The sequence below is a fragment of the Herbaspirillum sp. FG34 genome, from assembly GCF_057809315.1.
On sequence record NZ_JBMDJS010000015.1, the window covers coordinates 1 to 57,671 of the forward strand.

Sequence of the window (57,671 nt, forward strand, 5' to 3'; positions counted from 1 at the left end):
GGGGCGAACTATAGCAATGCCCTCCACACCACGCAAGCACTTTTTGAAAAATAATTGAAAATAATTTAGCAGGCAGGTCCTGGAACACGGGGCTACCCCCTGCTCACAGTGCTTGGTGGTGATTGCCCGGCCTACGGTCCGCCTGTATTAGATGCGTGGCGCGGCGACATTAACGCCGCCTTCCCACGCCTGCGTGCCGTTCCACCTTACGACGCCGCCGGTATCGGTCGACGACGCGCTCAAGGCAACCGTCGAGGCCTATCGACGAACTTGAGCCTCATTCACGAGGGGGGCCAACAATGCCAGGCTACGCGCGGTCGCCCCCTGGTGACGTTGAGCAAAGGCGACAGCGGCGTCCGCCACTCGGGTCATGCGCTCCTCATCGGTCACCAGGGCGGTCCACTGACGCAACAAGGTGGCCGCATTCTCAATGCGCAAGGCCGCGCCGGCGTCGATGGCGTCCTCGGTGATGCGCTGGAAATTGAAGGTATGCACACCAATGAGGACCGGCCTGCCCAGTGACAGCGCCTCGATCAGGTTCTGTCCACCCAGCGGGAGGAGACTGCCGCCGATGAAGGCCACATCACACAAGGCGTAATAGGCGAACATTTCACCCATCGAGTCTCCCAGCACGACATCAACCTGACTCCAATCGTTGTGCTGCTCCAGCTCGGCGCGCCGACGCAGCCGCAAGCCATGCGCCAGAATCATTCCGGCCACCTCATCAAAGCGCTGAGGATGGCGCGGAACGATCACCGTCAGCCAGTCGGTCTGCCCCAGCTTGGCGAGCGCATCCAGAATCAAGGCTTCCTCGCCCTCACGGGTACTGGCGCACAGCAATATCTTGCGCCCGCCGAGCGCCCGCTTCCATGCCAACCCGCGCTCGACCATCTCGACCGGAGGCTGGACATCAAACTTGAGACTGCCGGTCACTTCCACATGGCCTGCACCAAAGGCACGCAAACGTTCGGCATCGGCGGCTGACTGGGCGGCGACCCTGTCGATGGCCTCGGCCGCCGGACGCAGCAACGCGGCAAAGCGCAATCCTCGCCGCAGCGAACGTTCCGACAGGCGGGCATTGGCCAGCATCACCGGCACGTGATGGCGGCGACACTGTTCGATCAGATTGGGCCAGACCTCGGTTTCCATCAGCACGCACACGACCGGACGGAAGTGGCGCAGGAAACGCGCGCACATCCACCCCGTGTCGTAGGGCAGGAAACTCTGCACCACGCGCGCCCCGTGCTTGCCATAGAGCTGAGCCCCCGTGGCGCGGCCGGTGGCCGTCATGCAGGTCAGCAGAATGGAGTGCTGCGGATAGCGCTGCAGCAGGGCATCGATGAGCGGTTCGGCGGCACGGGTCTCCCCGACCGAGACCGCGTGTACCCAGATGAACCGAGCCTGCGGATCAGACAGGCGCGCATCGTGCGAATAAAAACCCAGGCGTTGCGCCACATGCGCCCGGTAACCGGGCTCCTTGCGGCCGCGCCGCCACAGGCGCAGCAGCACCAGAGGCAGCACCAGCCACCAGACGAGGGAATACAGCAGCCGCATCTCAGACCAGAGGATGGCCGACCAGGCGCGTCAGGATGGCCAGCGGACTGGATTGCGGGTCGTATTGCTGTCCCGGTGCCAGGTGCAGGGTCTGCTCCATCATGTACTGGCCCGACATGACCGCGTGCGAGGCCTGGTCCGAGAAACAGATCCAGACTGAGCCCGCGGCAAAGGGCATGGTGACCTGCTGGGCGTCCTGCTGGTACTGCATGTCGCTCTTCATGCCATCATGCAGTTGCAGCATGAGGTGATCGTATTGGCTACGCAAGGACTTGGTCACGTGCAGCGCCTTGAGCACACTGGCCTGCCAGCGCACGTAAGGCTTGGCGCGTGGCAGAAAGCGCCGGGCCACCGTCTCGAAGGGCTCGCCCACGCGCCAGACGCGCGGCACGCCATCGGGGTTCACATTGGTGAAGACGCGCAGGATACGTTCACCGTAATTGGGACGCGAGGGAAAGGCGTCCACGTGCATGCGGCGGTCATCGGCACGCCAGGACTGGGCGCGTGTCTCCACCTGCATCGGACGATAGCTGGTCGGTGCAATGCGCAAGGCATCACGGTACTTGGGCAGCAGCGTGTGCACCAGCGACAGCGCCTGCTCGCGGAAGCGCCCGATCATCGCCGCCAGCGCCAGCTGCTGCTCGGCTCCACCGGCAGCCCCCTTGATGTGCCCCCGCGCGTCAAGGCTGATGTTGCGCGACTTGGGGGCGCGCACGGCCGGATCCAGCAGCTTGCGCTCGGACTCCATGAGCTGGAAAGCCAACTGCGGGAAATACAGCACCTTCCCGGCTTCCAGTGCAGTGATCCAGTCCTCATTGGGATGCTCGACCTGCCATTCGGTCAGGCCAATCTCGATAATTTGCGATTCCATGGCGCGTATTATGCCCGCAAGCGCCCTACCCGTGTGGCCGACAGCTTGGCCCTGGCACGCCTGGAAGGCAGGCCAGATGCGGCTTGTCACGCAAAATTGATGCTTTGCGCGGAGCGTTTGATCTGTTTCAACACATGCCCAAGTGACTCCCAAGGGACGATAAAACTCAGGACAACAGCTCCAGCGCGGTGCGCAACACGTCTTCTTCACGTGGAGACGCCCCCAGATCACCCAGGTTGACGATAGCCGGGGACCAGTTGCCCTCGGTCTTCCAGCGCGGCGAGTCACAGTAGAGCTCGACTGTGGGCTTGCCGTAGGCGGCAGCGATATGAGTCAGTCCGGTATCGAGGCCGATCACCAGGCGCGCCTGCTGCACCAGGGCCACGGCTTGCATCATCGGCAGTGCCGGCAACACGATCGCGCCGGGGATACCTGCGGCCAGCTGGCGGGCGGCCTCCTGCTCCCGGGCATTGCCCCAGGGCAGCAGAACCGGCAAGCCGCGCCCGGCCAGGGCCTGCCCCAGCGCGATCCAACGGTCCTGCGGCCATTGCTTGGCGGCACGGGCGGTACCATGCAGGAACACGACATATGGCTGCTCCGGCATCCAGGCCCATCGCGCCGGGTCCGGCGGCTGCAGGGCAAAGTCGGGCGGCCCCTCCAGCCGATAGCCCAGCGCGCCCGCCGCCACCAGCCTGGCACGCGTGACGGCATGGGTACGCAGGCCGACCGGGATGCTCTGGTCGTGGAAGATTCGGGAGAGAGCTTCATATCCAGAACCTTCGGTCGCATTGGCCAGGCCGATCCGACGGCCCTTGGGGGCCAGGCGGGCCATACGCATCACCACACTGGTTTTGAGCAGGCCTTGGGTATCGAAGACGACGTCATAGCGCTCGGCCTGCAGTTGCCGCCGGAAGGCCCCGATCTCGGCGCGAGTCGCTGTCGAGAAGAGGGTCTTGCGCCAGCGACGCAGGGCGATGGGGATGATCTGGTGCACATGGCGGTTGAGGCCGACCAGGCTGGTGTAGCCTTCTTCGACGACCCAATCGATCTGGGCACCGGGGAAATGACGATGGATGTCCGCCACCATCGGCATGTTGTGGACGACATCTCCCAGCGAGGAGACACGGACGATAAGAATTTTCAAGGCTGACCCACGTTGGCGTGACTTTAATGGTGGGCCAGCATCTTACCTCATCGGCTGGTCAGAACGGCAGCGTCACATCGGGACGGGCGGCCAGGATGACCTTGCGGAATTCTCCCTGGATGCGCTCCAGAGCCTCCGGCGTCTCGGCCTCGAAGCGCAGCACCACCACCGGCGTGGTGTTGGATGAACGGGCCAGACCAAAGCCGTCCGGGTATTCCACGCGCAGACCATCGATGGTGATGATGTCCTGGGCGCCATCGAACCTGGCATCGCTTTGCAGCTTGCCGATGAGGGCAAAGTTCTCGCCTTCCTGCAGCTTCAGTTGCAGTTCCGGGGTGCTGACCGATTGCGGCAGGGCATTGAGCACGGCCGAGGGGTCGCTCTGGCGGGCCATCAGTTCCAGCATGCGCACGCCCGCATAGAGGCCGTCGTCGAAGCCGAACCAGCGATCCTTGAAGAAGATATGGCCGCTCATCTCGCCGCCCAGCGGGGCCCCGGTTTCACGCAGCTTGGCCTTGACCAGGGAGTGGCCGGTCTTCCACATCAGCGGCTGGCCGCCGCGCGCGGTGATCCAGGGGGCGAGGTGGCGGGTGCACTTGACGTCGTAGAGGATTTCCTTGCCCGGGTTGCGGGTCAGCACGTCTTCAGCGAAGAGCATCAGCTGGCGGTCCGGATAGATGATCTGGCCGTCCTTGGTCACCAGGCCCAGGCGATCGCCGTCGCCATCGAAGGCCAGGCCGAGTTCGTTGTCGGTTTCCTGCAGGCAGCGGATCAGATCCTGCAGGTTTTCCGGATGGGCCGGATCGGGGTGGTGGTTGGGGAAGTTGCCATCGACTTCGCAGAACAGTTCGGTGACATCACACCCCAGGGCGCGGTAGATTTCGCCGGCGAAGGCACCGGCCACGCCGTTGCCGCAGTCGACGGCGATCTTCAGCGGACGGGCCAGCTTCACATCCGAAATCATGCGGGCAATGTAGGTCGCCTTGATGTCGTGCGTGCTGTAGCTGCCGGCGCCCTGCGGGAATTCGCCCTTGACGATGGCGTGGTACAGGGCCTGGATGGTCTCGCCGTGGATGGCCTCACCAGCCAGCACCATCTTGAAACCGTTGTAGTCCGGCGGATTGTGGCTGCCGGTAACCATGATGCCCGACTGCGTATCCAGCACGTGGGTACCGAAATAGACCATGGGGGTCGCGACCATGCCCAGATCGATCACGTCCACGCCGACTGCCTGCAGACCCTTGGCCAGCGCGGCCGAGAGCGAGGGGCCGGAGAGACGACCGTCACGACCGATCACGACTTTCTTCTGGCCCCGGGCCAGGGCGGCTGCACCGAAGGCCTGGCCGATCTGGAAGGCGACCTGGTCATCCAGGGTTTTGTCGATGATGCCGCGGATGTCGTAGGCTTTGAAGATGGTGTTGGAAAGGAGGGTCATTGATGAGATCAATACGTCAGGAGTACATGAAGGAAGATGAAAACAAGTCAGGCAGGAAGGCTGGCGCTGCTCTCGCTCGATTGCAACTCGGCGTTGTTGATCCAATCCACGATCTCCCCAGCCGGCTCATATCCCGTCACCAGTGTTGCCAACAGACTGCGGATCGCATCGACATCATTGGCTTCCAGCAACGTCATGAGTTGCGCGAGATGGACCTTCAACTCCGGCCATCGCAGGTGCTCCTCGTGCGCGCGCAAGATACGGGGATGCGCGGTGCGTTTGGCATTCTCTCCGATGAGAAGTTCTTCGTAAAGCTTTTCCCCCGGCCTCAGGCCGGTCACCTGAATTTCGATATCACCCTGCGGATAGTGCTCGTCACGGACCGTCAACCCGGACAGTTGCACCATCCGGTAGGCCAGATCGATGATCTTGATCGGCTCGCCCATTTCCAGCAAGAAGACGTCGCCGCCTTCGGCCATGGCAGCGGCCTGGATGACCAGTTGCGCCGCCTCGGGAATAGTCATGAAGTACCGCGTGACCTCACGGTCTGTCAGCGTGATCGGGCCGCCTGCGCTGATCTGCTGCCTGAACAGAGGTACCACCGACCCTGAGGAGTCCAGCACGTTGCCGAAACGCACCATGGAAAAGCGCGTCTGAACCTGGCAAGTTTCCTCCTGGCTGTCGTCCAGGCTGAGGCATACGGCAGGGTTGCTGGCCAACGCCTGCAGGATCATCTCGGCCACACGCTTGGTCGCACCCATGATATTGGTCGGACGCACCGCCTTGTCGGTGCTCACCAGCACGAAGTCCTGCACACCCCATACGATGGCTGCACGCGCCACATTGTAGGTACCCAGAACGTTGTTGCGAATACCCTCGGCGGGATTATGCTCCACCAGCGGCACGTGCTTGTAGGCGGCGGCATGATAGATGGTGCGTGGTCGCCAGGTACGGCAGATCTGTTCGATGCGATCGTAGTCCTTGATGCTGCCAAGCAAGGGAATCAACTGGATGTCAGCCCCGAGATTCACGACCTCCTTGTGCAGTTCCTGATGAATGCTGTACAGACTGAATTCGTTGTGATCCAGCAGCAGCAGATGACTGGGCTGAGCCGCGATGATCTGGCGGCAAAGTTCGCTTCCGATGCTCCCCCCGGCACCAGTGACAAGGACAACCTTCTCGCTGATGTTTCGGCTGATGAGGGCCAGATTGGGCGCGACCGGCTCACGGCCAAGCAGATCGATGATATCGAGTTCATGGATATCCGCTACCTTGATACGCCCCTTGGCAAGATCGGAAAGATCCGGCAATGAGCTCACATGCACGTGGAATTTGCGCAACTGCTCGATGATCTCGTTACGCCGCGCACGTGACGCCGACGGCACGGCAAGCAGCACATCCGTCACGGCGAACAAGCCAATGACGCGCTCGACCTCGGAGGCCGGGTAGACCTTGAGACTGTTGATCAGCTTTCCGGCCATTTCCGGCTGATCATCCAGGAAACCGATGACCTGGAACTGCCGACGTCGATGCAGCACGTCTGCAATCTGCGCGCCGGCAGAACCGGCGCCGTAGATGAGCATGCGCGAGGGCCGCTGCCCATTGAACTCACCGTCAGCCTGACTGAGCCACAAGCGGGCGAAGGCGCGGGTCCCGCCCACCATCGAAAACATCAGCAAAGGTTGCAGGATGCCTACCGACCGCGGCACCCCAGGCAAACCCATCCAAACCAGGAACGTGAAATAGGCTGCACCGTAGACGGCCACTGCCTTGGCAATGGAGACCATGGCCGCGATCCCGGTGTAGCGGAATACCGCGCGATACAACCCGAAGCGCAGGAAGATAGGCAACGAGAACAATGGCGCAACCTGATAGGCGTGCCATTGATAACCTTCAGGAAAATGCAAGGTATCCAGACGCAGTGAAAAAGCGATCCAGGTCGAAAGGATACAAATGAAAATATCTACCGCGATGGCGATACCTTGCTTGGTAGTACGAGGCAGATGAATGATTTTTTGTCGCATGAGCCGGCTTAGTGAGATACGCCACTGCGGCTGATTACCTTGCGCGCAGTCTCCCAAATGATATAAAGATCGAAGCGGAAGCTCTGTCTGGACAGATACTCCACGTCGTACTGGACCTTCACATCAATTGGCAACTCGTCCCGCCCATTGATCTGGGCCCAGCCCGTCAGCCCCGGAGTGAGCTCGGAAACGCCCGCGGCGGTGCGCATCCGGATCAGATCATCCTGATTGAACAAGGCAGGGCGCGGCCCGACAAAGCTCATTTCTCCCCGCAGAATGCACCATAGTTGCGGCAGCTCATCCAGGCTGGTCTTGCGCAGAAAGCCGCCAATCGGAGTGAGGTGAGATGCCGGATCCGCGAGCAGGTGGGTCGCCACCGCCGGTGTATTGACGCGCATCGTGCGGAATTTGGGCATGCGAAAAATCTTGTTGTTGCGACCCACGCGATCAGACCAATAAATGGCGGGACCGGGGGATGTCATGATGACCAACAGATAGACAACAATGCAAGGAACAAGGAGCAGAACAGCAGCAACAACAGCAGCAACAACATCAAAAGATCGCTTCATGATTCCGTTCTCGTTAAAAACTTATTGTCGTGTAGCCGTGGCGGATATGCAAAAAGGAACAGGAAGCAAGATGTCCAACATATATCCAATATTGCATCGAAGCAAGCGATCGCTCATTGGGAAGACCCGTATGATACAATATAATGTTTAGCCAGCCTTCCCGGCAAATGAGTATTTGTGTGATGACTCAACGCGACTCCGTCGCACTTGTGCGCCGCGGAAATTATAAGCCGAGAGGTCGTACGGCGCGAATCGTGGCGGCCGGCGCCGTCATCAGGACGCTGGCGCTCATGCGAGCCGGCATTTGCGAAAAATTACAGCAGACCGGGCGGCGCGATATGTATTTCCAGCGTATCGCAGCCGAGAATGTCGGGGGTAGATAATCTGCAAGAAAAGGCAAAGTGGCTGAAGGCATCAGATGAGCCCAACAGCCAGCATCGAACTCTAGTGCAACTGAATTGATCCGGGTCTGGACGCGAACGATTTGACTGCGTCCTCTTCCATCCAACGTTATGAGCACTTCTGCTATGACAGCCAGCAAAAAGATTTACGTAGCCGGGCACCGGGGCATGGTCGGCTCCGCCATCATTCGCCAGCTGCTTGCCGCCGGGCAAGCCAACATCGTCGTCCGCACCCATGCGGAACTGGACCTGACCAACCAGCAGGCCGTCAAGGATTTCTTCGATCAGCAACGTCCCGACGAGGTCTACCTCGCTGCGGCCAAGGTGGGCGGCATCTACGCCAACAATACATTTCCGGCTGAGTTCATTCACCAGAATCTCATGATCCAGGCCAATGTCATCGATTCGGCCTTCCGTGCCGGGGTCAAGAAGCTGCTGTTCCTCGGATCCAGCTGCATCTACCCCAAACTGGCGGCGCAGCCGATCAAGGAAGAAGCGTTGCTGACCGGCCAGCTGGAGCCAACCAACGAGCCCTATGCCATTGCCAAGATTGCCGGCATCAAGCTCTGCGAAAGCTACAACCGCCAGTACGGTGCCTCGCATCAGATCGACTACCGCAGCGTCATGCCGACCAACCTTTATGGCGAGGGGGACAATTATCATCCGGAGAATTCGCACGTGATCCCGGCCCTGATCCGTCGCTTCCATGAGGCCAAGCTGAACGACAGCCCGGAGGTGGTAGTGTGGGGCAGCGGGACACCGATGCGCGAATTCCTCTATGTTGATGACATGGCCGCGGCCTGCGTGCACGTCATGCAGCTTTCGGCGGAGCAATACCAGCGTCACACCAGCCCCATGCTCAGTCATATCAATGTGGGCTATGGAAGCGATGTCAGCATTCGTGAACTGGCAACACTGGTCGCGCAGACCGTGGGTTACACCGGCGAACTGAGGTTCGATGCCAGCAAGCCTGATGGCACGCCTCGCAAGCTGATGGACAGTTCCCGCCTCAGTTCACTGGGCTGGAACGCCAAGATCGATCTGCGGCAAGGACTCAACATTACCTATCGTGAATTTCTGAAAGTCTATTCGGCATGACAACCTCTTCCCAATCGATGCGCAAAGTTGCCCTGATCACGGGCGTCACAGGTCAGGATGGCTCGTACCTTGCAGAGTTCTTGCTTGAAAAGGGCTACATCGTCCATGGCATCAAGCGTCGCGCAAGTCTGTTCAACACGCAGCGCATCGATCACATTTATCAGGATCCGCATATTGAAAACAGCAATTTCAAATTGCACTATGGAGACCTGAGCGACACCAGCAATCTGATTCGCATCATCCAGGAAACGCAACCGGACGAGATCTACAATCTGGGAGCGCAAAGTCACGTGGCGGTCAGCTTCGAAAGCCCGGAATATACCGCCGATGTCGATGCCATTGGCACCTTGCGCATACTGGAGGCCATCCGCATCCTGGGTCTCGAGAAAAAAACCCGCTTTTATCAGGCCAGCACAAGTGAGCTCTATGGTCTGGTGCAGGAAACGCCACAACGCGAGACCACGCCATTCTATCCGCGCAGTCCCTATGCCGTGGCCAAGATGTACGCCTACTGGATCACGGTCAACTATCGCGAAGCCTATGGAATCTATGCCTGCAACGGCATTCTGTTCAACCACGAGAGCCCTCGTCGCGGCGAAACCTTCGTCACCCGCAAGATAACCCGTGGCTTGGCCAACATCAGCCAGGGTCTGGAAGAATGCCTGTACATGGGCAACATCGATGCTCTGCGCGACTGGGGCCATGCACGTGACTATGTGCGCATGCAGTGGCTCATGCTGCAGCAGGAGCAGCCGGAAGACTTCGTCATTGCGACCGGTGTGCAGATCAGTGTACGCGCGTTTATCGAGAAGACCGCCGCCGCGCTGGGCATGCAGCTGACCTGGAAAGGCCAGGGTGTCGATGAAGTCGGCTACTGGCATGATAGAGCGATTGTACGGATCGACCCGCGTTATTTCCGCCCGACGGAAGTCGAGACCCTGCTGGGAGACCCCACCAAGGCCAAGGAAAAGCTCGGATGGACGCCTGAAATCACCGTCGACCAGATGGTCGAGGAAATGGTGGCTTACGACCTCTCGCAAGCCAAACAACACGCGCTGCTCAAGCAGCACGGCTTCGAAATAACTGTCAGCACGGAATGAGATGAAAGCAGTCATCTTGGCCGGCGGGCTCGGCACGCGCATCTCGGAAGAGACCGATATCAAACCCAAGCCAATGGTAGAGGTAGGCGGCATGCCGATTCTTTGGCACATCATGAAGATCTATTCCCACTTCGGCGTGAATGACTTCATCATCTGCTGCGGCTACCGGGGTTACGTGATCAAGGAGTATTTCGCCAATTACTTCCTGCATATGTCGGATGTGACGCTGGATTTAAGCCAGAACAGCATGGAAGTGCTGCACCGCTATGCCGAGCCCTGGCGCATTACCTTGCTCAACACCGGCATCGACACGATGACCGGTGGACGCCTCAAACGCGCTGCGCCCTACCTGCAGGACGAGGAAGCCTTCTTCTTTACCTATGGCGATGGTGTGGGCAACGTCGACATAGCGCAGTTGCTGGCTTTCCATCGTGCACAGAATACGCTGGCGACACTGACAGCGACCTACCCCCCGGGACGCTTCGGCGCACTGGATCTTGCCGAAAACAAGGTCCGCAGTTTCAAGGAAAAGCCCAAGGGGGATGGCGGCATGATCAATGGCGGCTTCTTCGTGCTCTCGCCAAAGGTAATTGACCTGATCGAGGGAGACAGTACTGTCTGGGAAGCCGAACCGCTGGAAGCCCTGTCGACACAGGGCGAGCTGTCCGCATTCCGTCATGAGGGCTTCTGGCAGCCCATGGACACCCTGCGGGACAAGAATTTCCTTGAGAGCTTGTGGCGCAGTGGCAATGCCCCCTGGAAGGTATGGTCATGAACCGCCAATTCTGGGCCGGCCGCAGGGTGTTCCTGACCGGCCATACGGGCTTCAAGGGAAGCTGGCTAAGCCTGATGTTGCAGGAAGCAGAGGCCGAAGTGACCGGCTTTGCATTGCCGCCTCCGACCCAGCCCAGCTTGTTTGAAGAGGCGTCGGTCGCCACTGGCATGCGTTCGATCATCGGTGACATACGGGATCTGGCAAGCCTGCAGGACGCCATGCAGCAGTCGCGTCCGGAAATCGTGCTGCATTTGGCTGCGCAGCCCCTGGTCGGCTATTCGTACAGCAATCCCGTAGAAACCTACGCAACCAATGTCATGGGTACGGTGCATGTGCTGGAAGCAGTGCGGCAGTCAGGCGGCGTGCGTGCCGTGGTGAATGTCACTACTGACAAATGCTACGAGAACCGCGAGTGGTCCTGGCCATATCGGGAAAATGAACGTTTGGGCGGTCATGACCCGTACAGCAACAGCAAGGCGTGCTCGGAGCTTGTCAGCGCCTGCTTCCGCGATTCGTTCTTCAGCACGGAAACGTTCGACCGTCACGGCGTTGCCGTCGCCACGGCACGCGCGGGCAATGTCATCGGTGGCGGCGACTGGGCCGACAACCGGCTGATCCCGGATATCGTGGCTGCCTTCACGCGTGGCGAAGCTGCGGGCATCCGGTCACCGTCGTCGGTGCGCCCCTGGCAGCATGTCCTGGAGCCCATCACGGGCTATCTCCGCTTGGCCGAACTGCTGCATGAGCAAGGCCCTCGCTTCGCCCAGCCCTGGAACTTCGGCCCTCGCGCAGAAGATGCGCGTCCCGTATCGTGGATTGCGGAAAAAATGACGGCGCTCTGGGGCGAAGGTGCCAGCTGGGTCAATACAGCCTCCCAGCAACACCATGAGGCTGGGCAACTTCGTCTGGACAGTACCAACGCCATGCAGGCATTGAATTGGCAACCCCGACTGCGACTGGAAGACGCCTTGAAACTCACCGTAGAGTGGGCTAGACAACGTATGCAGGGCGCCGATGTCCGTGCGCTCACCTTGGACCAGATCCGCCATTACGGATCGCTTACCCACGCAGATTAAGTCATGCAACAAGCCAAAACTCTACTGATCCGCCAGCAGATCGCTGCTCTGGTCGACGAATACGCAGCCCTGGCGCTGGCACCCAAGTCATTTGAACCCGGGGTAACGGCGATTCCTCCATCCGGCAAGCTGATCGACGGCGCCGAGCTCAAGATGATGGTCGAGGCATCTCTGGATGGATGGCTGACGACCGGCCGCTTCAACGACCAGTTTGAAGCGGCGTTGGCGAAGTTCATCGGTGTCGACTACCTCATTACCGTCAATTCAGGCTCGTCGGCCAATCTGGTCGCTTTCTCGACGCTGACCTCTCCCAAACTTGGCGCCCGCGCCATCACACAGGGCGACGAGGTTATCGGCGTGGCTGCCGGCTTCCCCACCACGGTCAACCCGATCCTGCAATTTGGTGCGGTCCCGGTGTTCGTCGATGTGGAACTGGGAACATACAACATCGATGCCTCGAAGATCGAGGCCGCCATCACACCGCGTACCAAGGCCATCATGCTGGCGCATACGCTGGGTAATCCCTACAACCTGTCGGTGATCACTGCGTTGTGCAAGAAATACAAGCTGTGGCTGATCGAGGATTGCTGCGATGCGCTCGGGTCGACCTATGACGGCAAGATGGTGGGGACCTTTGGCGATATAGGTACGCTCAGTTTCTATCCCGCGCACCACATCACGATGGGTGAAGGCGGTGCCGTCTTTACCAACAATCCCGAGCTCAAGCAGATCGCCGAAAGTTTCCGTGACTGGGGACGGGATTGCTACTGCCCCCCGGGCAAGGACAATACCTGCGGCAAGCGCTTCTGCTGGAAAATGGGCCGTCTGCCCGAAGGCTACGACCACAAGTACACCTACAGTCATCTGGGGTACAACCTCAAGATCACCGATATGCAGGCTGCCTGCGGTCTAGCACAGTTGGCCAAGGCGCCTCTCTTCATCCAAAAGCGCAAGGCAAACTTCGCCCATCTGAAACAGCGCCTGCAAAGCTGCGCCGAGTTCCTGATTCTTCCGGAGGCGACCGAGAACAGTCAGCCCTCGTGGTTCGGATTTCCGATCACCTTGCGCGAAAATGCGCCGGTAAGCCGCGTGGACCTGCTGACCTACCTGGACCAGCAAAAAGTAGGAACCCGACTGCTGTTTGCCGGCAACCTGACACGCCAGCCCTACATGGAGGGCCGCCAGTATCGTGTCAGCGGCGAACTCACCAATACCGACATCGTGATGAACAATACCTTCTGGATCGGCGTTCAACCTGCGCTGGACCAGGCGATGCTGGACTATGCGGCGGACAGGATCGAGCAGTTCCTGGGCGTCAATTTCTGAAATATGGAAACAACCGTGAGCCCGAGTACCGCCACCTTCAACGCCTCTCAATTGAGGCGCACCGTGCTGGAGATGGCCTACGCGGGCTCTACCGTGCATATTGCCTGCGCGTTCTCGATCATTGAACTGCTGGCTGTGCTGTACCGTTCGCACCTGCGCTATCCCGATAACGATCCGGAGCACGCGGCACGTGACTTCCTGATTCTCAGCAAGGGACATGGTGTCATGGCGCAATACGCCTGCATGCTGGAAAGGCAGTGGCTGTCGCGTCATGATATCGAAAACTATTTCTCCGACGGATCGCTTCTCAAGGGATTGTCCGACTCACGCGTACCGGGCCTCGAAGTAACTTCCGGATCCTTGGGTCATGGCTTCTCCGTAGGCGTCGGACTTGCTCTGGCCGCCAAGCTGGACCAAACCGGTCAACGTACCTTTGTCTTGCTGGGTGACGGCGAACTCAACGAAGGCACGATCTGGGAAGCGGCCATGTTTGCGGCACATCACCAGCTCAAGGACTTGACCGTGCTCATCGACGCCAACGGTTTCCAGGCCATGGGCAAGACCGAGGAAGTCATTGACCTCGGATCGATCGAAAGCAAATTCATCAGCTTCGGGTTCGAAACCATGTCGGTCGACGGACACGACGAAGCACAGATCCACGCCCGCCTGGAAGCACTGAGGAACAGCACTTCCAGAGCGCCCAAGGCCCTGGTGGCCCGCACGGTCAAGGGGCGCGGCGTAAGCTTCATGGAACATGACAATCGCTGGCATTACACACGCCTGGATGCGGAAAGCTATGCCCGGGCGATCCAGCAGTTATCCGAAGGAAAAGCATGAGAGCTGCGTTCAGCGAAGCCCTGCTTGCATTGGCCAAGGCCGATCCCCGCGTACTTCTGCTGACGGGAGATCACGGGTATGCCCTGTTTGACAGCTTCCGTCGCGAATGTCCCGACCAGTACATCAACGCCGGGATCGCGGAGCAAAACATGGTGGGCATGGCAGCGGGGCTCGCCAAAGCAGGATTTCGTCCTTTTGTCTATGGCTTGAGCGCCTTCGTCCCGGTACGCGTACTGGAACAGATCAAGATCGATGTGGCGCACGACAAGCTCCCGGTCGTCTTCCTCGGGGATGGCGCTGGCTTCGTGTACAGCCATCTTGGCACGAGTCACCAGTCCACCGAGGACATCGCCTGCACCCGCGCCATTCCCAACCTGGCCATTTACTCCCCTGCCGACCGCTTCGAAATGAAGCTTTGCATGCAGATGGCCTATGCTGCGAGCGGACCTGTCTATCTGCGCATGGGCAAGAGCGACCGCGGCGACGTCCACGACGCTCCCTTGTCAGACACCCACGCGGGCCGATGGCTTCCGCTCAAACAGGGCCACGCCGCAGCACCCGTGCTTGTAGCCACTGGATCCATGGTGGTCACGGCCCTGCGGCTGACACAGGAGGTCTTTCCGCAGTTCTCTGTCTGGAGCGCCCCTTGCCTCAAGCCGGCTCCAGCAGAGCAGATTGCCGCCCTGTGCAGGAACAGTACCTGTGTCGTCACGCTGGAAGAGCATTCGGTCATCGGAGGACTGGGGTCACTGGTCAGTGAAATCGCCTGTGCCATGGCGCCGACCCGCGTAGTGCGCATAGGCGTGGAGGATCGTTTTTCCGAACACTGCGGCACGCACGCCTACCTGCTCAAGGAACACGGCATTGACGACGATTCCGTGCGCCATCGCCTTGAAGCATTGCTTCAAGGAGCCTGATCATGCGCATCGCTTTTCTAGGCGCATCCAGCCAGATTGCGCGCGATCTGGCGCCCTTGTTTGCAGCAACGTCCGGCGTGCAACTGGAGCGTTTCCTGCGCGACCTCGATACCGATGAAGCCTGGCGGCAGAAAACCGGACCGCATACGGTACCTGCTGCCCGCAGTCTCAGCGAATGGACGCAACGCCCCGCGTTCGATGTAGTCCTCAATTTCATCGGTGCCGGCAGTCCGGCACGCGCCGCAGCGTTGGGGGCAAACATCCTGGATCTGACGACACGATACGATGACATGGTGCTGGCCTACCTGCATCAGCATCCCGGTTGTCGCTACGTGTTTCTGAGCAGCGGCGCGGCCTATGGCTCCGACTTCGAACTTCCGGCTCGACACGCCACCGTCGCCAGCTTCCCGATCAACGCACTGGACCAGCGCCATTGGTACGGACTGGCCAAGTTCCAGACCGAATGCCGACACCGTGCCAGACCGGACCTGGGCATCTGCGACATCAGGGTGTTCAGTTACGTCAGTCCCAGCCTGGACATGAACAGCCGCTTCCTGCTGGCTGACATCGTCCGTGCGCTGGCTCAGGGGCATCTCCTGGAAACCTCAAGCCAGGATATCTATCGAGATTACATCAGCCCTGCAGATCTCTTTGCGCTGATTTGCAGTGTGCTCCAGCATCCCGCCTGCAATATCGCCGTCGATGCCTACAGCCTCGCCCCCGTGGGCAAGATGCAGTTACTGGATCATCTGAGCAAGCGTTTCCAACTGCGCTATCGCTTGGTCGACCAGCCTGCGGGCATCAATGCAACGGGCATCAAACCCCATTATTTTTCAGAAAACCGGAAAGCCGCCGAGTTCGGATATCTGCCCCGGCTCGATTCGCTCTCAGCAGTCACCAACACTGTTGATCAACTCCTTTCCCAGACCTGATGTACAGATGAATACTCCTCATACCGACAACCGCTGGACTACCGTCATCGATGCCAACGCGAATCGTTCCATATCGCGCATGCGCGAGCTTTGGAAGGCGCGTGATCTGATCTATCTCTTCGTACGCCGCGATTTCGTGACGTTCTACAAGCAGACCATACTGGGTCCGCTGTGGTTCTTCATCCAGCCGCTGATGACGACCCTGGTCTTCACGGTGATTTTCGGACGCATTGCCAATATTCCGACCGATGGGATCCCGCCATTCCTGTTCTACATGTCAGGCATCATCCTGTGGACCTATCTGTCCTCCTGCATCGAAAAGACCTCGACGATCTTCGTGGAGCAACAGGCCGTCTTCTCCAAGGTCTACTTTCCGCGGCTGTCCGTTCCGGTGTCCATTGTCATCAGCAAGGTGTTTTCCTTCGGCATCCAGTTCGTCACCTTTCTCGGATTCCTCGCCTATTACGCCGCCACAGGCGCTACCATCCATTTCCATTGGTGGGCGATTCTGGCCGTACCATTGCTGCTGGCCTACGTGGCGACACTGGCGATCTCGATCGGTCTGACGGTATCGGCCCTGACCACCAAATACCGTGACCTGGCCTTCATGGTCACTTTCGGTGTACAGCTTTGGATGTATGCGACTCCGATTGTGTATCCGATGTCGCAGGCCCCTGAGCGACTCAAATGGGCGCTGGCATTGAACCCCATGTCGGCGCCGATTGAAATCTTCCGCTTCGCATTCCTCGGCAACGGCCAGATCTTCATTCCGGCCATCGTGGCCGGTCTGGTCATTACCAGCCTGCTTGCCGTCACCGGTGCCAAGCTGTTCAGCAATGCAGAAAAGACGTTCGTCGACACGATCTAAACCAAGGCAATACGTATGACCGACAAATCACAGATCGCTATCGAGATTGATCGCATTTCCAAGGAATATCGCTTGGGCACTATTGGTCACGGCACGCTGTACCGCGACTTGCAAAGCTGGTGGGCAAAGCTTCGTGGCCGACCAGATCCGAATGCCCTGGTCTTTGAAGAAGCCGCTTCAGGAAAACGGAATCTGAATCAACGTTTCAAGGCACTCGACGAAATTTCGCTCACCATCAACAAAGGCGACATCATCGGTGTGATCGGTCGCAATGGCGCGGGAAAATCCACGCTGCTCAAGCTGCTCTCCCGCATCAGTGCGCCAAGCAGCGGCGAGATCCGCATCAATGGGCGAATTGCCAGTTTGCTGGAGGTCGGCACCGGTTTCCACGCCGAATTGACAGGCAGAGAAAATGTCTACCTGAATGGGACCATCCTCGGGATGACCAAGGAAGAAATCGACGGAAAATTTGACGAAATCGTCGCCTTTTCCGAGCTTGAGAAGTTCATTGATACACCAGTGAAGCGCTACTCTTCCGGCATGACGGTTCGGCTCGCCTTTTCGATCGCCGCCCATCTTGAACCGGAGATCCTGATCGTCGATGAAGTCCTGGCCGTAGGCGACACATCCTTCCGCAAGAAGTGCATCGGCAAGATGCAGGGCATCTCCCGCGACCATTCCCGGACCATTCTCTTCGTCAGCCATGATATGGGCGCCATCCGCAATCTCTGTACACGCGGCGTGGTCCTGGAGAAGGGACGCGTGATCTATGACGGGGACGTTGAGACAGCGGTCAAGACCTACAGCGATATCAACAAGGATGATGAACGCAAGGACGGCATCTTCGAATTTGACAATGGCAACAGCAAGTATCCGGTGCGCATTGCCAAAGCGACGCTCTACAACGGCAAAGGCGAGGTCACCTCGCGTATCGAATCCATGGATCGCGTCGTACTGAGCGTCGATCTGGAGGGAGAGCCGCCGCAGGGAGGATTCAATCTGGAGTGGCGCCTCTTTTCCTATCGTGGCGAAGCCCTTGCCTATGGCTCCAGCTATGCGTTGGATGCCAAGGTCTATGCAGTCGACGACCGTCAGATTCACTGCCGGATAGAAAGCTTGCCACTGGCCGCAGGCGAATATCACATGACCCTGATGTTGCGGGTGTGGGGACAGGAGGCATGGGATTACATCGAGCGTGCGGTGATCTTCGAAGTCCTCCCGCAACCTCATGCAGAAACGGGATTTGAATATGTACTGGAAAGCGCGGGCCCCTTCCGCATCTCGCAGCATTGGTATTGACGCAATCTGAAAGACGCCCTCTCGTGAAAAAATCATCCGATCAGCGCATCCATATCTCCATGATCATGTATGGTGGGCTCTCCTATGGTGGAGCTCATCGACAGACCATCCGCCTGGCATGCGCGCTGGATCCCGAACGCTTCGCGATCAATTATTTCTGGTGCAAGCCCAATCCAGATCTGCATTCCGACTTTGTCTGGCCGGAGCTTGATTACAGCAATATCGAACTCATGCGCAGCCACGGGATCAATGTGATCGAATTCCAGACGCAGACACGAGATATCTCTCACCGATATCAGCCATGGATCAATACGACCTTTTTTGATGAGTACAACAAAGTAAAAACGGATCTGGTTTTCGCCAGCCGAGGTGGGTATCCGGAATATCCTTTTATCCTCTTGCGCGAACCGGTCATCGAATGGAACATCTTCGGATGTGCCGACCGGTCACCCAATCTCATCTATTCTGCGGCAATCAGCCACTGGGCTCATGACACCTGGAAGAAGGCATCTCTTCCCGTCGAGGCCGACATCATCTATCCCGCCGTACCCGCTCCGGCAGAGGTCAGCGACCTGCGCAAGGAGCTCGGCATTGATCCCCGGACAGTGGTGCTCGGGTTTCATCAGAGACAGGACGACCATATTTACGGCGAGCATGCCTTGCGTGCCTTCGCGAAAGCATTGCCGCATCTCGACAAGCCGACTTGCTTCATGATCGTCGGTGGCTCCCCGAAGTACCGCAAACTCGCCGAAGAGCTCGGGGTCGAGGTGGTTTTTCTTCCTATCGCGAAGAATTATGAAGCTGTCTCCAGCTTCCTCCATACCCTCGATATTTTTGCTCACTCTGGCGGTGCCGGCGAGGCGCATGGCACGGTCATCCAGGAAGCAATGATGCACGCCTTGCCTTCAATCACCATGCTGATCGAAGGCAAGGCGGATGGTCAAGTAGGTACCATGGCCGGTTCCGGCATCGTCACTCGCACGGTTGATGAATATGCCGGCGCCATCACCGAACTGGTCAACAACGAGACGCGACGCAAAGATCTTGGCGACAAAGCGCGGCAAATCGCTCATGAAAGGTATGCCGTCGCCCCTGTCGCGGCTCACTTTGAAAAGGTATTTATAGAAAAGGCTGCGGCTTATCGGCAGCGTCGCTTTTCGCGATTCAACAAGGTTGCCATCGACTACTTCATTGAAAGCACGCCTCTGCTCAAGCGCATCGTTGCGCGCTTCCCAGTCCTGAGGCGCTTTCTCTGATCGTCCAGCGCCATGTCAGCAAGCCGTCGCCCCGCCAATATTACCGACACCATGCGCTTGATTGGAGCGTACTGTGTGGTGTGGTATCACAATCCGTTTTATTGGAATCTGCATGAGCACATCCAATGGGTAGACGGCCTCAAGCTAGTCTTCCTCGGATGGTCCATGCCATTTTTTTACGGCATATCCGCCAGGTTCGCCTTTACAGGTAAAGACTTCAGCCGCCGATGGGAGCGAATAGTCCGCCTCGGAATCCTCGTGATTTTCTACACCTTGTTGTATGAGTTTTTTCATCGTCGCAACCCCGGCTCGCTGGCAATCCGATGCCTTGAAAATTCCGGTACGGAATGCTCCGCCGGCTTGATCTTTGACACTCTACGCAATGTAGGCAATACGCCAGGATACTACCTGTCAGACCTGATCGTGATTTACCTGCTGGCCATAGTGGTAACTGTTCGCCCCTGGCTCATGATCGCCCTCGCATCCTTTGCATCGCTTTCGTTGTTCATGGGCTGGATCAGACTGGGCGGTCTCTTCCTTAACCCGCTGGGCCTGTTCGGGGTCTGCGCGGCACTAGGTTACCTGGTTCTGATACGCCCCTGTCTCGCCCAATACCGCAACATCAACCTCAAGACGCTGTCGAGCTGCTCGGTGATCATGGGATTCATTCTGGTGTGGGGCTGTGCCAACCTTTTACTCGCACAAAACCAGTTCTGGAATGGGACCGGCAACATACTCCTGTTCCTGTCACTGTTGATGCTCTTCATGGGGTTGAGTGATCTGATCCAGCCAGAAGGGCGTTACATTGCCATGGTTTCAGAATGGGGCCGCAAATATGCTTTCGGTATTTTCATTTTCCACCAGCTCTGTTTTGACCTCCTTGCTCCCGGAATCGCGCGGATCATGTCGGCACTGACGCATAGCCAGGACATGCTGCCTCTGTTCGTGGTGACGGGACTGGTCGTTTCCTTGGCTGCCACTGTCATCACTGTCATCATCCGAAAAGCAGCTCCTGCATTGTTGACGCCATGATGTTCCATTCCATTGACCGCAACCGGATGAGCAAACGTAGGGGTAAGCTCCGTCAAGGAATGATCGCTATGGACACGGCATGAAGGTAATATTCTCCCTATTGCGCGAATTACCTTGCCAAGTGGCAACAAGCAGTCTTCCTGACGGGCGAGCACCCTCAATATTTGCTTGCAAATGCCGCATAACATTACATTGAAAAGCACATGCGACACTTCTTACACTCGAACTTCAAGCGCCTCAAGAAGACCCTGACGGACCAGTATTATCGAGATGTTCTGGACATTCACGGGCAGTATGGCGAAGACATCATTCTCGACCGGCTGATGGGAAATCCGGGTCACGGTTTCTACATTGACATCGGCGCCAATGATCCAAACAAGTTCAGCAACACCTTGCGCTTCTATCGTCGCGGCTGGACGGGTATCAATGTGGAACCCAACCCGGTCAAGTTTCGCGACATTTCTGCCTGCCGCCCGCGTGATATCAATCTCAATGTCGGCGTCGGCCCTGAACCGGCCGTCTTGCCGTTTTACGTGATCGATCCGGATACGCTCTCGACATTTGACCGGAAGGTGGCTGACATCGCCGTCAAGGATGGCTTCAAGTTGGCCCAGACAATCGACGTTGAAGTCATCAGGATGGCTGACATGATTGAAGCCCACGCCAAAGATCGTCCCATCGACTTCATGTCGGTGGACGTCGAAGGCTTTGAAATGCAGGTACTTTCCAGCAATGACTGGCAACGGTACCGTCCGCGCTTCGTCATGCTGGAAGTCAATCGCGCAGAGGCTGAAATAGAAACGTTCATGTCGGGAATTGGATATCTCGACGTTTTCAGCAATGGCACCAACAAGATCTATGCCGCGCGCAAAAACGGCGCATGATGAAACTCGCAGTCTGCAACGACATTGCTGAATTCGGTGGCAATCGCCTGGCCGACAAGCGATGGGCCGCACGCTTTCCAGGGGCGGGATGGGTGAGCGCGCTGTGTGATCTGGCCGCAAAACGCGGCTGGGAAGTCGCCTCGGGCGATGTCGCGCTGTCACATGTGCAATGTGGCTACTGGCGTGCCGACGATGTCATGGTGATACAAGAACTGGACTCCGCCTGGGGCACCCGGCTGCGGGCAGCAGGCGCGCGCCCGCTCTTGCTGACCTGTATGGAGTCGCCGCTTTATGCAAGCCTGTTCTTCGACCATTGGCGTACTCTGGCCGCCCCATTTCCGCATCACATGGTGCCGGATCCTGAAGCTAGGGGAAGTCACTCAGCAGGCTCCAGCACAGGCTGGCCGTTGCGCTTCCCCTGCTACTGGCAGCACCAGCGCATCCACGCCGATGACTGGCAAGCCCGAAAAGACGAAGTGATCCTGGTCGCCGCCAATAAATACTGGAGTCATGAAGACAAGGCCGTCATTCCGCCGTGGACAAGGCCACGCAGCTTCCTGCAATGGTACCGGCAGACACGTGCCATCAAACGCTCGCCCTCCCGTGAGTATGCGCTGCGCCAGCAATTGCACGACATCCGTCTCGAAGCCATCGTAGCGCTCACGCGCGCCGACCGGCTGGCCCTGTATGGCTCGGGCTGGGATCGCCTGTCGGTTCTGCCCCAACAATGGCAGATCAGGCTGGCGGGATTGAAGCTGCCCTATTGGGGGAAGATCGATGACAAGCTCGGCGCGCAATCCGCCTACCGCTTCGCACTCTGTTTCGAGAACATTGCCTCGCCCGGTTATGTCACCGAAAAGATCATCGAGGCCATGGTGGCACGCACGATTCCGATCTATCTGGGGGCGCCTGATATCAGTCATGTCATTCCATCGGCTGCTTTCATCGATGCACGCAAGCTGCAATCGATGGCGCAACTCCCGGACATGCTCAAGAGCCTCTCCAGCAAGGATGTCCAGCCCATGATCGAGGCAGGCCAACGCTTCCTCGACAGCGAGGAGGGACGATTACACAGTTACGAAGGATTCGCCCAGTGGGTGGAAGGTCTGGCAGTGGAGCACGCTCATGGCATTTGAGGCCAGCGACATCGATATTTTCGTCCTGACCTACAACCGGTCTTCGATGCTGCCGGCGACCTTGCGCAGCCTTCTGGCGCAAACTGCCCGGGGGGCGAGCATCACGGTGCTGGATAATGCCAGTGTGGACGATACCCGGGAAACGGTCCAGGCATTCGCTGCGGAGGGCGTAGCCTATGTGTGCGCCAGCAGCAATCTTGGTTGGGCCGGCAATCTTGCGCGGGCCCAGCAGCACGCTCGCCGGTACTGGACCCTGGTGTTCCATGACGACGATCTCCTGCACCCCGACTATCTACGCCATGCACTGGATGCCATCAACACGCAGCCCGGAGCAGGCATGGTCCTGAGCGCTATGAGCTTCGAGACCGCACCCGACGAAACCGAGTGGCCCGCTGCTGCGCCGCGCGGCGTGCTTTGCCGCAACGCCAGCGAACTGGCCGCACTCTGCTACGCGGGCGCCCCCCTTCACTTTGGATCGGCCCTCTACCGCACCGACATCTTCAAGACGCTGCAGTGGGAGGGCAACCGCTTCGGCAAGATTGCCGACCGCCCCTTCCTGCTGTCTGCATGCGGCTCATCGTCGTGCCACGTGTTCCTCAGTCCGCTGGTCCGTTATCGAATACATGACCAGCAAGACAGCACAAGTTCCGATAGCGGTCCCTTTGCGCCTGAGCTGGCAGCCCTGCACAACTGCTACAGGTCTTATCTGGGCGAAAGCCCGTTGGAGGCTACCGGCCGCTGTTTCCTGAGGCACAACTATCGGGCGATCGCCGATGAATTCAAGCGCCTGGGACAGACTGATCGCGCCCGCTTTCCCACTTTGGCGGCGTACCAGGAATTCCTGCGGGAGCAGGGTGCCTGCTCACGTTTCTCGCTGATCTCCGGCAAGCTGATCAGTCGGTGGCAATGCCTGGGTCAAGGCCTGTCCAGCTTGTTCCATGATCTTGCCCGCTGGTCCCGCCGCTGGAGAAAGCGATGATGACCCGGTCACGACAATCCCGCTCGCCTCTGAGCATATTGACGGAGCCGACGCCGTTCTTCAACGCACGCGGCTATGCCAGCAACTTCAACCGGGCCCTTCCGCGGCGACTGCGCAAATGGATCGCCGGCATGCGAGGGCGTAGCATTGGCGGGCATGTGGCCGTTACTCGCAGCCTGCTGCATGGCCTGACCGAGCTGGGCTGGCAGCACAATTACAACCCGCTGATGCAGCACTGCATCGCCGAGCATTGTCTGGTCCTTGCCAATGAAGAGGCATTGCGGCAGGCTATCCTGCTCAAGCGGGACGGCAAGATCAAGCGCCTGGTGGCCGGCCCCAACATAGTCGTCTTGCCAAGCGAAATGGATGCTCTGATGGCCAGCCCGGAGATCGATCTTTGTCTGGTGCCATCGGAATGGGTCAAGCAGGTCTATCTCGCCGAGACACCCGCGCTGGAAGGACGCATCGCTGTCTGGGCGGCCGGCGTCGATGTCACACAGTGGTGCGCCCCCCCGCCTGGCCCTGCCATGCCAGCACCTGTCGTATTGCTTTACGTCAAGAGCGGCATGACCGAGGATGAACTGACTTGCTTGCACGATCTCCTGGTCAGCCATGGCGCCACCGTCATACGCGTAGATTATGGTCAGTACGATGCGAGCCAGTTCCGTCAACACCTGGCGCGAGCAAGCTTGTGCATCTTTGTCAGCGCTTCCGAATCACAGGGTATTGCACTCCAGGAGGCCTGGTCCTGCGATCGCCCGACCTGGGTGTTCGATCCCGGCTACTGGTCCGCGCCCAACGGGCGGCGCTACCCCGCGTCATCAGCTCCTTACCTGAGTGCTGATTGCGGCCATGCGTTCAGCGCGCTCGACGCACTGGCAATACTCCTCAAACGCTGGGAAAATGGCGAATTACACTACGCTCCTCGCCACTGGGTCTCACAACACATGACAGACAAGACCAGTGCCGAGCGGCTGACAAGTCTCCTATTTGACTGACAAGGTCGACCATGAAATTACATTTGGGCTGTGGCCAGAACTATCTCGATGGCTATGTCAATATCGACTTCCCGCCGTCGGAACATACCGTCCAGGAAAAATCCATCGCGGACCGGCTGGCCGACATCACCAGTCTGCGCTTCCCGGCCAATTCGATTGAGGAAGTACGACTGCATCATGTGTTCGAACATTTCCGGCGTCCACAAATCACCGGCATGGTGGCTTGCTGGAACAGCTGGCTGAAACTGGGCGGCATCGTCCATGTCGAGGTACCCGACCTTGGCCGCATGGCGCGCGTCTTTGCCAACCCGTTTGCCAGCCTCAGTGCACGGGCGGTGGCCGAGCGGCACCTGTTCGGATCACACGAGGCAGGATGGGCTGCCCACTATGAAGGCTATGACGAGTCACTGTTGCGCCACATGTACAGTGCTCTTGGCCTGGAGGTGATTCAGGTCAAACGCCAACACTGGCGCGGCACCGACAATCTGCATGTACTTGGCAGGAAAGTCCGCCACCTGAACCCGGGTGAAGACGTCACGAATGCTGGCCGCCGCTTCCTGTCGTCCTTCCTGGTCGACGACACGCCGGGGGAACTGCGCATGCTCGATATCTGGCTGGAAGGTTTTCATCAGCAGGTCCGCAACGGATGGGCGACGGATTGAAGAAGATCGAGTCCGGTCTGGTCAGTGTGATCATTCCGACCTGGAATCGCGCACAGGAGCTGCCAGAGGCGATTCGTTCCGCACTTGCGCAAAGCCACGGACAACTGGAAGTACTGGTCTGCGATGATGGCTCCTCGGACAGCTCGCAGGAAGTAGTGGCGGCGATGGGCGATACGCGTGTGCGCTGGATTGCCGGCCCCCGTGCCGGGCTCCCCGCCGCCCCGCGCAATCGCGGCCTCGACCATGCTCGAGGCGAATGGATCGCGTTCATGGATAGCGACGACTGCTGGCTGCCAGACAAACTCACCATGCAGCTGCAGCGTCTGCAGCGTTCCGGCGGGACCCTGCTTGCCTCGTGCGGCAATGCCCTGCGGCGATCCAGACAAGCCGACCAACTGCAAAACGGACTGCTGCTGGAAGGACGTACCGCCGATACCGTGCTGACGTTGGAACAATTGGTGCAGGATAATCAGGTGATTACCAGCACGGTCCTGCTGCATCATTCCCTGCTGGAGAGAATCGGTAAATTTCCTGTAAAGACCGGCTTGAAGGTCGGAGAGGACTATGCCTACTGGCTCAGAGTAGCCAGCCTGACGCCGCTGGCATTTCATGGCACGGCACTGGCCAGCTACACCGACGATCCCGCAACCAGTGTGCGAGCTCACTCGCGCAATGAGATCCTGGTCAAATTGCGCATCTACCGCGACTACTTCGGCTGGCTGGCCGGATACGCGCCCCGGCGCCTGATCCGGGTGCTCCCGCTGTGCGTATTGCTGGCCATCCGGAATGCCACCATGCGCCAGTGGTGGCGCATGCGCGCAAGACTGGGGACTCTCAAACGCACTCTGCTGCGCAACAACGGGCAGGACACATGAAGCAAACCAAAACAGATATCAGCGTGAGCCACCCGCCTATCGTCAGCGTCATCATGCCGGTCTATAACGGCGAGCGCTATCTGCAACCAGCTATCCGAAGCATACTGGAACAAACCATGGGCGACTTCGAACTCATCGTCATCGATGACGCCTCCAGCGACGGTACCGCGAGCCTCCTGGCGCAATGTGATGACCCGCGCTTGCGCGTCATCCGGCATGACAGCAATCGCGGTATCGTCGATGCGCTCAATCATGGTCTCAGCCATGCCCGTGGACAATACATCGCGCGCATGGATGCGGACGATATCAGTCGTCCTGAGCGACTGGAAAAGCAGCTGGCTTTCCTGCAGGAGCATCCCGACGTCGGTCTGGTCGGAAGCTGGATCCTCGGTTTTGGTGAAGTGCGGCGCAAGTACGTTCATCGTTACCCGGTCACGCACGATGCCATCCGCGCACTGATGCTGTTCGAAAATGCTTTCGCTCATTCGACCGTCATGTTCAGCCATGCCGTGCTGCAGGAACACGGCCTTCGCTATTCGGAGCATTTCAAATACGTGGAAGACTGGGCATTGTGGTGGCAGATCGCCGGCGTTTCGCGCGTGGCCAACCTGCCCGAGGTCCTTCTGGACTACCGTATCAACAAGGCCGGCACCAGCTACACAGGCACCAGCATCCAGACGCGCTCACGCATAGATTTCGTCGAGGCCCGCCTGCAAGAAGCCGGCCTTCCCTTTCGTCAGGAACTGGCGGAAATGGCACCCTCTTCGCTGCATGAGCTAAAGATGCTCTCGGAAGCATTCGCGGCATTGTTGGCTGCTCATGCACGGCACCCGTACATGAACGACCAAGCCCTGCGGGAATGTGTGGAACAGTTATGGTTCCGTAGCTGCTACCGTGCCCGCCGTCGCGGCGTGGCGGTGGGAAGGCTGTATATATCGAACCCGCATGCAGGTTTGTCATGGACTGTACGGGCATGGCGTTTTGCAGCTATTGTCGTCCGCTCCTATGGACGTCAGGCTTGGGACCTGATTAAAAAAATGAAAATGCCCAGAAGGGGAATCTGACAGTGAAAATCCTATTGTGCTGTGAGTTTTTCTATCCCAGTGTCGGGGGAGCGCAGGAAGTCGTACGGCAACTCGCTGGCCGACTGGCCCGGTGGGGACATGATGTGACCGTCGCCACCTCCTTTCTTGCCAACCGCACCTCCGACGTTCACGAGGGCGTCAAGATTCGCTCGTTCAATATCAGCGGGAACTGGGCCAACGGTCTGGCGGGCGACGTACAGTCCTACCGCCAGTTCATGCTGGAGGGAGAGTTCGATCTCATCTTCATCTACGCCGCACAGCAGTGGACGCTCGACGCCATCCTCGACGAACTGCCCCGGGTCAAGGCACGCAAGGTGCTGGTGCCTTGTGGCTACTCCGGCCTGCACGATCCTGGCTATGCCAGATACTTCGCACGCCTGCCCGCGTTGCTGCGCTGTTTCGACGCGTTGGTCTATCACGCCTATGACTACCGCGATCACCACTTTGCACAGCAGCACCAACTGGACAACTCCATTTTCATTCCCAACGCGGCCGACGATACCGAGTTTTCCGCTTCACCCGGCGCTGACGCCCGCCGGTCGCTGGGCCTGGCGCCCGACGAACTGGTCTTGCTGACGGTCGGTTCGCTCAATGGGGCCAAAGGCCATCTGGAAGTTGCCGAGGCTTTCTCCAGGGCAGTCCTGCCGCGCAAGGCAACGCTCATTCTCAACGGGAACGAGATGCCCCCCACTGGGGACAACATGATTTCAAACGTTCGCAAGCTGGTGAGTCAGCTGAAAAGCCGCGGGGTGCTGCACACCGCTCGCTTTGTCGCGGGACGCCTGCTGCATGCCATCGGCCTGCGGCCAGGCTACTTTGACCGGCTGGACCGGGTGATCAAGGAAGTCAATGGAAAACCTGCTGCGGGAAAGCGCATCATCAGAACCAACCTTCCGCGCAAGGAACTCATCGAGACCTTCCTCGCCTCGGACCTCTTTGTCTTCGCCTCGATCATCGAATACTCGCCCCTGGTGCTGTTCGAAGCCTGTGCGGCAGGTTTGCCGTTCCTGACCGTCCCGGTTGGCAACGCGCGTGAAATCGTCGAGTGGACCCAGGCGGGAGAACTCTGTCCGGCAACCGTCGATGCCCAGGGTTTTACCCGGGCTGACACCGCCGAACTGGCCCAGTGCATCGCACGACTGGCAGCTGACCCGGATCGGCTGGCCGTATTGGCTGCCAACGGCAAGAAGGCCTGGCTTGAACGCTACAACTGGGAAACCATTTCCAGGGAATACGAAGCATTGTTTGCCAGACTGACCGGTCTTCACTCCTCCACAGATTCAACCCATGAAAAATAACGTCTCCGTCGCCCTTCACGGCGGTCTGGGCAATCAGCTCTTCCAATTTGCCACCGGTCTGTCAGTGGCTCGCCAGCACCGCCTCCCGCTGACACTGGACCTTACCTGGTTCGACATGGCGCCGCATCTGCCCAACACGACCATACGGAAATACGCGCTGGAGCCGTTTGGTGTGGACTTCCCGACCTACCGCACCCCAACGCCGGAGGGCTCACCTGCACGCTTTCTGCTCTATCGCGTCATGCGCAAGCTCAAGCGCCATCTGGGCATCAGTGCACCAGGCGTGACCACCTTGAACGAAAAGAGCTTTCGCTTCGACCCCGGTGTTCTGAGTGCAACTCCGCCGCTCTACCTCTTTGGCTATTGGCAATCGCCCTTGTATTTCGATCGCATCCGACCGGAGCTCACGGCAATGCTGGGCAAGCCACGCCAGATGAATGAAGCGACTTCCCTGCTCCATGAACAGATCCGCAACGCCGATGCGATCTGCCTGCACGTACGTCGCGGCGACTACGTCACCAACCAGCAGGCCGCTTCCACGCATGGCCTTTGCGACATGAGCTACTATCAAACCGGCCTGGCGCATGTCAGGCAGGGGCTTGCAGCGCCACATGCCTTCCTGTTTTCGGACGATCCCCAATGGGTTCGCGCCAATCTGAAACTGGATATCCCCATGACGGTAGTAGACGTCAACGGCCCGGACGATGCGCATCAGGATCTCTGGCTGATGGCCGCCTGCAAGCGCTTCGTCATCGCCAACAGTTCGTTGAGCTGGTGGGGAGCATGGTTATCGGATACGCAGTCAAAAATCGTCGTGGCCCCTCGCAAATGGTTTGCCGATGACAAATTGGACACCACCGATCTGATCCCGCAAGACTGGCTGCGCGTGTAAATGGAATCGTCATGCACCGCAAGGATATGAACTCAAGCAAGCTGCCGCCCCCGCCTCGTCGGCTCTGCATCGTCTGTGCTACGCCGCTGATGATCCACTTCTTTCTCAAAGAACACGTCCGTCTCTTGAGCGAGTTTGCAGAAATCACCATCGTTACCAACCTGCAGAACGATCCGCAAACCCCACCGTTGGACCTGCCAGCCCGAGTGATCTCCATTGGACTGCAGCGCCGCATCGTGTTGCGCAAGGACTTGAGCAGTCTGATGGCACTCTTCACCCTGCTGCGCAGGGAGAAATTCGACCTCATCTGGGGCGCCGGTCCCAAGGCTGGTCTGTTGGCGATGTGTGCGGGATGGGCAGCTGGAATTCCCAAGCGACTGTTCATCTTTCAGGGTGAGGTATGGGCCAACAAAAGGGGATTGGGGCGATTCATCCTCAAATCAATGGACAGGATCATCGTACGGCTGGCCACTCACCTGCTGACCGTTGGCCATTCAGAGCGCGAGTTCCTCTGCCAACAAGGCGTTCTGCCGGAGGGGCAGGCTGCGCCTCTGGGGCGAGGTTCCATCGCCGGCGTGGACACCCGCAAATTCCATCCTGATCCTGCGTCTCGACATCAGATGCGCCACAACTGGGGCATACCTGAGGACGCCGTTGTCGTTCTTTTTCTCGGACGCCTGAATCCGGACAAGGGCATCGAAGATCTTGCACATGCGTTCCGGGCTGCAAGGAAGACCTGCCCGAGCTTGTGGCTGCTGATGGTCGGACCGGACGAAAACGGCATGACTGAACGCATCATCGACATTTTGGATGATGTGCACGAAAGACGGCATACGTTGATCGGGTTCACCGAACAACCCGCTGCCTGCTTCAATGCTGCGGATATCTTCTGTCTGCCCAGCTACCGCGAAGGTTTCCCGGTATCCCTGCTGGAAGCCGCTGCATCGGGCCTGCCAAGTATCGGCAGCGATATTTACGGAATCCGTGGTGCCCTGATCAATCAGGTCACCGGCCTGCTCTTTACGGCCGCTAACCGCGATCACCTTGCCGAAGCTCTCGTGTGCCTCGGCAAGGATGAATCAACCAGGGCCGAGATGGGCGCCAATGCCCGCCAGTACGTGTTGAAACATTTTGAGCAGAATGAGGTGCTGTGGCGCTACCGCAGCTTCTTCCATCAGTTGCTCATCGGTTCCTGAGCCGGTCGAGATCGGACGCGTTCAAGCAGTGCATGCCATGCCGCAAGCTGGTGTTCCCCGGCAGGGGCCAGACGATTGCGGGCGGCGCGCATCCCGCCGAACATGAACAGGAAGTCGGCCACCATCTTGGCCGGTTGGCGCAAGCTGACGATGAGGGCATCGCGATATCGCCTTTGGCGGCAAGCTTCCATCAGAAACACTTTCCAGAAACGCATGCGCCGCGACAGCAGCTTGCGGAAAGAGATTCGGTCGTCGCGATAGGCCAGGAGCACCTCAGCGATTCCGCGAAAGCAACTTTGAGCGTACGCGCGATAAAGCAGGTGCTGGTCCTCTGCACCGTCGGCCTGGCTGACATAGCGAAACTTCCTGAACCAGGAAGTCTTTCCCATCCATGAGGGATGCGGAAAATGAAAACCGTTCCAAGGCCGGGCACAGATGAGCTCATGTTGACTGGCCACTTCGATGACGCCCGTGATATCGAGCTCGGAAGTGAAGGTCATCACCGACGAGGCCACCAGGTCGACCTGTGCATCGGCCTGCAGCGCACTTACCTGGACTTGCAGACGTTGCGGAAAGCTCATATCGTCGGCGTCCATCCGGCAGAAGAACTCGCCACCTGCGAGATCAAGCGCCTGATTGAGCCGATGGGAAATGCCGCGGTTCTGGCCGTCACTGATCCAGCGGATGCGCGTATCAGTGAAGCTGGTCACGATACGCGCGCTGTCATCGGTCGAACCATCATCCATGACCAGCAATTCCCAGTTCTGATAGGTCTGCCCGAGAATGGAGGAGATTGCCTCGGCGATCGTTCGCTGCGCGTTGTAGACGGGTAAGCCAATCGTCACTAAAGGCAGTAAGGGGGATACGGTCATTCCGATTGCCTGAGCAGTCCTGGTGTAGTTATGGCGAAAGTATAATTCTAAATCACCCATGCAATATTGCCCGAGGATTTCGATGCCCCCCTCATCTCACACGATTGTCGTAGGCGATCTTCAAGGATGCCTGTTGCCCTATCTCCAGCTTCAATCGCAGACCGATTCCCCGGACACGCATACGATCTTCGCCGGCGACCTCATCAACCGCGGCCCCCAATCCCTGCAAACCCTGCGCACCGTGATGCAGATGGGCGAGCGCGCCCGGGCTGTTCTCGGCAATCACGACCTGCACCTGCTGGCCGTGGCCTGCGGCATCCGACCCGCGCATCGCGACGATACCCTGGATGACATCCTCAATGCCCCCGACCGCGAAGAGCTCATCGACTGGCTGCGCCACCGGCCCCTGGCCATCCACCAACAGGGCCACCTGATCGTCCATGCCGGCGTGCTGCCGCAATGGGATCTGCACCAGGCCCTGGCCCTGGCCAACGAAGTGGAAACCATGCTGCGCAGCGACCAGTGGATGGTCTTCCTGCATCACATGTACGGCAACCGGCCCGAACGCTGGTCCGATGAGCTCGTCGGCCACGACCGCCTGCGCTGCATCATCAATGCCTTCACCCGGCTGCGCTTCTGCCAGGCGGACGGGACCATGGATTTTTCGGTGAAGGAAGGTGCGGCAGCAGCGCCGGACGGCTTGATGCCCTGGTTCGAGGTGCCGGGACGACGTACCGAGGACGTGACCGTGGTCTTCGGGCACTGGTCCACGTTGGGACTACTGATGCGCCCCAACCTGATCGCTCTCGATACAGGCTGCGTCTGGGGCGGACAACTCAGTGCGGTGCGACTTGAGGATCGGGCGCTGTTCCAGGTGCCGTGCCCGCAGGCACGCCGACCGGGCTGAGCGACTCCAGAGAATAGCCCAGACCCGTGGCAATGACTTCACGTGCCGTGCGCGCAAGGTCGCGCCGATGCGCACCCTCGGTGCTGATGAGCGGCAATTGCTTCAGTTCGGCCCTCATGCCGCGCGCCTTGAGGATGGTGACGATGCTCTCGGCAATGGACATCTCGCCGATGAAGTCAGCCGCACCATGCAGCTTGCCCCCGGCATCCACATAACGCAGCGCGTACGGCTGCACCGGTGCTCTTGCATCGATGGCGGCCTCGAACAGGTTCGCGTGGAAGGGCAAGAGCGACCCTTGTGCCGCCGTCGTGCCTTCAGGAAAGAAAGCCACGTGTTCACCCTTTTCGATACTCTCGACCAGACCTTTGAAAATGCGCCGCACATCGCTGGCCTTGCCGCGCGAGATGAAGATGGTCCCGGTCTTGGCGCACAGCCAGCCGATGAGCGGCCAGCCGCGAATTTCCGACTTGGCCACGAAGCGACAAGGCTGCAGCGAATTGACCACGAAGATATCGAGCCAGCTCACGTGATTGGATACCAGCAGCGAACGGGGGATAGGCAACGGGCTGTCGATACGCACCTCGATACCGCAGATGCGCAACAGCTTGCGTGACCAGCGCCGGATATGCGCCTCCCGGCCCTTCTCGGAAGTGAACGGGAACAGGAAGGCGCACACCGCCATGCCCTTGAAGAGATGTGCGATCAGGCGCAGCAGACGAAAAACGAACATGGCGTAGTCGGATCGTGATCAGGTCGAGGTCGACGAAAAAACCGCTTAATCGAAAATCAAGAACGCACTTGCCCGAAGACAAGCATCGATCAAGTGAAAATCAAACGTCACAATATCAACGCTCGAAGGCAATGTGCCCCGACACGATGGTCGCCTTGACCACGCCAGGCAACTCGTAGCCCAGGAACGGGGTGTGCTTGCCCTGGCTGGCCAGGGCCGAACCCTGCACCTTCCACAGGATGTTCGGATCGAACAGGCAGAGGTCAGCCACGCTGCCCACGGCCAGATTGCCGGCCTTCAGGCCCGCCACCTTGGCGGCGCGGTGGGTGACCTTGGAGATGGCCTTGGACAGCACTTCCTTGCCCTCGCCTTCTGTCTCCAGCGCCCACTTCAGCGACAGCGACAGCAGCAGCTCCAGGCCGGTGGCGCCCGGCGAGGCTTCGCCGAAGGGCAGCAGCTTCTCGTCGTCATCGACCGGGGTGTGGTCGGAGCAGACGGCATCGATGGTGCCATCCAGCAAGGCGGTACGAATCGCTTCACGGTCGCGCTGCGAGCGCAGTGGCGGCGTCATGCGGGCGTTGGAATCGAAGAAGCCGATGTCCAGGTCGCACAGATGGATATGGTGTACGCCCACGTCGCAGGTCACCGGCAGTCCTTCGCTCTTGGCCTGGCGCACCAGCTCCAGCCCCGCCGCCGAGGACATGCGGCAGAGGTGGACACGGGCGCCGGTAGCGCGCATCAGTTCAAAGAGGGTGTAGAGCGCAATCGTTTCCGACATCACCGGCACGCCCGACAAGCCCAGGCGCGAGGCGGCCGGACCGCTGTGGGCGATACCCGAGCGCCCCAGGTGCGGGTCCTGTGGACGCAGCCAGACAGTGTAGTTGAAGGTCTTGGCATACTGCAGCGCCGAGAGCAGCACCGTGGTATCGGTGATGGGCTCTTCGGCTTGCGAGAAACCGATGCAGCCGGCGTCGGTCAGCTCGGCCATTTCGGTCAGCGCCTTTCCTTTCAGGCCGGCGGTGAGCGCGCCCAGCGGATAGACGTGGGCCTGGTTCAGCGAACGGGCGCGGTGCTTGAGCATTTCCACCAGGCCGGGTTCGTCCAGCACCGGATCGGTATCGGGCGGACAGACCAGGCTGGTCACGCCGCCCTGGATGGCGGCCTGCATCTCGGACTCCAGCGTGGCCTTGTACTCGTAGCCGGGCTCGCGCAGGCGCGCCGACAGGTCCACCAGGCCGGGGGCCACGATCAGGCCGGTGGCGTCGATGGTCTTGTTGGCCACAAAGTCGGCCGGGGCCTGGCCCACACCGACGATCTTGCCGGCGGCTACATACACATCCTGCTGGGCATCGATGCCGTTGGCCGGGTCGATCAGGCGGCCGTTCTTGATATGCAGTTTCATCAGTTCTTGTCTTCTTAACGGATCGTTCAAAACGTCGCGGGGATAGTCGTCGTCAGCCTGGGATTCAATTGCCGGCCACGATGCTCATGACCGCCATGCGCACGGCGATGCCGAAGGTCACCTGCGGCAGGATCACGGCCTGGGCACCATCGGCCACGGCTGAATCGATTTCCACACCACGGTTCATCGGGCCAGGGTGCATGACGATGGCATCCGGCTTGGCCAGGGCCAGACGTTCCGGGGTCAGGCCATAGCTCTTGAAGAACTCCTGCGCCGAGGGCAGCAAGGCCCCGCTCATGCGCTCGTTCTGCAGGCGCAGCATGATGATCACGTCCACATCCTTCAGGCCCTCTTCCATGTTGTGGAAGACGCGCACGCCCATCTGCTCCAGGCCGCTGGGCAGCAAGGTGCGCGGGCCGATGGCGCGCACTTCCGGCACACCCAGGGTGGTCAGCGCGTGGATATCCGAACGGGCCACACGGCTGTGCAGGATATCGCCCACGATGGCCACACGCAGGTTGGTGAAGTCCTTCTTGTAGTGACGGATGGTGTACATGTCCAGCAGACCCTGAGTCGGGTGCGCGTGGCGGCCATCACCGGCGTTGACCACGTGGACGTGCGACTGCTTCGTATCGATCAGGTGCTTGGCGATCAGGAAGGGCGCGCCCGATTGCGCATGACGCACCACGAACATGTCGGCGTGCATGGCCGCCAGGTTGTCGATGGTGTCCAGGAGCGACTCGCCCTTGCTGGTGCTGGAAGCCTGGATGTTGAGATTGATCACGTCCGCCGACAGACGCTTGGAGGCGATCTCGAAGGTGGTGCGGGTGCGCGTGGAGTTCTCGAAGAACAGGTTGAAGACGCTCTTGCCGCGCATCAACGGCACCTTCTTGACTTCGCGGTCACCGATGCTGACGAAGGATGATGCGGTATCGAGGATGTGCGTCAGGATCGAGCGCGGCAAACCCTCGATGGTCAGCAGGTGTTGCAGTTCGCCGTTTTTGTTGAGTTGGGGATTAAGCATGGACCACCGTGAGTGAGAAGCGGCCGTCGTCGGCGCGTTGCAGTTGCAGGTTTTCTTGTTTGGTGAGTTCAACCGAGGTCGCCAGGAAATCGGCGGCAATGGGCAGCTCGCGACCACCGCGGTCTACCAGCGCCGCCAGCAGCACGCGCGCCGGGCGACCATAGTCGAACAGTTCGTTGATGGCCGCACGCGTGGTGCGACCGGTATAGAGCACGTCGTCGACCAGCAGGATGGTAGCCCCCTCGACATCGAAGGGAATCTGGCTGGGCTTCACATCGGCGCGCAAGCCCTTCTCGGAAAAGTCGTCGCGATAGAAGGACACATCGACGAAGCCCAGGCGTTCGCCCAGGCCCAGTTCAGCCGCCAGGCGTTCAGCCAGCCAGGCGCCGCCCGAGTGGATGCCCACCAGCGCAACCTCGGTTGCGCCCTGCAGGCCGGCTTGGATCTGCTGCACCAGGGTCTGGTACAGCGCTTCTGCATCAAGCTGGGAAGGTGTTGTGCTCATGAATGTGCGTCGTCAAAGTATTGCTGCAAAATGATGGCGGCAGCCTGGTCATCGATCTGCTCGCCGCGCTGGTGCTGGATCACTGCCGAACTGTAGCGTTCATCCACCAGCGTGACTTCAAGTCCGTAGCGGCCGTGCAACTGGTTGGCAAAGCGGCGGCAGCGCACGCTCATCTCATGCTCGGCGCCGTCCGGATGCAGGGGCAGGCCAACCACGCAGCGCGCCGGTTGCCACTCCGCGATCAGGCGCGCAACGGCCGCGAACTTGCCGTCGTTGGTCGCTTCGCTGATCACCGCCAGCGGCTGCGCCTGCTTCAGGCCCGTATTGCCCACGGCCACGCCGATACGCTTCAAGCCGAAGTCGAAGGCCAGGATGGTGTCCAAGCGTTCCTGCTCCTCAGGCCCGTCCGGCATCGCCAGACAGCATCACCGGGTCGATGCCCAGCAGCGCCAGTGCCGCCGTGAAGCGTTCCTCCACAGGCAACTCGAAGATGATGGACGGGTCGGCCTTGACAGTGAGCCAGCCATTGCGACCGATCTCGCCTTCCAGCTGGCCGGGGCTCCATCCCGAGCAACCCAGCGTCACCAGCACGCGCTGCGGGCCGTCCCCATGGGCGACTGCTTCGAGCACGTCCTTGGAGGTGGTCAGCGCCACTTCATCGGTGACCTGCAAGGTCGAGGAATATTTCTCCGAGGTCGAATGCAGCACGAAACCGCGCTCCACCTGCACCGGACCGCCGAACATGACCGGGCGGCGATACAGCTCGGGCATGGCATCGGGGGTGTCGGGCCGGATTTCCAGCTTGAGGTTGATGCGGTCGAACAGCACGTCCATGGTCATGTCGGTGGGCTTGTTGATGACCACGCCCAGCGCGCCGTTATGGTTGTGTTCGCACAGATAGACCACGGTGCCGCCGAAGATCGGGTCCAGCATGGACGGCATGGCTATCAGGAAATGGTCGGTCAGGTCCAGCTCCAGCGGCGGACGAGCCTCCTCGGAGGCAGCGTCCTCCCCCTCCGCCTGCTTGCCGTCATCGGCGGAGGCGGCATCGCGGGAGCTGGAGTCGGAATGGAACGGGTCGAAGGCGCCAAAGGAATCCACGGATTCGTCGAAATCCTCGGCTGAGAAACTGAAGGGAGAATTGCGTCTCTTGATCATCCCGGCATTTTAGCAGTTTTGGCCGGGATCCCATGCGGCTCATGGGCAAGCGCCCGTAAAGGCGGCCGCAAGCAGCCGCTTTTACACGGCCCTTAGTTGCTGCAAAGCATCTTTCTGACGGCCTGCCGCGCTTGCGCTGCCAACTCGGTCAGATCCACGCCGGCAATGAGGTCATCGCTCGCCACGGCGCGACCACCGACCCACATTGCCTTCAGGAAAGGTCGCCCACCCGAGACCACCGGCCCGATGGCCGGATCATGCAGGCCGAAATAGCGTGGATCATCCAGCCGGTACAGGGCGATGTCAGCCTGCTGACCGACCTGCAGCCCCTGCAGTCCGTCCAGCCCCAACACGCGCGCACCGCCGGTGCTCCCCCAGCGCACCACGTCTTCCACCGTCGCCTCGTCGGCCCCTCCTTCGAAATGGCCGCCGCGCACGGCCGGTATCGCCTCCTGTCCACGCCGCGCGCGCTGCATCAGCCAGGCGGCATGGGTTTCCGAGATCATGTCCGCAGCCTCGTTGGAGGCAGCACCATCCACCCCGATCGATACCGGCACGCCCGCCGCCTCCAGCGCGCGAATCGGGGCAATGCCACTGCCCAGCCGACCGTTGCTTTGCGGGCAATGGGCGATGCCCGTTCCGGTACTTCCCAGCAAGGCAATTTCCTCGGGATCGAGCTTGACCAGGTGCGCAAACCATACGTCCGGCCCCAGCCAGCCAATGCGTTCGCAGAATTCCACGGGACGGCAGCCGTGCATGGCTTGTGCGCTGTCCTGGTAGCCGACCGTCTCCGAGAGATGGCTGTGCAGGCGCAAACCCATTGCGCGGGCCGCCTTGGCGATCTCGCCCATTTCCTCGGGCGCCGCCGAATAGAGCGGCGTGGTCGGCGCCATCACCACGCGCCGCATTGATGCGGGCGCGGGATCATGGAAGCGCCGCGCCAGGCGCTGCATATCGGTGAGGAAAGCATCGAGGCTCTCCGGTCGCAGGGCACTGGGCAACTCCGCTTCCAGCTGCCGCGTGCGGGTCGCCGTCCCCCGACACAGCACGAAACGCAGGCCCAGTCGCTCGGCCTCCTCGAAGAGGATCTCCGAGGTATCGAAGGGCATGCCGGGGTAGTACAGGTAATTGTGATCAGCAATCGTGCCGCAACCCGAGCGCATCAATTCCACCATGCCGATGCGCGCGGCCAGCCGGAACAGCTCGGCATCGAACCTGGCCCGATAGCGATAGGGCGTGGCCGCCAGCCAGGGCGTGAGCGTGGCATTGATGCCCAGCGGATCCCCCTTCAACAGCGACTGGAACAAATGATGGTGGGTATTGACCCAGGCCGGATAGGCCACGCAATCGCTGGCATCGATCACGCTGTCACCCGGCAGCGCATCGAGCCGGCCGATGGCGGCAATGACGCCGTCGCTCACGCGGATGTCCGGACCGGCGTGGCGCGCAGCCGCACCGGGCAGGCCGGTCATGATGGCCTGCAGGTTCCTGATCAGGAAAGTGTTCATGAGGATTCGGCTCCTTGAGTTGGGATCATCATGCCATCTCGCTCTCATGCCAGCCAGCCAGCATGGCGCGGGAAAGCGCGCTCATGAGCCAGAACAGCAGGATGCCGGTCAACGTGATCAGCAGCAAGGCGGCGAAGAGGCGCGGAATGTTGAGCTGGAAGCCCGCCTGCAGGATCTGATAGGCCAGCCCCGAACCAGTGCCGCCCGTGCCGGCCACGAACTCTGCCACCACGGCCCCGATCAGCGCCAGCCCGCTGGAAATGCGCAGGCCGCCGAAGAAGTAAGGCAGGGCGCTGGGAATGCGCAGACGCCGCAAGGTCTGCCAGCGCGTGGCCTTGTTCAGCCGGAACAGGTTGAGCAGGCCCGGATTGACGCTGCGCAGTCCCAGCGTGGTGTTGGAGATGATGGGAAAGAGCGCCATGATGGTAGCGCACACCGTCAGCGCCGCCGTGGTGTCCTTGACCCAGATGATGATCAGCGGCGCAATGGCGACGATGGGCGTGACCTGCAGGATGATCGCATAGGGGAACAGACTCACCTCGATGAAGCGGCTCTGCACGAACACGAAGGCAATCGCCACGCCCAGGATCACCGCCAGCACGAAGGCCAGGAAGGTAATCTTCAACGTCACCAGCAGCGAATCCATCAGCATGCTCCAATCGGCCACCAGTGTCTTGGCGATCAGCACCGGCGTGGGCACCAGGTAAGGCGGCACCTCCAGCAGCGTGCATACGATCTGCCAGGTCAGCAGCAGCGCAATACCGATGGACAGGGGCGCGGCCACGCGCCAGAAACCGGGACGATTGATCAGCGGATCAGTGTTGGGCTTCATGGCCGCCTCCCTGCTGGTTGGCAAGCGTCAGGTAATCCGAAAGAGTTTTGCAATACTGCATGAAGGGCGCCGAAATGCGAAAAGCTTCATCACGCGGACCAGGCGCATCGATGGCCACATCGGCAATCACCCGACCGGGGCGGGCCGCCATCACGATCACGCGCGAGGACAGGAACACTGCTTCATAGATGCTGTGGGTGACGAAGACCACGGTGAGATCCTGCCGGCTCCAGATATCACGCAGGTCGGCGTCGAGCTTGTTGCGGGTGAATTCATCGAGCGCACCGAAGGGCTCATCCATGAGCAGCAGGTTGGGCGATGTCGCCAGCGCACGGGCGATCGAGGCACGCATCTGCATGCCGCCCGAGAGTTCGCGCGGCAGCACCTTGTGGAATTTTTCCAGGCCGACCAGCTTGAGCGCCTCGGCCACGCGCGCATCGGCCTGCGCGCGCGGCACCTGGCGCAAGTCCAGCGGCAGACGTGCATTCTGCTCCACCGTGGCCCATGGCATCAGCGTGGCCTCCTGAAACACCATGGCCAGGGTACGCTCAGGAGTACCGACCGTGGCCAGGTTGCCGCCCCACCAGCGGAGATGGCCGTGGGAGGGCTCTTCCAGCCCGGCAAACATCTTCAGCAAGGTGCTCTTGCCGCAGCCCGACGGGCCCAGCAGCGAGACGAACTCACCGCGTCCGATATCGAGCCTGACCTCATCGAGCGCACGGGTGCCATTGCGATAGGTCTTCTCGACCCGCTGCGCCGACAGCACCGGCGGTGCACCAGCAACTGCGGCCGCACTCTCCTGCTCCCATGCCGCGGCCTGCGACATGGCGTGTTCATCTCTGTCCATGGGATCTCCTGACGGGTTCATGCAGCGGGGTGGATGCGGAACACTTCGGATTCGCCGTGTTCTTCCAGCAATTGCAGCAACATGCGGCGCATGATGAGACCCGGACGGTCCGAGGCCATATGGAATTCCTGACGGCGACGCACGTCGATGCAGGCGTCGGGATCGGTGGCCTCCAGGATCTCCCGGTCCTCCACCAGGATGGGCGCATCCCAGGCGATCAGCTCGGCTTCGGAACACTGCTCTTCGGTATCGTTGCGATACAGCCATTGCGACAGCATGATGGCGCCGTCATCGATGGGCGTGGCGCAGTTGTAGATGATGTGGTGCCGGCCGCTCTCCGGATAAGTGCAGCCGAAGCGGCGCACGAAGGGCAGATACCAGCGGTTGAACATGTGGCGTACCGTGGTGTCGGCGGTGCTGCCGGTCACGCGATGGCTGGCCGGGACGTTCTTGATGGGCACACGGGTTTCGGCTTCGAAGCCGTAATCGGTTTCGTTGATCTCGTACTTCTCGGGCTTGGGCTGGTCGTACAGGCCGAAGGTGGCGCGGTGCACGTAGCTGAAGTGAGAATTGTCGAAGGAGTTTTCCATCATGCGCAACGGGCTGGTTTCCCAGCGCTCGTAGAACTGGAAGATGCGGCGGTAGCCCGGAGCGCCATCTTCGGGGAAATCGGGAATGTCGCGCAGCGGTTCTTCCAGTGCCACCCACACGTAGCCGTAACGTTCCTTGCAGAAATACGATTTCACGCACGCGCCCGAGGGCACGCTGCCATCCACGCTCTGCGGCACGCGCACGCAGGCGCCTTCCCCATTGAAGGTCCAACCGTGATAACCGCAGACGATGTTGCCGTTCTCCACGAAGCCTTTCGACAGCTTCGCCGTACGATGGCAACAGCGATCCTGCAGGGCGGCGGGCGTACCGTCCTCCTTGAGCCACACCACCAGCTTCTCGCCCAGCAGGGTGAAGGGCTGTGGACCGTCCTTCAATTGCGAGACGGGCATGAGCGCGTACCAGAACTTGCGCAAGACTTTTTGTTGGGTCACCAGCATGATGCTGCTCCTTCTGCTTGGACTGCGGACATCATGGTCCACAGTGGTCCGGCCGGCGTGCCAACACGGTCGCCTTCGCCGGAAAATCTGTTCAGGCCGCCGCCGCTCCGAAGGTCTGCCGCACCTTCATTTCCAGGTACTCGCCGATGGTGCAGGGCGCATGGCGCGCCGGTCGTTCGGTGCTGCAACAGCTCGGCAGGCAGGCCACCACGGCGGCCTGGTCGCCATCCTGGAAGAACGGCAGGGAATAACGCGGCGCACTGCCGGCATTGAGAACGCGATGCGGATTGCTGTGATACAGGTCATTGCTCCACCGCTGCAGCAGGTCACCGATATTGACCACGAAGCTGCCATCGATGGGTGGCGCGCTCACCCACTGACCATCGGCATTGCAGATCTCCAGTCCGCCGATGGCATCCTGCGCGAGGATGGTGACCAGGCCCCAGTCGGTATGCGCGCCGGCGCCGATCTGGTTGTGCTGCGCCCCGGCCGGTTGCGGCGGATAGTGCAGCATGCGCTGGGTGGCAATGGGTGTCTGCAAGACCGGCTCGAAGAAATCCTCCGGCATCTCCAGCGACAGTGCGATCACGCCCAGCAGGCGATGGGACAGCGCGCGTACCGCTTCGTAATATCGCCGCGCATGCGCTTGGAAACCCGGCAAGTCGTGCGGCCACAGGTTATGGCCGTAGCGCAGCAAGCCGCGTTGCACGTAAGGATGATCGGGCGCGATGTCGATGCCGAACTGGAAGCCTTCCTTCAGATCGACAGGAGAACCTTCATCCAGCGCCTGCGCCCCCATGCGCTCATAGCCATAGCCGGAGGGAGAGTGACGCATGTCGATGGCCGACTTGCTGGCCAGGGGCAGCGCAAAGAAACGCCGTGCCCAGTCGAACTGTCCCTCAATGAGCGCCTGCGGCACGCCGTGGTTGACGAGGTAGAAGAAACCGACATCACGCGAGATCTTGTGGATCTCCCAGGCCAGCGCCTCGCGGCGGGCCAGCTCGAGAGAAAACGCGTCAGCAAAATCGATCACCGGAATGTGGCGCGCGGTCATCGGTGGTGTATAGGGAATCATGGCGTCCTCACGCGAAGAAGGATGGCTGCCCCGGCCTGCGCAACATGGCAGCCATCCGGACCATCAGCAAGCTCAGGGCATGACCTTCATGTCCTTGACGAACTGGGTGGTGTAGGCCTTGTGATAATCGGTCCCGGCCTTGAGCAGGCCCGTGGCCACCATGACGTCATAGGTCTGCTTCCAGCGCTCGTCGGTCATCACGCCGATACCCATCTTGGCCGCATCGCCACCGGTGACCACCTTCAGTTCCTTCAGTTTGCCGACGGCATAGGCCAGTTGTTCGTCGCTCATGTTCTTGTTGTCCGCCTTGATGAGCGCATTGGCCGGTGCCGGGTCTTCCAGGTAGCTCTTCCAGCCCTCGGCAGTGGCCTTGACGAAGCGCTGCACCAGGTCGGGCTTGGTCGCCACCGTCTTCTGCAAGGTCACGATGGTGGTGCCATACGGTGGATAACCTGCGCTGGCAAAGAGGAAGAACTTGCTCTTCACGCCCGCCTTGTCGGCCTGGAACAGTTCGGATGACGGATAGGCCTGCTGCGCGATGTTGGGGTCGGCAAAGAACGGCTGCAGGTTGAAGGTATAGGCCCTGGACTGGGCATCGGTATAGCCGTACTTGGCCTTGAGCCATGGCCACCAGCTCGACTGGCCGGAGCCGGCGACCAGAATGGTCTTGTTCTTCAGGTCCCCCAGGCTGGTGACATCCTCATGCGTCATCATGCCCTGCAGGTCGGACTGGAAGGAGGTGCCCACGGTCACCAGCGGCAGGCCCTGCTCGATCCCCTTCATCACGGTGAAGTCGTAGCCCATGCTGAAGTCCGCCTGCCCGGCCACCAGGATCTGCATGTTGTTGACCTGCGGGCCACCCATCTTGATGGTCACATCCATGCCATATTTTTTATAGATACCCTTGGCCACCGCCTGGTAGAAGCCGCCGTGCTCGGCCTGCGCGTACCAGTTCGACAGTAGCGTGACCTTGTCCTCGGCATGCGCCAGGCCCGGCATCGACAGGGCTGCTGCGCCCAGTCCCAGCCACACAGCGGCCACGTGCCGCAGGAATGTTCGCTTTTGCATCGCTTGCTTCTTCATCGCCTTCCTCTCCAGGTGGGTTGAACTTGCCTTGATCACTCGCCAATCACAGATCCAGTACCAGCCGCCGGCCGACGCAACGCGACACGCACGGCAGGATGCGACGGCCACCGGCGCGCTCGGCGGCCGAGAGCACACTGTCGCGGTGCAGGGGCTGGCCTTCCAGTACGGTGCTCTCGCAGCTGCCGCAGAAGCCCTCGCCACAGGACGTACCGATCACCACGCCCAGTCGCGCTGCCGCTGCCACGATGCTCTGACCGGGCGCGACCTCGCAGCGCAGGCCGGAGCGGTGCAGTACCAGCTCGAAAGCACGGTCGGCGACCTCGCTGAGCGGAGCTGCCTCTGCCTCTGCATCTGCATTTGCGGACGGCTTCACGGGTGCGGCGAACAGTTCGAAGTGAATGTCCTGCTCGTGCCAGCCTGCCAGTCGGGCGTGGCGGCGTGCAGCCTCGATGAAGGGTGAAGGTCCGCACACGTAGAGCGGGGACGAAGGCGGCACGGCTGCCAGGGATGCGGCCAAGGCGCGCTCGGTCTCGGCCCCGTCCAGGCCCAGGTGCAGCGACATGCCTTGCGAACAGGCCGCCAGTTCATGAAAGAAAGCGGCGTGTGCGAGGCTGCGTGCAAAGTAATGCAGACGATGCCGCCTGCCTTGCACGGCCAGCTCGGCGGCCATCGCATGCAGTGGCGTGATGCCGATGCCGGCGGCCAGCAGCAGCGGCGCGCGCGTATCGGCGATGAGGGGGAAGGCATTCACGGGAGGCGATGCACTGATCGTCGCGCCCTCCTGCACCTGCGCATGCAGGAAGGCGGAACCCCCGCGCGAAGCAGCCTCGCGCTTGACGGCAATCACGTAGCAGTCGCGCTGTTGCGCAGCATTGCAGAGCGAATAGGCGCGCACCAGTCCATCCCGCAGATGCAGGCGCACATGCGCGCCCGGCGTCCAGGGTGGCAGCGCCGCGCCCTCCAGCGACACCAGTTCAAACAGACGGATATCCTCGGCAGCCTGACGCACTGCCCTCACCCGCAACATCAAAGTGGTGGTGGCGCTGCCATCGAAACGATCGCGCACGGCATTCATCGCGCACCTCGACTGCGGGCACCACGAGAAAGGCGAATCGAAAAGCGAAGCAGCTGGAATGCCGCGCGAAGCGGCGAGGAAAAAAGAAAGGGCGCGGGGGCAATGTGCATGGTCTCGTGTCCTGTCGAAACAGAGGGACCATCGGAGCGTTCCGATGGCGTCACGAGCAATGCCCCGCAAGAAGGTAAGTGGATTCGTTACCGACTGCTAGCCGCTTCTACTCACTGCCTTGTTTAGCAAACGGCGTGCCAAGGCCGGAGATGCCGCAAACCCATGTGATTTTTCCGTGCATCAATGAAAAAGGGACGGAAAATACCGTCCCCTCACCTGCAAGCTGCACATCTTGGTGCGCCCTGCCTTGATCTGCATCACAGGCGCACCAAGAAGAAGCCCCTCCGGTTTATGGCATCGGCATCAGGCCACGCCATGCTGCTTGAAGAAGGCCACCACCTTGCTCCACGCATCCTTGGCATCGGCTTCCACATAGCTGGGGCGGTAATCGGCGTTGAAGGCATGGCCGGAATTCATGTAGACGTGGAATTCCGACTTGTTGCCGGCCTTCTGCAGGGCTTCCTTCATCTGCTCCACGGTGGAGACCGGGATACCCTGGTCCTTGCCACCGTACAGGCCGATGACCGGCGTCTTGAGGGTGGCCGCGATATCGATGGGCTGCTGCGGGAACAGAGCGGTCCTGTCGCCCACCAGGCGGCCGTACCAGGCGGCCCCGGCCTTGACCTTGGGATTGTGGGCGCTGTAAAGCCAGACGATGCGGCCCCCCCAGCAGAAGCCGTTGATGCCCAGGCGCTTGAGGTCGCCGCCGTTTTCGCCGGCCCATTTGACGTAGGCATCGATATCCCCCATGACCTGGGCATCGGGCACCTTGGAAATGATTTCCTTCTGCAGTTCGGCAATGGAGGTATAGGCCATGGGATTACCCTGGCGCACGAAGAAATCCGGTGCGATGGCCAGATAACCCAGCTTGGCGAAACGGCGCGCGATATCGGCGATGTGCTCATGCACGCCGAAGATCTCGGAGACTACGATGATGACCGGCAGACCGGTCTTGCCCTCGGGCTGGGCACGATAGGCCGGCACGCGCTGGCCGTTGACCTCGATGGAGACCTCGCCGGCGGTGAGGCCCTGGGTATCGGTCTTGATCATGGTCTGCGCGCACACCGGCAGCACGGCGGCGGCAAAGCCGGTGCCCAGGGCGGTCTTGAGGAAAGTGCGGCGGTCAGCGTTGCCGCTCAGGGTACTCTGGCCCAGCAGGCTGTCGACATCATTGCGAAAGTCGTTCATCGGGTTCTCCATCTTGGTGGCACATGGCCTCGTTGTGGTGGAAGTGATGCGGGACGAGAAGGCGCGCATGAAAAAGCGGCCCTTGCAGACCGCTTCCCTGGAACAGGACACCTGACGGGCCGGCACGCCGTGCGCGCCCGCTCATCCCTAGCCCGAGTCTAACCGCAATCGGCGCTACGCGTTGATGATGCCTCAGCCTTGCACGGCCAGCGCCGGGTTGCCGGGCGGCAGCTCGGGGGCAGCGGGAGTCACGTCGATGACGTGCTCGGTTGCGGCAGCCCGGGCGCGCGCGGAGGAAGCCACCTGCGCCTGCGCCGCATCGATGCGGAACACGCTCACCAACTGCTGCAATCCAGCCGCCTGTTCCTGCAGCGAGCGGGCCGCCGCTGCAGCCTGCTCGACCAGGGCGGCATTCTGCTGCGTCATGTCGTCGATCTGGATGATGGCTTCGTTGACCTGCTCGATACCGCTGCTCTGCTCGCGGTTGGCGTGGGTGATCTCGGTCATCACGTCGGTCACGCGGCGAATGCTGGTGACGATCTCGGTCATGGTGCTGCCGGCCTGTTCGACCAGCTTGCTGCCATTTTCCACCTTGCCCACCGAATCGCCGATGAGCACCTTGATTTCCTTGGCCGCCGAGGCTGAGCGCTGCGCCAGCGAACGCACTTCGGACGCCACCACCGCAAAACCTCGTCCCTGCTCGCCTGCGCGCGCCGCTTCCACCGCGGCGTTGAGTGCGAGGATGTTGGTCTGGAAGGCGATGCCGTCGATCACGCTGACGATGTCGGCCACCTTCTGCGAAGACGCATTGATCGACTGCATGGTCTCCACCACCTGCGAGACGATACTGCCGCCCTGCACCGCGACATCGGAAGCGGCCAGTGCCAGATCGTTGGCCTGGTGCGCGTTCTCGGCATTCTGCTTGACGGTGGAATTGAGCTGCTCCATCGAAGAGGCAGTCTCTTCCAGCGCCCCGGCCTGCTGCTCGGTACGACCCGACAAGTCGAGGTTGCCGCGCGCGATTTCGGTGGAGGCGGTGGTGATGGTTTCCGAACCGCGCCGCACCTCGGCCACGATGGCTGCGAGCTTGTCGCGCATGACCCGCATGGCCGCCAGCAGGCTGTCGTTGTCGCCGGCGCGGGTATCGATCACCACGGCCAGGTCGCCTTCGGCAATCTGTCCGGCGATCTGCACGGCGTAGTCCGGTTCGCCGCCCAGCTTGCGCAGGATCTGGCGCGTGATCCACAGCGCTGCCAGGATCGCACTCACCACACCAACGGCGCTGATGATCAGCATCAGCAAGCGCGCACGGGCATAGGCGGCGGCACTGCTGTCGGCGGCTTCGCGGTTGAGCTTGTCTTCCAGCGCGGCCAGGGCCTTGAGTTCAACCTGCCAGGATTTCTGCACCGGCAGGTATTGCTCCTTCAGGAATTGCGCCAGCTCATAGGCTTCGCGGCGCTTGCCGAACTCAACCGCCTCGTTGATCAGCTTCTCGGCCTTGGTGGCCTGCGCCTGGATCTTGGGCAGGGCCGCCTTTTCTTCTTCGCTGGTATCGGCCGAGTCGGCAAAGAACTGTTGCAGCTTCTGCGCGGCCATCCTGTACTTGAGCGTCTGGGCTTCGATGTATTGCGCCTCGATGTCCACGTCCTCAGGCGCGGCCGGCAGCATGAGGTTGCGCAGCGAGATGGAGCGCTCACCGACGGTCTCCAGCATGTCCTTGACCAGCGCGCTCTCGGGATTCTTGACCTCGACCACGTGGTTGAAGCGTCCCTGCACCTGGTGCATGTTGAAGATGCCAAAGCCGGTCACCAGCACCAGCAGCATGACTACCAACGCAAACCCGAGCCCCAGGCGCGTACCCACTTTCATTGCAGACTTCATGACGTCTCCTCCCATGTGTTCATCGGAGGCCGGACGGAAAGACGGAGATGACGAAAGCCACGAGCCGCATGCGGTCATGCTCAGGTGTGAATGTGTTTGTCCCCTGCCTGCCTGCCTCAGCCTCGGTTGCCCGGACCCGGTCCGGTTCCACCCAGCGCGTCATCCCGTCTTCGTCGGTCTGCGGTTGTGACGCGATCCTGCTTGTCTTGTGATTCAGGTGTCGACTTGGCCGGCGTTGCTGACGCCTGCTGACGTGTACGACCGGTCTCGGCCCGGTCGCGACGTCAGCTTGCCGTTCTGTCAATCTTGCTTTTTTGCCTAATCGTTCAGGTCCCCGCACTGTCGCGCGGGGGAAAACCGCTTGATCATGACACGGATGTGAAGATTAATGCGCTTCGTCCCAATTCTTACCGATTCCGACCTCGGCAAGCAAGGGAACTTTCAACTCCGCAACATTTTTCATCAATTCCGGCAGCTTTTCACGCACCCTGTCCAGCTCCTGTTGCGGCACTTCCAGCACCAGTTCATCGTGCACCTGCATGATCATGCGGCTGTGCATGCCGGTCGATTCCAGCCAGTCCTGCACGGCGATCATGGCCAGTTTGATGAGGTCGGCGGCAGTGCCCTGCATGGGTGCGTTGATCGCCGCGCGCTCGGCGCCCTGGCGGCGCGGACCGTTGGGGGAGTTGATCTCGGGCAGCCACAGACGACGCCCGAAGACGGTTTCCACATAGCCGCGCGCCTTGGCCTGCAGGCGTGTTTCATCCATATAGCGCTTCACGCCCGAGAAGCGCATGAAGTACTTGTCGATGTACATCTGCGCCGCCGAACGTTCGATGCCCAGGTTGCCGGCCAGGCCAAAGGCGCTCATGCCGTAGATCAGGCCGAAGTTGATGACCTTGGCATAGCGGCGCTGCTCGGACTCGACCTGCTCGGGCGCGATGCCGAAGATTTCGGCGGCGGTCGCCTTGTGGATGTCTTCGTTGTTGGCGAAGGCCTTCAACATGTTCTCGTCTTCCGAGATATGCGCCATGATGCGCAGCTCGATCTGCGAATAGTCGGCCGAGACGATCACGCTGCCTTCGGGCGCAATGAAGGCTTCGCGGATGCGACGACCTTCCGCGGTACGGATCGGGATGTTCTGCAGGTTGGGCTCGTTGGAGGACAGACGGCCGGTCACCGCCACGGCCTGCGCGTAATTGGTATGCACGCGACCGGTGGCCGGATTGATCATCTTGGGCAGCTTGTCGGTATAGGTGGACTTGAGCTTGGCCAGGCCGCGATAGTCCAGCAGCACCTTGGGCAGCGGATAATCCTCGGCCAGTTTCTGCAATACTTCTTCATCGGTGGATGGCGCGCCGGAGGCGGTCTTCTTGACCACCGGCAGTTCCAGCTTGCCGAACAGGATCTCGCCCAGTTGCTTGGGCGAATTCAGATTGAAGGGCTGACCGGCCAGATCGTAGGCCTGCTGTTCGATTTCCAGCATCCGCTTGCCAAGATCGTGCGATTGCTGGCCCAGACGGTCGCTGTCGATCAGCACGCCATTGCGCTCGATCTTCTGCAGTACCACCGAGGTCGGGACTTCGATCTTCTCGTAGATGAAGCGCAGCTTCTCATCATGCTCGATCTGCGGCCACATGGCCTGATGCAGCGCCAGCGTGACCTCGGCATCTTCGGCGGCATATTCGGTGGCGCGCTCGATGGCCACTTCATTGAAGCCTATCTGGGAAGCGCCCTTGCCGCATACCTCGGCATAGGTGATGGTCTTGCGCTCCAGGTGACGCGCGGCCAGGCTGTCCATGTCGTGCGGACGATGCGATTCGAAGACGTAGGATTCCAGCAGCGTATCGTGCTTGATGCCTGCAAGACGGATGCCGTAGTTGGCGAAGATGTGACTGTCGTATTTCAGATGCTGGCCGAGCTTGGGCTTGGTGGCGTCTTCCAGCCAGGGCTTGAGTTTTTGCAGCACGTGCTCGCGCGCCAATTGCGCTGGCGCATCCTGGTAGTTGTGCGCTACCGGAATATAGGCGGCACGGCCCGCCTCGCAGCACAGCGAAATGCCGACCAGCTCGGCCTGCATCGCTTCCAGCGACGTGGTTTCGGTATCGACGGCGGTGAGTTCGGCGGCATTGATGCGTGCGATCCACTGGTCGAGCTGGGCATCGGTGAGCACGGTTTCATACTCGACCTTGGACGCGGCGGCGAACAGGCCACCTTGCGCGGGAGCCTCCAGCCCAGCAGCGGCCGATGCTCCCGCCATGGGAGCCGTCGATGCACCCGCCTCACCGCCATCGCCGAGCTCGCGCAGCCAGGTGCGGAAGTTGTAGCGCGTGAAAATGTCCTTGAGTACGTCCTTGTCCTGCGGCTGCATGGTCAGCGATTCGAGGATGGACTGCATGTGTTGCGACAGATCGCAATCGGTCTTGACCGTCACCAGCACGCGGCCTTGCGGCAGCCAGTCCAAGGCCTTGCGCAGATTTTCTCCCACCACGCCGGTGATCTTGTCGGCATTGGCCATGACGCCATCGAGCGAGCCATAGGCGGTGAGCCACTTCACGGCGGTCTTGGGGCCGCACTTCTCGACGCCGGGCACGTTGTCGACGGTGTCACCGATGAGGCTCAGATAATCGACGATGCGCTCGGGCGGCACGCCGAATTTGGCGGTCACGCCGGCAATGTCGAGAACTTCATTGCTCATCGTGTTGACCAAGGTCACGTGTTCGTTGACCAGTTGGGCCATGTCCTTGTCGCCGGTGGAGACGATGGTGTCGAGGCCGGCGGCGGTGGCTTGTACGGAGAGCGTACCGATGACGTCATCGGCCTCGATGCCCTCGACCATCAGGATCGGCCAGCCCAGGGCGCGCACGGCGGCGTGGATCGGTTCGATCTGCAATGCCAGGTCTTCCGGCATGGATTTGCGGGTGGCCTTGTAGTCGGGATAGAGATCATCACGGAAAGTCTTGCCCTTGGCATCGAACACACAGGCCACGTAACTTGCGGGATAATCGTTGCGCAGTCGGCGCAGCATATTGATGATGCCGTAGAGCGCACCGGTGGGCGCGCCTTCCGCGTTACGCATATCGGGCAGGGCGTGGAATGCACGATAGAGGTAACTGGAACCATCAACTAACAACAAGGTTTTTTGCATATGGAACAGAGAGGAAAAAATGTCCCGCGTCTGCGGGAGGTGGGGGACATCGAACGCGCGACGGCCAAGAAGGCGCGCGAGTCGTGGCATGTACTCACGATTATGGCAGAATTCATCGAATCGACCGAACGTCTCTCCGAGCTGCGTCCTGCCGTTTCCATCTTCGGTTCTGCCCGGATCAAGCCCGACAATCCCCATTATCAACTGTGTGTGGAGATCGCCCGTCTGATCTCCGACGCTGGCTATGCCGTCATCTCAGGTGGCGGCCCCGGCATCATGGAGGCGGCCAACAAGGGCGCCTACGAAGGTGCCTCGCCCTCGGTGGGCCTGAACATCGAACTGCCGCACGAACAGCACGGCAATGCGTGGCAGGATATCTCACTGTCCTTCCGTCACTTCTTCGCGCGCAAGGTGGCGTTCGTCAAGTATGCCGATGCCTATGTGGTCTTGCCGGGCGGCTTCGGCACGCTCGATGAGCTGACCGAAGCGCTGACCCTCATGCAGACCGGCAAGTCGCGCATGATGCCGGTGATCCTGGTGGGTAGCGAATTCTGGGCCGGTCTGGTGGACTGGATCAAGACTCGTCTGGTGGACGATGGCATGATCTCGCCCAAGGATGTCAACCTGCTGCAGGTGATCGACGAGCCTGCGGAAGTGCTGGCAGCGATCCAGAAATTCCACGCCGAGAAGGACAAGGCGGCGGAAACCCAGCAGGAAGCAGAGCGGCAGAGCGGGATGTATCTGTAAGCGGCTGCGGTTGTAGTCTTCCTCCATGCGGGCGGGACGTGAGAGCGTTTCGCCCGCTTGTTTTTTGAGCGTTTGCAGGAAGAAAGCAACAACCAGGGCCTGTTCTCGTCACTCTTTAAATGATCGCATCCGATATTTCGACGTCGACGACCCTGACTATGAGAAGACGCTCTTCATGCCTCCACCTTGGGGTGATCGCCTCAGCACGTCAATACCTCTGTTTACCTTTGTTGCGGCAAGCATTACAGCTGGCATGCAATACGACTTCTTTCAACTTCTTTCCAATCTGGGCGGGTGCAATCGTCAACATAAAAATGTCACTTCACCGCTCGTCTGTAGCTGCGCCGCCTCGCTGTCGGCACTCATCCTGAGATTGCCGGCGTCTTTGCACCACACTTCGCTCAATGCGCCCTGATTACTCGGAAACTCAATGGCAGCGGGCGGAAAAATGCCTGACATTTCACATCCCCCCTCATACGCCAATACCACCCCCGCCTAAACGTCACCTCCCACAAGCCGCTCACCCCCCATGAGTGCAAAAATCTTCACTTCCCTCACCAACGTACGATTTGAAACGACCGCGTGAGAATTCATGATGCAAGGCAACTACGTGAAGATTCATTTCATTTTCCCCTTGTACCATCATGCCGGTCGCCCGCGTCTACCTTACCCAGCTGCTCTTGAGTACGCTCTACGCCGGGCTGTTCCTGAGCCTGGTGCCGATCGCCGCGGGTGTAGCCATGCTGTTGCTGCCGCCGGCGATCCTGCACGAATGGGGACTCCACCCCGGACGGGCCGCCCTGCTGCAGCATCGGGAGGCGCTCTACTGGCTGACGGCCGGGCTCATGAGCATCACCCTGGCGGCCTTCTACTACGGTATGGGCCGCGTCATCGTGCTGGCCAAGCCGCGCTGGCGTCCGGCCTACCAGACCACCACCCTGCTCTACATGCTGTTGATGAGCTATGGCGTGGCCATCGCGCTGGTCACCACTACCCGCCCGCACTACCGGCAATGCGAGATGTACACCCAGAAGCTCAATGGCGGCCTGCGCGAGTACCGGGGCGAACAGTTTCGCATTGAATTGTGCGGCAGCGGCAGCGATGCCGACCGGCGCGACCACATCCGCCTGCGCATCTTCGATGAAAAGGGCGAATGGCGCGCAGTACGTTACTTCACCGTGCGATGGGGCGGCCCCTACCCCGTGCTGCTGGACTATGCACGCGACCACTTCGCCTACTTCGATGCCAGCGAAGGCGAAGATGAAGATTTCGTCAAGGTCGTTCCCATGCCGCCCACCCTGGCAGACTGGCTCAGTACCCGCATCCCGCTGCTGGACTAGCATCGGCGGCAGGGTACTGTGCAAACCAGCGTACGTGCTCGCATCAGAACGTTGTCCAATTAACCATTCCTGTGAAGAAACGCGAGGGCCAGACCTTGATGGTTTGCTACAATGAAGAAAACGACACCCCCTTTTTCTTCACACGATCATGAAACCATCCCAACTCCGGTTCAAAGAGTCCCTGGCAGCGCTGCTGCTGTGCGCATCGGCTGGCCTGGCCGCGCCGCTGGCCCTGGCGCAAACCCCGTCCGCCGGCCTGGCTGCCCAGCCCGCTCCGCCGCCGCCCGAACTGGAGAAGCTGGAAGAAGGCGAACCGCCAGCCGTGACCATCCGCAAGCCCGGCGAAGACAGCCGCAATCAGGGCAACAGCATCAAGGAACGCCGTGACCACGGCCAGACCAAGGAAATCGAGGTCAAGTCCGGCCCCAGCACCTATTACATCCGCCCCAATCCGCAACTGGGCGGCTCCACCCCCGGCGATGCACAAAGCCCGCCACCCAGCTCGGCCCAGTGGAAGGTCGGCGAGTTCGACTGGGGCGTGAAAAAGCCCCAGCAAGGCGAAACCGACGACACCACCAAGAAGTGATCCCGTGATCGCGCCCTTGCCTCTGCGGTGAAGGGCGCATGCACTACCACGTTAGCCGGCCGCACTGCGCGGCCGGTCCAGGAACAGGAAGGTCGGCGTATCTGCCGCCTGCCTCGCGCAGCTGCCGGACCTGTCGGCAATGCGCCTCAGCCAGTACCCTCTTTTCATTTTCGTCATGGCAGTCTTTACACCGGTCAGTCTGGAACAACTCTCGGACTGGATTGAACAATTCCCGCTCGGCCGCGCCACCTCGATCAAGGGCATCTCCTCGGGCATCGAAAACAGCAATTTCTTCATCGGCACGGAGCGCGGTGAATACGTACTCACCCTGTTCGAGAAGCTGCACATCGAACAGCTGCCCTTCTACCTGGAACTGATGCGCCACCTGGCACAACGCGGCATTCCAGTACCCGCGCCGGTGCCCAACGACAAGGGCGCCATCGTCAGTCTGCTCAACGACAAGCCGGCGGCCATCGTCAGCAAGCTCGAAGGCCAGTCCCAGCTGGAGCCGCAACCGGTGCACTGCGCCGCTCTGGGCGACATGCTGGCGCGCATGCACCTGGCAGCCAAGGATTTCAAGATCCTGCAGCCCAACCTGCGCGGCCTGGCCTGGTGGCTGGAGACCACCCCGGCCGTACTGCCCTTCCTGCCGACCGAACTGGGCCAGTTGCTCGCCAGTGAAGTGCAGTACCAGAAGGACTTCGCCGCCACCGCCGACTACCGCGCCCTGCCGCGCGGTCCGGTGCATGCCGACCTGTTCCGCAACAATGCGATGTTCGTGGGCGAGCAGCTCTCGGGCATCTTCGATTTCTATTTCGCCGGCTGCGATACCTGGCTCTTCGACCTGGCCGTGACCGTCAACGACTGGTGCGTCGACCTGGACACGGGCGTACTTGACACCACCCGCAGCGATGCCATGCTGGCCGCCTATCGCGCCGTGCGTCCGTTCTCGGAGGCCGAGCGCATTGCCTGGCAGCCCATGCTGCGTGCCGCCGCCCTGCGCTTCTGGCTGTCGCGCCTGTACGATTTCTACCTGCCGCGCGAAGCCGAAATGCTCACGCCGCATGATCCCACGCACTTCGAACGCATCCTGCGCCTGCGCATCCAGGATGCGCCACCATCGCTGTAAGCACTGGAACCATGGAAAAGATCCCCGCACACACCGGCTGGTCCTGGGTCAAACAGGGCTTCGCCTTGTTCAGAAAACAACCGGCCGAGATCTCGACGCTGTTCTTCGCCTACATGTTCCTGATGCTGGCCCTGGGCATCATCCCGGTGCTCGGCCAGATGCTGCCGCTGATCCTCATCCCGCTGTTCTCGATGTCCTTCATGCAGGCCTGCGCCCAGATCGAGCGCGGTGAACGGGTCTTCCCCAACCTGCTGCTGGTGGGCTTTCGCAGCCCGGCGCGCAATACGCTGTTGAAACTCGGCCTGCTCTACCTGTTGGTGGCCACGCTGGTGGTGGCAGCCTCGGCACTGGCCGATGGCGGCACCTTCTGGAAAGCCATGATGGGTGGCGGGCTGTCGACCAAGGAACTGGAAAGCGCCGCCGGCAGCATGCGCATGGCCATGCTGGTGGCCGCCGCCCTCTATGTACCGGCCGCCATGGCCTTCTGGTACGCGGCGCCCCTGATCATGTGGCAGCAGATGCCGCTGGGCAAAGCCCTGTTCTACAGCTTCTTCACGGTACGCCGTGCCGGTGGCGCTTTCCTGCTCTACGGCCTGGCCTGGATCGTGATCGCCATCGTGGTCCCCACCGTCATCAGCATGGTCATCACGCTGCTGACCGGCAGCATCACGGTGGTGTTCTTCATTTTGCTGCCGATCTCGATAATATTGACGGTCATCATGTACTGCTCGTTCTATCCGACCTACACTAGCGTCTTCGGAAAGCCCCGCAGAGGGTCCGACAGCCCGCAATCCGGAGACAATCCTACCGCCTGACGCCTCATTCCCGTCAGACGGGACCTGCGCCAGGCTGTCGCTGCCTGGCGCGCCCGGCTCGAAGCGTTCGCAAGGGAAAGGCGAACGCTGCCTGCTCGACCGCCCCCCCGCCAGTTGGACTTTCCATCACCACACAGCTTCTTACACGGGGGTACCAGATGCGCATGAACATGCCGGTCACAGGACAGGAGCGCCTGCTCATCGATGGCCGGGCCATCGTTTCCAAGACCGATCTCCAGGGCAACATCACCTACGTCAATCCCTACTTCATCGAAATCAGCGGTTTCGAGGAAGAGGAATTGCTGGGCGCGCCGCAAAACCTGATCCGTCATCCCGACATGCCGTCCGAAGCCTTCGCCGACATGTGGGCCACGATCAAAGGTGGTACGCCCTGGACCGGGCTGGTCAAGAACCGCAGCAAGAACGGTGACCATTACTGGGTCCGTGCCAACGTCACGCCCATCCGCGAGAACGGCCAGGTGGTCGGCTACATGTCGGTGCGGACCAAGCCTGAACGCGCAGCCGTGGAGGGAGCGGAGCAACTCTACGCCCGCATCCGGCGCGGTCAGGCCAAGGGGATCGCCCTGCATCGCGGCGAGGTGGTGCGCACGGGACTGGCAGGATGGCTGGGAAAGCTCGGCCGCATGCAGTTGAATACGCGCCTCAATCTTTCCATGGGCGTGATGCTGGCCATCCAGATCGCGGTCGTGGTGGCCGGCATGATGACGCTGCACCAGTGGTGGATCAGCGCGCTGGCGGCGGCCGCGGCACTGCTGTCGGTGGTGCAGTGGATCGCCCTGCGCGCCGCGCTCATCAAGCCTTTGCAGCAGGCGCTGGACATTACGCATGCCATCACCGGTGGCGATCTCTCGGTGCGCATCGAGAGTGCCCGCCATGATGAGCTGGGGCGCCTGCTGGCCTCGCTGCGCCAGATGAATGTAAATCTGACCGCCATCATCGGCGACGTGCGCTCCAACGTCGAGACCATCAACCTGGCCACGCGCGAAATCGCTACCGGCAACATGGACCTGTCGCGCCGGACCGAACAGCAGGCGGCCAACCTCGAAGAAACCGCGTCGAGCATGCACCAGCTGGCCGGGACAGTGCGCCAGAATGCCGATCACGCGGGCCAGGCCAACGAGCTGGCCGGCACCGCATCGGCCATTGCCATGCGCGGTGGCGATGCCGTGGCCAGCACCGGCACGACGATGAACGAGATCAGCGAATCCTCCAACAAGATCGTCGACATCATTGGCCTCATCGACAGCATCGCCTTCCAGACCAACATTCTGGCGCTCAACGCCGCCGTGGAAGCAGCGCGTGCCGGCGAGCAGGGCCGCGGCTTTGCCGTGGTGGCCTCGGAAGTGCGCATGCTGGCGCAGCGCTCGGCGGCAGCGGCCAAGGAGATCAAGCAGTTGATCGACGACTCGGTAGCCAAGGTGGAAGTAGGCAACCGCCAGGTCGAGCAGGCCAGCAGCACCATGCGCGACATCGTGGCGTCGGTGCAGCGGGTCTCGGGCATCATGAGCGAGATCAACGAAGCGACCCAGCAGCAGAGCGCGGGCATCAACCAGGTGCACGAAGCCATCACGCAGATGGATGCCAGCACCCAGCAGAATGCCTCGCTGGTGGAAGAAGCGGCGGCCGCCGCCACCAGCCTGGAAGAGCAGACCATGCGTCTGCTGCAGGCGATTTCGGTGTTCAAGTTCAAGCGGCGATGAGACGCTACACCCGGATAGCGGATCTGTAGCGACGGGCTCGCTCAGGGCTGTGCAGCTCCCGCCAGCACCTGGTGATAAGTGATATAGACCTGCTCCCGCTCATAGCCCAGCGCTTCGTAAAGTCGCTGGGCGGTCAAGTTGGTCGTAGCGGTATCGAGCGTGATCCTTTGCGCCCCCCGCGCGCTGAAGTGATCGCGGAGATACTTCATCAGCGTGCGGCCATGGCCTTGCTGGCGCGCACTGTGGATGACATACAGATCGGAAAGATACTGGTAAGGGCGCATGCTCAGTGAACAAGTTGCGGGATAGCACTGCGCGAAAGCAATCGCGTTTCCCGCGTCATCGATCAACAAGAACATCGAAGACCGACGCAATCGCAAGTTCTCTTCCAGAAAGTGACGACATGCCGGCAAGTC

53 protein-coding genes (1 of these 53 running past the window's edge) are annotated in these 57,671 nt (G+C 60.6%); 29 read left to right on the plus strand and 24 right to left on the minus strand.

All coding sequences use genetic code 11. From position 1 onward, the window contains the following. Positions 1-258: 258 nt before the first annotated feature. The 6 genes from waaA to ACODSZ_RS17640 form a co-directional block, all read right to left on the minus strand. Positions 259-1,554 (minus strand): lipid IV(A) 3-deoxy-D-manno-octulosonic acid transferase, encoded by a 1,296-nt coding sequence (waaA, locus tag ACODSZ_RS17615; RefSeq protein WP_488928152.1) that lies wholly within the window; start codon positions 1,552-1,554, stop codon positions 259-261. Between the two features lies 1 nt (position 1,555). Beyond that, positions 1,556-2,425: a Kdo hydroxylase KdoO gene (gene kdoO / locus ACODSZ_RS17620; RefSeq protein ID WP_175342829.1), complete on the minus strand. Its 870-nt coding sequence runs from the start codon at positions 2,423-2,425 to the stop codon at positions 1,556-1,558. Positions 2,426-2,591: 166 nt separating this feature from the next. Further along, positions 2,592-3,569, minus strand: coding sequence for a lipopolysaccharide heptosyltransferase I (gene waaC, locus ACODSZ_RS17625; RefSeq protein WP_488928153.1), 978 nt, complete (start codon positions 3,567-3,569; stop codon positions 2,592-2,594). A 58-nt stretch (positions 3,570-3,627) separates the two neighbouring features. Then, the gene (locus tag ACODSZ_RS17630) at positions 3,628-5,004 is read right to left on the minus strand and encodes a phosphomannomutase/phosphoglucomutase (RefSeq protein WP_488928154.1); all 1,377 of its coding nucleotides are present in this window, start codon (positions 5,002-5,004) and stop codon (positions 3,628-3,630) included. A gap of 47 nt (positions 5,005-5,051) precedes the next feature. Continuing rightward, entirely contained in the window at positions 5,052-7,028 is a 1,977-nt protein-coding gene (locus ACODSZ_RS17635) for a polysaccharide biosynthesis protein (RefSeq protein WP_488928155.1), read from the minus strand. An 8-nt stretch (positions 7,029-7,036) separates the two neighbouring features. Further along, complete coding sequence (locus tag ACODSZ_RS17640; RefSeq protein ID WP_488928156.1) at positions 7,037-7,597, minus strand: sugar transferase; 561 nt, start codon at positions 7,595-7,597, stop codon at positions 7,037-7,039. A gap of 527 nt (positions 7,598-8,124) precedes the next feature. On the opposite strand from ACODSZ_RS17640, the gene fcl reads away from it, so the two are divergent. From fcl to ACODSZ_RS17750, 22 genes are all read left to right on the plus strand, one after another. Continuing rightward, the gene (gene fcl / locus ACODSZ_RS17645) at positions 8,125-9,096 is read left to right on the plus strand and encodes a GDP-L-fucose synthase (RefSeq protein ID WP_241821364.1); all 972 of its coding nucleotides are present in this window, start codon (positions 8,125-8,127) and stop codon (positions 9,094-9,096) included. Continuing rightward, positions 9,093-10,196, plus strand: coding sequence for a GDP-mannose 4,6-dehydratase (gmd, locus tag ACODSZ_RS17650; protein WP_488928157.1), 1,104 nt, complete (start codon positions 9,093-9,095; stop codon positions 10,194-10,196). Before fcl ends, gmd begins: the two co-directional genes overlap by 4 nt. 1 nt (position 10,197) lies before the next feature. Beyond that, a complete protein-coding gene (rfbF, locus tag ACODSZ_RS17655) occupies positions 10,198-10,971 on the plus strand; it encodes a glucose-1-phosphate cytidylyltransferase (RefSeq protein ID WP_241821366.1) in 774 nt (257 codons plus the stop codon). After that, the gene (gene rfbG / locus ACODSZ_RS17660) at positions 10,968-12,047 is read left to right on the plus strand and encodes a CDP-glucose 4,6-dehydratase (RefSeq protein ID WP_488928158.1); all 1,080 of its coding nucleotides are present in this window, start codon (positions 10,968-10,970) and stop codon (positions 12,045-12,047) included. The genes rfbF and rfbG overlap by 4 nt, the downstream gene beginning before the upstream one ends. Positions 12,048-12,050: 3 nt before the next feature. Beyond that, on the plus strand, positions 12,051-13,373 hold the full coding sequence (gene rfbH, locus ACODSZ_RS17665) for a lipopolysaccharide biosynthesis protein RfbH (RefSeq protein WP_488928159.1): 1,323 nt from the start codon (positions 12,051-12,053) through the stop codon (positions 13,371-13,373). Between the two features lie 15 nt (positions 13,374-13,388). Beyond that, positions 13,389-14,210, plus strand: coding sequence for a transketolase (locus ACODSZ_RS17670; protein WP_241821369.1), 822 nt, complete (start codon positions 13,389-13,391; stop codon positions 14,208-14,210). Beyond that, positions 14,207-15,127 (plus strand): transketolase family protein, encoded by a 921-nt coding sequence (locus tag ACODSZ_RS17675; RefSeq protein ID WP_488928160.1) that lies wholly within the window; start codon positions 14,207-14,209, stop codon positions 15,125-15,127. Before ACODSZ_RS17670 ends, ACODSZ_RS17675 begins: the two co-directional genes overlap by 4 nt. A 2-nt stretch (positions 15,128-15,129) precedes the next feature. After that, complete coding sequence (locus tag ACODSZ_RS17680; protein ID WP_488928161.1) at positions 15,130-16,059, plus strand: NAD-dependent epimerase/dehydratase family protein; 930 nt, start codon at positions 15,130-15,132, stop codon at positions 16,057-16,059. Between the two features lie 7 nt (positions 16,060-16,066). Then, positions 16,067-16,927, plus strand: a complete 861-nt coding sequence (locus ACODSZ_RS17685) for an ABC transporter permease (protein WP_241821372.1) — start codon at positions 16,067-16,069, stop codon at positions 16,925-16,927. Positions 16,928-16,942: 15 nt separating this feature from the next. Continuing rightward, positions 16,943-18,226 carry an ABC transporter ATP-binding protein gene (locus ACODSZ_RS17690; protein ID WP_488928162.1) on the plus strand — a complete coding sequence of 428 codons (1,284 nt, stop codon included), beginning with the start codon at positions 16,943-16,945 and terminating at the stop codon, positions 18,224-18,226. A gap of 23 nt (positions 18,227-18,249) precedes the next feature. After that, on the plus strand, positions 18,250-19,482 hold the full coding sequence (locus ACODSZ_RS17695; protein ID WP_241821374.1) for a glycosyltransferase family 4 protein: 1,233 nt from the start codon (positions 18,250-18,252) through the stop codon (positions 19,480-19,482). Positions 19,483-19,494: 12 nt separating this feature from the next. Further along, positions 19,495-20,514 (plus strand): hypothetical protein, encoded by a 1,020-nt coding sequence (locus ACODSZ_RS17700; protein WP_488928163.1) that lies wholly within the window; start codon positions 19,495-19,497, stop codon positions 20,512-20,514. A gap of 203 nt (positions 20,515-20,717) precedes the next feature. Beyond that, on the plus strand, positions 20,718-21,398 hold the full coding sequence (locus ACODSZ_RS17705; protein ID WP_241821376.1) for an FkbM family methyltransferase: 681 nt from the start codon (positions 20,718-20,720) through the stop codon (positions 21,396-21,398). Beyond that, entirely contained in the window at positions 21,398-22,534 is a 1,137-nt protein-coding gene (locus tag ACODSZ_RS17710; protein WP_488928164.1) for a glycosyltransferase family 10 domain-containing protein, read from the plus strand. Before ACODSZ_RS17705 ends, ACODSZ_RS17710 begins: the two co-directional genes overlap by 1 nt. Next, the gene (locus ACODSZ_RS17715) at positions 22,524-23,513 is read left to right on the plus strand and encodes a glycosyltransferase family 2 protein (RefSeq protein WP_488928165.1); all 990 of its coding nucleotides are present in this window, start codon (positions 22,524-22,526) and stop codon (positions 23,511-23,513) included. The genes ACODSZ_RS17710 and ACODSZ_RS17715 overlap by 11 nt, the downstream gene beginning before the upstream one ends. Continuing rightward, complete coding sequence (locus ACODSZ_RS17720; RefSeq protein WP_241821379.1) at positions 23,510-24,511, plus strand: hypothetical protein; 1,002 nt, start codon at positions 23,510-23,512, stop codon at positions 24,509-24,511. Before ACODSZ_RS17715 ends, ACODSZ_RS17720 begins: the two co-directional genes overlap by 4 nt. A gap of 11 nt (positions 24,512-24,522) precedes the next feature. Continuing rightward, complete coding sequence (locus ACODSZ_RS17725; protein WP_299532963.1) at positions 24,523-25,173, plus strand: class I SAM-dependent methyltransferase; 651 nt, start codon at positions 24,523-24,525, stop codon at positions 25,171-25,173. Next, on the plus strand, positions 25,170-26,048 hold the full coding sequence (locus tag ACODSZ_RS17730) for a glycosyltransferase family 2 protein (RefSeq protein WP_488928166.1): 879 nt from the start codon (positions 25,170-25,172) through the stop codon (positions 26,046-26,048). The genes ACODSZ_RS17725 and ACODSZ_RS17730 overlap by 4 nt, the downstream gene beginning before the upstream one ends. Then, complete coding sequence (locus ACODSZ_RS17735) at positions 26,045-27,112, plus strand: glycosyltransferase family 2 protein (RefSeq protein WP_488928167.1); 1,068 nt, start codon at positions 26,045-26,047, stop codon at positions 27,110-27,112. The genes ACODSZ_RS17730 and ACODSZ_RS17735 overlap by 4 nt, the downstream gene beginning before the upstream one ends. A 104-nt stretch (positions 27,113-27,216) precedes the next feature. Continuing rightward, a complete protein-coding gene (locus ACODSZ_RS17740; protein ID WP_299532970.1) occupies positions 27,217-28,431 on the plus strand; it encodes a glycosyltransferase family 4 protein in 1,215 nt (404 codons plus the stop codon). Beyond that, positions 28,421-29,323, plus strand: coding sequence for an alpha-1,2-fucosyltransferase (locus tag ACODSZ_RS17745; protein WP_488928168.1), 903 nt, complete (start codon positions 28,421-28,423; stop codon positions 29,321-29,323). The genes ACODSZ_RS17740 and ACODSZ_RS17745 overlap by 11 nt, the downstream gene beginning before the upstream one ends. Before the next feature lie 11 nt (positions 29,324-29,334). Then, complete coding sequence (locus ACODSZ_RS17750) at positions 29,335-30,519, plus strand: glycosyltransferase (protein ID WP_488928169.1); 1,185 nt, start codon at positions 29,335-29,337, stop codon at positions 30,517-30,519. Here ACODSZ_RS17750 and ACODSZ_RS17755 read toward each other — a convergent pair. Beyond that, a complete protein-coding gene (locus ACODSZ_RS17755) occupies positions 30,498-31,391 on the minus strand; it encodes a glycosyltransferase family 2 protein (RefSeq protein ID WP_488928170.1) in 894 nt (297 codons plus the stop codon). The genes ACODSZ_RS17750 and ACODSZ_RS17755 overlap by 22 nt on opposite strands. A gap of 82 nt (positions 31,392-31,473) precedes the next feature. On the opposite strand from ACODSZ_RS17755, the gene ACODSZ_RS17760 reads away from it, so the two are divergent. Further along, positions 31,474-32,298, plus strand: coding sequence for a symmetrical bis(5'-nucleosyl)-tetraphosphatase (locus tag ACODSZ_RS17760; RefSeq protein ID WP_488928171.1), 825 nt, complete (start codon positions 31,474-31,476; stop codon positions 32,296-32,298). On the opposite strand, the gene ACODSZ_RS17765 is transcribed toward ACODSZ_RS17760, so the two are convergent. The 16 genes from ACODSZ_RS17765 to polA form a co-directional block, all read right to left on the minus strand. Further along, entirely contained in the window at positions 32,228-33,028 is an 801-nt protein-coding gene (locus tag ACODSZ_RS17765; protein WP_488928172.1) for a lysophospholipid acyltransferase family protein, read from the minus strand. The two genes, ACODSZ_RS17760 and ACODSZ_RS17765, sit on opposite strands and share 71 nt — an antisense overlap. A gap of 115 nt (positions 33,029-33,143) precedes the next feature. Continuing rightward, complete coding sequence (locus tag ACODSZ_RS17770) at positions 33,144-34,430, minus strand: dihydroorotase (RefSeq protein ID WP_008334863.1); 1,287 nt, start codon at positions 34,428-34,430, stop codon at positions 33,144-33,146. A gap of 64 nt (positions 34,431-34,494) precedes the next feature. Next, entirely contained in the window at positions 34,495-35,454 is a 960-nt protein-coding gene (locus ACODSZ_RS17775) for an aspartate carbamoyltransferase catalytic subunit (RefSeq protein WP_008334861.1), read from the minus strand. After that, complete coding sequence (pyrR, locus tag ACODSZ_RS17780; protein ID WP_488928173.1) at positions 35,447-35,959, minus strand: bifunctional pyr operon transcriptional regulator/uracil phosphoribosyltransferase PyrR; 513 nt, start codon at positions 35,957-35,959, stop codon at positions 35,447-35,449. The genes ACODSZ_RS17775 and pyrR overlap by 8 nt, the downstream gene beginning before the upstream one ends. Beyond that, the gene (gene ruvX, locus ACODSZ_RS17785; RefSeq protein ID WP_488928174.1) at positions 35,956-36,342 is read right to left on the minus strand and encodes a Holliday junction resolvase RuvX; all 387 of its coding nucleotides are present in this window, start codon (positions 36,340-36,342) and stop codon (positions 35,956-35,958) included. Before ruvX ends, pyrR begins: the two co-directional genes overlap by 4 nt. A 13-nt stretch (positions 36,343-36,355) precedes the next feature. Continuing rightward, a complete protein-coding gene (locus tag ACODSZ_RS17790) occupies positions 36,356-37,117 on the minus strand; it encodes a YqgE/AlgH family protein (protein WP_008334855.1) in 762 nt (253 codons plus the stop codon). Between the two features lie 92 nt (positions 37,118-37,209). Beyond that, positions 37,210-38,625, minus strand: a complete 1,416-nt coding sequence (locus tag ACODSZ_RS17795; protein ID WP_488928175.1) for an amidohydrolase family protein — start codon at positions 38,623-38,625, stop codon at positions 37,210-37,212. A 28-nt stretch (positions 38,626-38,653) separates the two neighbouring features. Continuing rightward, a complete protein-coding gene (locus ACODSZ_RS17800; protein ID WP_008334848.1) occupies positions 38,654-39,457 on the minus strand; it encodes an ABC transporter permease in 804 nt (267 codons plus the stop codon). Next, positions 39,441-40,304, minus strand: a complete 864-nt coding sequence (locus ACODSZ_RS17805; RefSeq protein WP_008334846.1) for an ABC transporter ATP-binding protein — start codon at positions 40,302-40,304, stop codon at positions 39,441-39,443. The genes ACODSZ_RS17800 and ACODSZ_RS17805 overlap by 17 nt, the downstream gene beginning before the upstream one ends. 17 nt (positions 40,305-40,321) lie before the next feature. Next, the gene (locus ACODSZ_RS17810) at positions 40,322-41,353 is read right to left on the minus strand and encodes an aromatic ring-hydroxylating dioxygenase subunit alpha (RefSeq protein ID WP_008334842.1); all 1,032 of its coding nucleotides are present in this window, start codon (positions 41,351-41,353) and stop codon (positions 40,322-40,324) included. A 91-nt stretch (positions 41,354-41,444) separates the two neighbouring features. After that, positions 41,445-42,428, minus strand: coding sequence for an isopenicillin N synthase family dioxygenase (locus tag ACODSZ_RS17815; protein WP_488928176.1), 984 nt, complete (start codon positions 42,426-42,428; stop codon positions 41,445-41,447). Between the two features lie 72 nt (positions 42,429-42,500). Beyond that, on the minus strand, positions 42,501-43,496 hold the full coding sequence (locus ACODSZ_RS17820) for an ABC transporter substrate-binding protein (RefSeq protein ID WP_034351783.1): 996 nt from the start codon (positions 43,494-43,496) through the stop codon (positions 42,501-42,503). A gap of 61 nt (positions 43,497-43,557) precedes the next feature. Further along, entirely contained in the window at positions 43,558-44,589 is a 1,032-nt protein-coding gene (locus tag ACODSZ_RS17825; RefSeq protein WP_488928177.1) for a PDR/VanB family oxidoreductase, read from the minus strand. A 414-nt stretch (positions 44,590-45,003) separates the two neighbouring features. Beyond that, the gene (locus ACODSZ_RS17830; protein WP_008334835.1) at positions 45,004-45,888 is read right to left on the minus strand and encodes a dienelactone hydrolase family protein; all 885 of its coding nucleotides are present in this window, start codon (positions 45,886-45,888) and stop codon (positions 45,004-45,006) included. A 192-nt stretch (positions 45,889-46,080) separates the two neighbouring features. After that, positions 46,081-47,769: a methyl-accepting chemotaxis protein gene (locus tag ACODSZ_RS17835; protein ID WP_175342854.1), complete on the minus strand. Its 1,689-nt coding sequence runs from the start codon at positions 47,767-47,769 to the stop codon at positions 46,081-46,083. A gap of 385 nt (positions 47,770-48,154) precedes the next feature. Beyond that, entirely contained in the window at positions 48,155-50,917 is a 2,763-nt protein-coding gene (gene polA / locus ACODSZ_RS17840) for a DNA polymerase I (protein ID WP_488928178.1), read from the minus strand. Between polA and ACODSZ_RS17845 the strand changes: the two genes are divergently transcribed. The 6 genes from ACODSZ_RS17845 (at position 50,918) to ACODSZ_RS17870 (ending at position 57,255) form a co-directional block, all read left to right on the plus strand. After that, the gene (locus ACODSZ_RS17845; RefSeq protein WP_175342856.1) at positions 50,918-51,664 is read left to right on the plus strand and encodes an LOG family protein; all 747 of its coding nucleotides are present in this window, start codon (positions 50,918-50,920) and stop codon (positions 51,662-51,664) included. A gap of 644 nt (positions 51,665-52,308) precedes the next feature. After that, entirely contained in the window at positions 52,309-53,004 is a 696-nt protein-coding gene (locus tag ACODSZ_RS17850) for a hypothetical protein (RefSeq protein ID WP_175342857.1), read from the plus strand. Positions 53,005-53,152: 148 nt separating this feature from the next. Continuing rightward, the gene (locus tag ACODSZ_RS17855) at positions 53,153-53,590 is read left to right on the plus strand and encodes a hypothetical protein (RefSeq protein WP_488928179.1); all 438 of its coding nucleotides are present in this window, start codon (positions 53,153-53,155) and stop codon (positions 53,588-53,590) included. 175 nt (positions 53,591-53,765) lie between these two features. Further along, positions 53,766-54,719 carry a homoserine kinase gene (locus ACODSZ_RS17860; RefSeq protein WP_488928180.1) on the plus strand — a complete coding sequence of 318 codons (954 nt, stop codon included), beginning with the start codon at positions 53,766-53,768 and terminating at the stop codon, positions 54,717-54,719. A gap of 11 nt (positions 54,720-54,730) precedes the next feature. Then, complete coding sequence (locus ACODSZ_RS17865) at positions 54,731-55,534, plus strand: BPSS1780 family membrane protein (RefSeq protein ID WP_008334820.1); 804 nt, start codon at positions 54,731-54,733, stop codon at positions 55,532-55,534. Between the two features lie 158 nt (positions 55,535-55,692). Then, complete coding sequence (locus tag ACODSZ_RS17870; protein WP_008334814.1) at positions 55,693-57,255, plus strand: methyl-accepting chemotaxis protein; 1,563 nt, start codon at positions 55,693-55,695, stop codon at positions 57,253-57,255. A 41-nt stretch (positions 57,256-57,296) separates the two neighbouring features. Here the strand turns inward: ACODSZ_RS17870 and ACODSZ_RS17875 are convergent, their stop codons facing one another. Then, positions 57,297-57,671, minus strand: partial view of a GNAT family N-acetyltransferase gene (locus ACODSZ_RS17875; RefSeq protein ID WP_008334812.1) — the 3' portion only. The gene runs 87 nt beyond the window's last position; only the last 375 of its 462 coding nucleotides appear in the window; its start codon lies beyond the right edge, outside the window; it ends in the stop codon at positions 57,297-57,299.

Excerpts from the sequence above, each read along its gene's own strand:
- ACODSZ_RS17675 (WP_488928160.1), top strand. The coding sequence starts at position 14,207 with ATGAGAGCTGCGTTCAGCGAAGCCCTGCTTGCATTGGCCAAGGCCGAT.
- ACODSZ_RS17745 (WP_488928168.1), top strand. The coding sequence starts at position 28,421 with ATGAAAAATAACGTCTCCGTCGCCCTTCACGGCGGTCTGGGCAATCAG.
- ACODSZ_RS17640 (WP_488928156.1), bottom strand. The coding sequence starts at position 7,597 with ATGAAGCGATCTTTTGATGTTGTTGCTGCTGTTGTTGCTGCTGTTCTG.
- ACODSZ_RS17855 (WP_488928179.1), top strand. The coding sequence starts at position 53,153 with ATGAAACCATCCCAACTCCGGTTCAAAGAGTCCCTGGCAGCGCTGCTG.
- rfbG (WP_488928158.1), top strand. The coding sequence starts at position 10,968 with ATGAACCGCCAATTCTGGGCCGGCCGCAGGGTGTTCCTGACCGGCCAT.
- ACODSZ_RS17790 (WP_008334855.1), bottom strand. The coding sequence starts at position 37,117 with ATGATCAAGAGACGCAATTCTCCCTTCAGTTTCTCAGCCGAGGATTTC.
- ACODSZ_RS17760 (WP_488928171.1), top strand. The coding sequence starts at position 31,474 with ATGCCCCCCTCATCTCACACGATTGTCGTAGGCGATCTTCAAGGATGC.
- waaA (WP_488928152.1), bottom strand. The coding sequence starts at position 1,554 with ATGCGGCTGCTGTATTCCCTCGTCTGGTGGCTGGTGCTGCCTCTGGTG.
- ACODSZ_RS17860 (WP_488928180.1), top strand. The coding sequence starts at position 53,766 with ATGGCAGTCTTTACACCGGTCAGTCTGGAACAACTCTCGGACTGGATT.
- pyrR (WP_488928173.1), bottom strand. The coding sequence starts at position 35,959 with ATGAGCACAACACCTTCCCAGCTTGATGCAGAAGCGCTGTACCAGACC.
- ACODSZ_RS17870 (WP_008334814.1), top strand. The coding sequence starts at position 55,693 with ATGCGCATGAACATGCCGGTCACAGGACAGGAGCGCCTGCTCATCGAT.
- ACODSZ_RS17865 (WP_008334820.1), top strand. The coding sequence starts at position 54,731 with ATGGAAAAGATCCCCGCACACACCGGCTGGTCCTGGGTCAAACAGGGC.
- kdoO (WP_175342829.1), bottom strand. The coding sequence starts at position 2,425 with ATGGAATCGCAAATTATCGAGATTGGCCTGACCGAATGGCAGGTCGAG.
- ACODSZ_RS17795 (WP_488928175.1), bottom strand. The coding sequence starts at position 38,625 with ATGAACACTTTCCTGATCAGGAACCTGCAGGCCATCATGACCGGCCTG.
- ACODSZ_RS17735 (WP_488928167.1), top strand. The coding sequence starts at position 26,045 with ATGAAGCAAACCAAAACAGATATCAGCGTGAGCCACCCGCCTATCGTC.
- ACODSZ_RS17830 (WP_008334835.1), bottom strand. The coding sequence starts at position 45,888 with ATGAACGACTTTCGCAATGATGTCGACAGCCTGCTGGGCCAGAGTACC.
- ACODSZ_RS17770 (WP_008334863.1), bottom strand. The coding sequence starts at position 34,430 with ATGAAACTGCATATCAAGAACGGCCGCCTGATCGACCCGGCCAACGGC.
- ACODSZ_RS17850 (WP_175342857.1), top strand. The coding sequence starts at position 52,309 with ATGCCGGTCGCCCGCGTCTACCTTACCCAGCTGCTCTTGAGTACGCTC.
- ACODSZ_RS17710 (WP_488928164.1), top strand. The coding sequence starts at position 21,398 with ATGAAACTCGCAGTCTGCAACGACATTGCTGAATTCGGTGGCAATCGC.
- ACODSZ_RS17810 (WP_008334842.1), bottom strand. The coding sequence starts at position 41,353 with ATGCTGGTGACCCAACAAAAAGTCTTGCGCAAGTTCTGGTACGCGCTC.
- ACODSZ_RS17835 (WP_175342854.1), bottom strand. The coding sequence starts at position 47,769 with ATGAAGTCTGCAATGAAAGTGGGTACGCGCCTGGGGCTCGGGTTTGCG.
- ACODSZ_RS17630 (WP_488928154.1), bottom strand. The coding sequence starts at position 5,004 with ATGACCCTCCTTTCCAACACCATCTTCAAAGCCTACGACATCCGCGGC.
- ACODSZ_RS17765 (WP_488928172.1), bottom strand. The coding sequence starts at position 33,028 with ATGTTCGTTTTTCGTCTGCTGCGCCTGATCGCACATCTCTTCAAGGGC.
- ACODSZ_RS17800 (WP_008334848.1), bottom strand. The coding sequence starts at position 39,457 with ATGAAGCCCAACACTGATCCGCTGATCAATCGTCCCGGTTTCTGGCGC.
- ACODSZ_RS17705 (WP_241821376.1), top strand. The coding sequence starts at position 20,718 with ATGCGACACTTCTTACACTCGAACTTCAAGCGCCTCAAGAAGACCCTG.
- ACODSZ_RS17720 (WP_241821379.1), top strand. The coding sequence starts at position 23,510 with ATGATGACCCGGTCACGACAATCCCGCTCGCCTCTGAGCATATTGACG.
- ACODSZ_RS17820 (WP_034351783.1), bottom strand. The coding sequence starts at position 43,496 with ATGCAAAAGCGAACATTCCTGCGGCACGTGGCCGCTGTGTGGCTGGGA.
- rfbH (WP_488928159.1), top strand. The coding sequence starts at position 12,051 with ATGCAACAAGCCAAAACTCTACTGATCCGCCAGCAGATCGCTGCTCTG.
- ACODSZ_RS17750 (WP_488928169.1), top strand. The coding sequence starts at position 29,335 with ATGCACCGCAAGGATATGAACTCAAGCAAGCTGCCGCCCCCGCCTCGT.
- ACODSZ_RS17845 (WP_175342856.1), top strand. The coding sequence starts at position 50,918 with ATGGAACAGAGAGGAAAAAATGTCCCGCGTCTGCGGGAGGTGGGGGAC.
- ACODSZ_RS17815 (WP_488928176.1), bottom strand. The coding sequence starts at position 42,428 with ATGATTCCCTATACACCACCGATGACCGCGCGCCACATTCCGGTGATC.
- polA (WP_488928178.1), bottom strand. The coding sequence starts at position 50,917 with ATGCAAAAAACCTTGTTGTTAGTTGATGGTTCCAGTTACCTCTATCGT.
- ACODSZ_RS17825 (WP_488928177.1), bottom strand. The coding sequence starts at position 44,589 with ATGAATGCCGTGCGCGATCGTTTCGATGGCAGCGCCACCACCACTTTG.
- ACODSZ_RS17805 (WP_008334846.1), bottom strand. The coding sequence starts at position 40,304 with ATGGACAGAGATGAACACGCCATGTCGCAGGCCGCGGCATGGGAGCAG.
- ACODSZ_RS17635 (WP_488928155.1), bottom strand. The coding sequence starts at position 7,028 with ATGCGACAAAAAATCATTCATCTGCCTCGTACTACCAAGCAAGGTATC.
- ACODSZ_RS17685 (WP_241821372.1), top strand. The coding sequence starts at position 16,067 with ATGAATACTCCTCATACCGACAACCGCTGGACTACCGTCATCGATGCC.
- ACODSZ_RS17755 (WP_488928170.1), bottom strand. The coding sequence starts at position 31,391 with ATGACCGTATCCCCCTTACTGCCTTTAGTGACGATTGGCTTACCCGTC.
- ACODSZ_RS17690 (WP_488928162.1), top strand. The coding sequence starts at position 16,943 with ATGACCGACAAATCACAGATCGCTATCGAGATTGATCGCATTTCCAAG.
- fcl (WP_241821364.1), top strand. The coding sequence starts at position 8,125 with ATGACAGCCAGCAAAAAGATTTACGTAGCCGGGCACCGGGGCATGGTC.
- ACODSZ_RS17715 (WP_488928165.1), top strand. The coding sequence starts at position 22,524 with ATGGCATTTGAGGCCAGCGACATCGATATTTTCGTCCTGACCTACAAC.
- ACODSZ_RS17775 (WP_008334861.1), bottom strand. The coding sequence starts at position 35,454 with ATGCTTAATCCCCAACTCAACAAAAACGGCGAACTGCAACACCTGCTG.
- ACODSZ_RS17725 (WP_299532963.1), top strand. The coding sequence starts at position 24,523 with ATGAAATTACATTTGGGCTGTGGCCAGAACTATCTCGATGGCTATGTC.
- gmd (WP_488928157.1), top strand. The coding sequence starts at position 9,093 with ATGACAACCTCTTCCCAATCGATGCGCAAAGTTGCCCTGATCACGGGC.
- ACODSZ_RS17700 (WP_488928163.1), top strand. The coding sequence starts at position 19,495 with ATGTCAGCAAGCCGTCGCCCCGCCAATATTACCGACACCATGCGCTTG.
- ACODSZ_RS17680 (WP_488928161.1), top strand. The coding sequence starts at position 15,130 with ATGCGCATCGCTTTTCTAGGCGCATCCAGCCAGATTGCGCGCGATCTG.
- rfbF (WP_241821366.1), top strand. The coding sequence starts at position 10,198 with ATGAAAGCAGTCATCTTGGCCGGCGGGCTCGGCACGCGCATCTCGGAA.